The organism is Maribacter algae, from assembly GCF_047345745.1.
GTDB lineage: Bacteria > Bacteroidota > Bacteroidia > Flavobacteriales > Flavobacteriaceae > Maribacter.
On sequence record NZ_JBLFES010000003.1, the window covers coordinates 519,040 to 576,710 of the forward strand.

A 57,671-nucleotide genomic window follows, 5' to 3' on the forward strand; every position below is an offset into this window, starting at 1 on the left:
CCAGTTTGATTCAGGAAGCTATAAACTACCATCCCAACGAATAGAGATAGATGGAACGGGTTATATGACGGATTCTATGATGGTGAACGTGGAAACCATACCTGTGGATACCGTTGCCCAAAAAATGTATGACATAAAACCGCTTATTACCGTTGAAAAGAGCAGTGGGGGTTTCTGGAAGTACCTATTGGGCGGACTTCTCATTTTATTGGTATTAGGCGGGCTGTTTTATTGGTTCGTGCTACGAAAAAAGCCCTTGACGGAAAAAGAAAAAGAGGCTTTGTTGCCTCCTTATGACAAAGCCCTTTTGGAGTTAAAGCGTTTGGAAAACTCTAAATATCTAATACAGGACGAATTCAAGGAATACTATTCGGAACTGACCGATATTGTTCGTTCTTATCTAGAGGAAGACGTTCATGTTTCGGCCTTGGAGAGTACTACCGATCAGTTGATAGACAAATTGGAATTATTGACAGATTCCGGGGAATTGGAATTGGACAAGGAGACCATAAACCAATTCAAAAATATTTTACAAACAGCAGATTTGGTAAAGTTCGCCAAGTCAAAACCTTCTACCTCCGTTGCCGAACGGGATAGAAAACTTGTTGAGGAGATTGTAGTAAAGACACATGATGCCCTGCCCGAACCTACCGAAGCCGAATTGTTGGAACAAGCTGAGTATCAAGAGGAACTAGCAAGAAAGAAACAGAAGAAAAAGTTGGTCATCGGCATCGCTTCGCTTGCAGCACTGTTGATCATCGGGACGACCATCGCAGGTTTTAAGTTAGGATTTGGATATCTTAAAGACAGTGTTTTGGGTCACCCAACAAAAGAACTATTGGAAGGAGATTGGGTTAGGAGTTCCTATGGTTTTCCTCCCATTATTTTGGAAACTCCAAAAGTTTTGGTTCGGCAAGAAGTAAAACTGCCTCCGGAAGCAAAAGCCGCTATTAGTGATATTCAGGCATTTGCTTACAGAAGTTCCATAGGGTTGTTTACCATGGCAACTACTTCTATAACTATGTCAGAGCAGGTAGACCCCGATGCAAATAAGACCGTTGAGGAAATCCTAAAACAATTTGAGGCGCAAGGTGCCAAAAACATCATTACAAAACAGGAAGAATTTACCACCATAAGCGGTATAAAAGGAGTAAAAGTATTTGGGAGCGGAAAATTCAAAGTGCCGGAATCAGAAGAACTGATTAAAGGAAAATATACGGTATTGCTCTTTGGAGGTAAAGGTTTTCAGCAATATTTTATTGTGACGTGGTTAGATGATGACACCTATGCCCAAGAAATAGTAGACCGTATTTTAAACACGATAGAAGTAAAAACAGAGACCTAATGTTGGACAATATTTCTTTTGCCAATCCTGACTTTTTCTGGCTGTTTCTACTACTGCCACTGGCTATCCTATGGTATATTTTCAAGCAGAAGCAAGAAATCGCCGCGCTTAAAATATCAAGCATCAGGGGGTTTGATACCAATAGTTTTCTGCCCAAGATCAAGCCTTTGTTATTTGTTTTTAGGTTATTGGCCCTAAGCGCTATCATTATAGCCATGGCAAGGCCACAGACCGAAGATATTTCTACGCGGACCAAAACCACTAAGGGAATTGATATTGTGATGGCCATTGACGTTTCTTCCAGTATGCTGGCCAAAGACTTGAAACCAAACCGTTTGTCGGCACTCAAGAAAGTAGCTTCGGATTTTATCAAGAAACGCCCCAACGACCGTATAGGTTTGGTAGTCTATGCAGGCGAAGCCTACACAAAAACACCTATTACCACGGACAAATCCATCGTGCTAAATTCCATGCGCGAAATCACTTATGGGCAATTGCAAGATGGTACCGCTATCGGAATGGGGCTTTCCACAGCCGTTAACCGGCTCAAAGAGAGCAAGGCAAAGAGTAAAATCATCATTCTATTGACCGATGGTGTCAATAATTCAGGTTTCATTGAACCTCAAACGGCTGCAGATTTAGCTATTGAGTTTGATATAAAAACCTATACTATAGGTTTGGGCACCAATGGGAATGCCCTATCCCCAGTAGCATATAATGCAGATGGATCATTTAGATATGGAATGCGACAAGTAGAAATCGATGAGAAACTATTGGAAGAAATTGCCGATGTAACGGGCGGAAAATATTTTAGGGCCACGAACAATGAAAAATTAGAGGAAATTTATGACGAGATAAATAAGTTAGAAAAGACGGAAATAGAGGAATTTAAATATTACCGTTACGAAGAAAAGTTTAGACCTTGGGTATTACTCGCAGGTGCCCTACTTATTTTGGAATGGGTTTTGAGAAACACGTTATTCAGAAGCTTTATTTAGGTTATGGTACAACTGGACGAAAAAATATACTTCTATCTGCTCTTCATCATTCCGGTGCTTGTGGTGCTCTTTCTGGTTTTGATTCTCTGGAAGAAAAGAACACAGAAAAAATTTGCGGATAGTGCACTCCTGAAGAGACTCGTCCCTAATAGGTCCTATTACAAAGGAACTTTAAAATTGATTTTCTTTTTGTTAGGGCTCGCTTTATTGATTGTCGGGCTCGTAAATCCAAAAATTGGGACCAAGTTGGAAACCGTAAAGCGTGAAGGTGTGGATATTGTTTTCGCCGTGGATGTCTCCAAAAGTATGCTGGCCGAAGATATAGCGCCCAATAGAATAGAAAAGGCCAAAAGATTGGTTTCCGAAATCATAAACCAATTGGCCAGTGATCGTATCGGTATCATAGCCTACGCTGGGCAAGCATACCCACAATTACCGATTACGACAGACTATGGTGCGGCCAAGATGTTCTTGCAGAGCATGAACACGGACATGTTGACCTCACAGGGGACCGCAATCAATGAAGCCATTGAACTGGCTACCACTTTTTATGATGACGAACAGCAGACCAACCGTGTGCTTTTTATCATTTCGGATGGGGAAGACCATTCCGGTAATACAACCCTTGGTGCCGTGGAGGATGCTTTGGAAGAAGGTATCAGAATTTATACAATAGGCGTTGGAAAAACTAAAGGGGCGCCAATTCCTATAAAGCGGAACGGTATTGTTCAAAGCCTTAAAAAAGATAACCAAGGAGAAGTGGTCATTACCAAGTTGAACGAAACAGTCTTAGAGGACATTTCGGAAGAAGGCAATGGCAAATACATAAATGGTTCCAACACGGAAGCTGCGGTAGAGTTTATCAAGGAGGAATTACTTCAGATGGACAAGAAAGAATTTGAAGCCAAGCAGTTTGCTGAATACAAAGATCAATTCCAATGGTTCCTAGGTATAGGGCTTTTGTTCCTATTTTTAGAAATATTTATCTTGGACCGAAAAACCCAATGGCTCAAAAAGTTGAATCTGTTTAATGAAAAACATATTGATTAATATGAAAAATGTACTAAGCCTACTCCTCGTTTTGTTTTTTTCATTTTTAGGATTTTCTCAAGAAGAAGATGTCCAGAGAAAAGAAAAAGCGTTGAAAGCCTCCAAGAACCTAACTTGGGAAGGCAATAAGAATTTGTCCGAAAACAACTTTGTAGCGGCAGAGGTAGATTACAGAAAAGCCATTGCAAAAAGTCCAGAAAATGCAGCTGCCCCCTATAATTTAGGAAATGCTTATTACAATAATGCGACCTATAGCGAAGCTTTTGGCAGATTTAAGGAAGCTGGGGAAGCTGCTGCCACAAAAGCAGATAAACACAAGGCCTATCATAATATGGGCAATGTTTTTATGCAACGAAAGGATTACGCCAAGGCCGTGGAATCGTATAAGGAAGCCTTACGAAACAATCCCAAAGATGAAGAAACACGTTATAACTTGGCACTTGCCAAAGAATTATTGAAAAAAGACGAGGACAAAAAAGATAAGAACAACGATAACAAAGACGACCAAGATAAACAGGACAAAAAAGACCAGAACAAAGATCAGGACAAGGAAGGGGACAATAAGGAAGGAGACCAAGACAAAAAAGATGAAGGTGATGAGGGCGATAAGGGAGAGGACAAGAAAGATGAGAATAAAGAAGGTGATGGTGACGAGAAAAAAGAGCAAAATAAGAAACCCCAGGACGGTGATAAGCCTCAACAACAAAAACCAAGGCCTAATCAATTGTCCAAACAGCAAGTAGAAAATCTTTTAAGAGCCATGCAAAATGCTGAAAAACAGGTTCAAGAAAAACTGGATGCCAAAAAAGTGAAAGGCGCAAAAATTAAAAACGAAAAAGACTGGTAATATTACATATGTTCAAAAAGTTCCTCATTTTAGTTCCGATGTTGTTTTTCGTGCTCCACAGCAGTGCGCAGGATAAAAATGCCGTTACTTTTGAGATGAAGGTGAGCAAGCCCAAGCTAGGCCTTAATGAAAGGCTCAGAGTGGATTTTACCATGAACAAGGACGGAGATAATTTTAACCCACCGGATTTTAAAGGGTTTCGAGTATTAATGGGACCGTCACAATCCATTAGTTCCTCATGGATCAATGGGGTAAGAAGCTATTCCAAGACCTATTCCTATACGTTGGCACCAACGGCAAGAGGCAAATACACCATCCAACAGGCCACTATTGTTATCGGCGGAAAAACATACAAGTCCTTGGCAAAAGAGATTGAAGTTACCGCTGCAGTGGATAAGCCCAGTGACCAAATGACCGCGGACGATATTGCGGATGAAAATCTTCATTTGGTCGCAGAAGTATCCAAGAGCGACCCCTATATGAACGAGGCTATCAGCGTTGTTTATAAACTCTATGTAAGCCCTGCCATTAGTGTTTCCAATTATCAGCCCTTGGACAATCCTAAGTACAATAATTTTTGGAGTCAAGATATCAAGGTTTCCGCCTTAAGTGCCCGGAACGGCAATTATAAAGGAAAACCTTACAGGTATGTAGTACTCAAGAGAGTAGTGCTCTACCCCCAAAAATCCGGGAAGCTGGAAATAGAGCCTTTGTCCCTCGATGTTACGGTAGATGTACCCACGAACAAAAGGGACTTCTTTGGCGGTAGGGTCTATGCACAGACCAATAAAACGGTTTCTGCCGGGAAACGTGTCATTAATGTAAAAGCGTTGCCGCTAGACAATCAACCAGCGGATTTTAATGGAGCGGTAGGTGATTTCGATTTTTCCGTTACCACGAGCAAGAACAGTTTAAACGCATCCGAGTCGCTTCAAGCTGTGGTAGAAGTAAGCGGTAAAGGAAATCTAAAACTATTTAAGCTTCCCGAGCCCGATCTTCCCAGTGCCTTGGAGGTTTATGAACCAGAATTCACGGAGGGCGTCCGCACTACGCTAAGTGGCATGCAAGGAAAAATAAGCAATGCTTATACTATTGTCCCCGCTTTTAGAGGAAAATACCCTATTCCTCCTATAAGCTTCAGCTATTTCAACCCTCAAACAAAAAAATATGTCACATTAAATTCAGAGGAAAAAATCATCAATGTTTTAGAGGGTCCGACCAACTCGCAGACCGGTACTGTTAATCCTAATGCAAACAAACAACAGGTCATTGCTACCGGGAATAAATTCAATTTTATCAAGTTGAGTCCAAATTTATCCCCTAAAAAAATAAGTCATTTTTATCGTTCTACGTCATTTTATCTATGGATGACCCTTCCTCTTCTACTCATCCCCTTAGGGATTCTGTTTCGAAAGAAAAGAGAAGAAATTGCAAGTGATGTTGTGGGCAACAAAGTAAAAAAGGCCAATCGCCTGGCCAGAAAATATTTATCAAAAGCCAAAAAAGAGTTGGGGAACAAGGATTCCTTCTATGTGGCTTTGGAAAAAGCGCTACATAATTATCTCAAAGCTAAACTGAAAATTGAAACGTCGGAATTCAGCAAGGATAAAATTTCCGAACTCCTCCACAAAAAACAGGTGGATGAAAATACCATTGCCGGTTTTATCGATTTATTGAAAAATTGTGAAGCGGCACGTTACAGCCCCTTTTCCAATGTACAAATGCAAAATGACTATGAAAAGGCAAGTGAGGTCATTTCATTAATGGATAAACAATTGTAATATGGTAAAAAAGCTATTTATATTTTGTTGTCTATGTTTTTCAATTTGGTCCACCGCTCAAAATGAAACACTTTTCAATGAGGCCACCACTGCATATAATGAGGGGGAATACCAAAATGCGATTGATAAATACCAAAAAATTCTTGACAATGGAAAACATTCGGCCGCTGTGTATTTTAATCTTGGAAATTGTCATTACAAGCTCAACCAGATAGCACCAAGTATTTACTACTACGAGAAGGCACTACTATTAAATCCGAGCGATAAGGAAATACAGAACAATTTGGGATACGCCCAAAATATGACCTTGGATGCAATAGAAAAAATGCCGGAGACAGGTTTTTCAAAATTTTACAAATCGATTACGGGTAAACTTTTCTATGACGATTGGGCCTATTTAAGCGTAGGATTTTTGTTTCTTTTCGTTTTATTGTATATCATTTTCTATTATGCAAACTATTCCACAAGGAAAAGATGGGCGTTCATTAGTAGTTTTGTGGCCTTGTTTCTCTGTATTCTCTTTGTTGTTTTTGCCGAAATAGAATACAGCAGCTTTAAAGCCAACCGGCCTGCTATTGTTTTTGCGGATGAGATCGGCATAAAGGCAGAACCCAATGATACCAGTCAGGAAGCCTTCACACTTCACGAAGGGGCAAAAGTGAATGTACTCGATGATTTAAATGAATGGTACAAAATTAGTATTGCAGATGGGCAAACCGGTTGGATTCCTGCCAAAGAAATAAGGCTTATAAAAGATTTTTAAAGTATATTTAGCAGTGTATAATAGCAATGCTTTTATCTTTAAGATTCTTTTTTGAAAGTAATACTATGAAATCTTTTCTAACATTCTTCTTATCCATCGTTTTGGCCATAGCCATAACTGCGCCTTCGGTTGCAATCCTGTGCGATACGGAGCAAACGTTACTAGTAGTGGATTTTAACGAAGAAGAAAATAATAAGGAAGACAAGAAAGAGCTTGGTGAGCAGGATTTCTTTTTACATGTTGCGTTTTCCGCTCTTTTTAATAAGCCAATTTTACGAATGCCAACAGTTACTTCATATACTGATAACTACAATTTTTACTTTTCCAATATTCATGTTCCACCCCCAAAAGATATAGGGTAGTTCCTTTTATTCTTACTAACCTGTCTTCTCATTTATGAAAGACCTATAATCGTATTCTATGTTTAAATATTTAAAGAACGATTTACCCGCAAGTATCGTTGTGTTTTTTGTAGCATTGCCCCTTTGCTTGGGTATTGCCTTGGCCAGTGGAGCTCCCTTGTTCTCAGGATTGATCGCAGGTATCGTTGGAGGTATCGTAGTGGGTTCCTTGAGTGGTTCCCAAATAGGCGTCAGTGGGCCCGCCGCAGGTTTGGCCGCAATAGTCCTGACCGCAATCGGTGCATTGGGCGGTTATCAAAACTTTCTTTTAGCTGTAGTTTTAGGGGGTATCATTCAAATTGTATTCGGGGTTTTGAAAGCCGGAATCATTGGGTATTATTTTCCTTCCTCGGTCATTAAAGGAATGTTGACCGGTATAGGAATTATCATCATTTTAAAACAGATACCACATTTTTTTGGCTATGACCCGGACCCGGAAGGGGATTTTGCCTTTTTTCAAGTGGATGGGCGGAACACTTTTTCCGAAATTTTTGAAACGCTGAACAACATTAGTCCCGGAGCTACCCTGATCGCCGTTATTGGGCTGGCCATATTGATTCTTTGGGACAAAGTACTTTCCAAAAAAGGAAGAATCTTCCAATTGATACAGGGGCCTTTGGTAGCCGTTGCGGTCGGTATCATATTTTATATTTTGACCCAAGGCAATGAAATGCTTTCTATTTCTTCCAATCATTTGGTAAGCGTTCCCATTCCTGAGGATGCATCGTCTTTCATTGCACAATTTAGCTTTCCTAATTTTGGTGCTATAATCAATCCGCAAATCTGGATAACCGCATTCACCATTGCCCTAGTGGCCAGTTTGGAAACCTTACTTTGTGTGGAAGCTACGGACAAGTTGGACCCTCATAAAAATGTTACGCCTACCAATAGGGAATTGTTGGCACAAGGAACGGGAAACATCATTTCTGGATTGATCGGCGGTCTGCCCATTACCCAAGTAATCGTAAGAAGTTCGGCAAATATTCAATCGGGCGGTAGAACAAAACTGTCCGCTATCATTCATGGTTTCTTCCTATTGATTTCGGTAATCCTAATTCCAAGATTATTGAATATGATTCCGTTGTCCGTTTTGGCGGCAATCCTTTTTATCGTCGGATATAAATTAGCAAAACCCGCCTTGTTCAAAAAAATGTACCAGATGGGCTGGAAACAATTTATTCCTTTTACAGTCACTGTTTTAGGGATTATTTTCACGGATTTGCTGGTAGGTATCGGATTAGGTTTAGGTGTTGGTATTATCGTTATTTTGATTAAAAGTTATCAAAACTCTCACTTTCTGCACATTGAGGATAAAAGTAATGGCAAGCATAAAATTAAAATGACCTTGGCCGAAGAAGTTACCTTTTTTAATAAAGGAGCCATATTAAAAGAGTTAGATAGTCTTCCAGAAGATTCCGACCTTGAGTTGGATGTGAGAAAAACAAGATATCTTGACAATGATATCATTGAAATACTCGAGGATTTTTCTGAGAAAGCCAAGAATAGAAATATTGATATTAAACTGGTTTCCGAACGAGGAATCGTAGAAAACCCGGATAGTTACATAGAATTTTTTAAGCTGACGACAAAATAGGCTTAACTTCAACATATTAAAATTAGCTTATGAAAGCACATACTAAAGAAACACAAGCGGCAATTACTCCAGACGACGCTATTGCATACTTAAAAGAAGGTAATGCCCGGTTTATAGCGAACCAAAAAGTGAATCGGGATTTACTGGAGCAGGTAAGTGATACTGCACAAGGACAATATCCTTTTGCAACTGTATTGAGCTGTATAGATTCCAGGGTTTCCGCAGAATTGATTTTTGACCAAGGCGTAGGGGATATTTTCAGCGCAAGGGTTGCAGGGAATATAGTTAATGAAGATTTATTGGGAAGCATAGAGTTTGCCTGTAAACTTGCCGGCACCAAAATTCTTGTCATTTTGGGACATACTGCATGTGGTGCCGTTAAAGGAGCTTGCGATGATGCAAAATTGGGTAATCTCACCATTTTGTTGGACAAGATCAAACCTGCTGTTATGGCTGTAAAAGAACCTACCGATCCCACAAAAAGGAATTCCAAGAATATAGATTTTGTGAACGAAGTAGCTTTAAAAAATGTTCAAATGACCATTGAAAATACAAGAAGAATAAGTTCTGTACTCAAGGAAATGGAAGACAATGGAGAAATCAGGATTGTAGGTGCCATGTACGATATAAATAACGGTAAGGTATCTTTCTTGGATTGATTCAAAAAACAATATTTATACAGTCAAAGCCGATACAAATGTATCGGCTTTTTCTTTTAAAAAAAGAGTATCTTTCTCATAGAAATCAACCACACCCTTCCTTAGATATGAAAAATCTGTTCGCTAATCTCAAAGGAGATCTTTTTGGAGGAATCACTGCAGGTATCGTTGCCTTGCCATTAGCTCTGGCTTTTGGGGTAAGTTCTGGTCTTGGACCCAGCGCGGGGCTCTATGGAGCCATTTTTATTAGCTTTTTTGCCGCACTATTTGGAGGAACAAACACACAAATCTCCGGTCCTACAGCCCCCATGACTGCCGTTAGTATGGTGGTCATTGCCGGTATTGTTACTATTTATGACGGGAGTGTGGAAAAAGCTTTACCGGCTATTCTGTCTGTTTTCTTGCTGGCGGGGCTATTTCAAATTGGTTTAGGCTTGCTAGGATTAGGAAAATATATACGTTATATCCCTTATCCGGTGGTATCGGGGTTTATGACGGCCATAGGTTTGATCATCATTATTACCCAAATTCTCCCGGCTATAGGGTATTATCCCAAAGAGGATGTAGTTTTCGTTGATACATTCAAGCCGCAAGCCGAGGAACTTATTTTGGAAAATATTTTACGGGAAGAAGCCGGGGAAGGCATTCTTGTACTGGAAGATTTTGAGGAGACCATAAAACGTTCACATGAAGTTACGGAGTCCGCAATACTCCAAGAAGCTGAAATACTGGCCGGTAGTGCCTCATCAGGGGTTATTGGTGCCATAAAGGCTATTCCAAGAGCTATGAATAACATCAATTGGTTGGAATTGGCACTTGCGCTAGCTACCATCATTATTATTTTTGGTTTTAAAAGAATTACCACGGCCATACCCAGCACCCTTGTAGGGCTCATTGTCGTTTCAGGAGTTGCATACGGTTTTGGATTGGAATACCGGTCCATCGCTAAAATACCGGAAGGTCTACCCTTGCCCAATATTAAAATATTCACGGAATTTAAAATAGAAGCTATTTCACCCTATATATTTACCGCATTGACACTTGCACTTCTGGGAGCCATAGATTCATTACTTACCTCCGTCATAGCCGATAATATGACAAAAACAAAGCACAAACCTAACAAAGAATTGATAGGCCAAGGTGTTGGTAACGCGGTTGCGGCTATTTTCTCAGGGATACCTGGGGCCGGAGCTACCATTAGAACAGTAATAAACATAAACTCCGGAGGTAAAACAAAACTATCGGGGATGATTGCCGGGGTCTTACTTTTAATGATTCTCCTTACGCTAGGTCCCGTAGCATCTCAAATTCCAGCGGCCGTTCTAGCAGGAATTTTGATTACCGTGGGAATCAGTGTAATGGATTATAAAGGACTAAAGGCCATACCTAGTTTGCCAAAGGACATGAATTTAGGTCCAGTAAAGCTTAGTTCAGAAGTCATCATTATGCTTACGGTCATGCTTCTCTCAACTTTTTGGGATTTAATTTATGCCGTGGGGATAGGTCTTGTCATCGCCTCATTGATGTTTATGAAAAAAATGGGCGATTTAACGGCCGAACGTTCGGACATCAGCACCTTAGAAGAGGAAAAAGCATGGCCAGACGAATCGGATTTTCCCAAAAGTCTTAGGGAAGATGTTTTTATAAAACACCTCAAAGGACCATTGTTCTTTGGTTCTACAAGTGATTTTTCAGCACTTGCCCGGCAGATTCCCAAAACGGCATCTTGCGTTATCATTAGAATGGGCCGTATGCGGTATTTGGACCAATCCGGTTTATACGCTTTGGAAGATGTATTGATAGATTTGAAAAAATCCAATATCGATGTACTATTTGTAGATGTTCTTAAACAACCCAGATATATGATGGAGCGCGTGGATATCATTCCTGATCTGATTCCCGAAGAACACATCTTCAAAACTTTTGAGGAATGCCTGGAATGGGTGAAAAATAATATCAGCATTAAATAACTAAATAAAGCGTATTATCTCAAAATACCTTCAAAAACAATCCGTACTGTTTTAAATGTTTTAAATTTGCCGCTTTAGTTGTTGCCATGATAGAGACGATAAAAAAGCATATAGAAGAGGTTGAAAAATTTACAGCCGATGGAGCTGAGGCGGTAGAGGCTTTTCGTATAAAATATTTGGGGAAAAAAGGACTGTTGAACGAATTCTTTGCAGCGTTCAAAACGGTTCCAAATGAACAAAAAAAGGAATTTGGACAAACCATCAATACGCTTAAACAAGCGGCTACGGAAAAGGTAAACAAACTAAAGAAATCCTTAGAAAACAAGACCGAGGAAAAAGGTATCTATGGAGATTTAACGCGTCCGGGAGAACCTATTGAGCTTGGTGCTCGCCACCCTATATCCATCGTAAAAAATCAAATTATAGATATTTTCTCCAGAATAGGATTCAATGTTTCCGAAGGTCCTGAAATTGAGGATGACTGGCATAACTTCACCGCTCTGAACCTTCCTGAATACCACCCTGCACGAGATATGCAGGATACTTTTTTTGTGCAGACCGATCCGGATATTCTCCTGCGCACCCATACCTCATCCGTTCAGGTAAGGTATATGGAAAATAACAAACCGCCTATCCGTACCATATCTCCGGGGAGAGTTTACAGGAACGAGGCCATTTCTGCACGTTCCCATTGTTTCTTTCACCAAGTAGAAGGATTATATATTGATAAAGATGTCTCCTTTGCCGATCTAAAACAGACTTTACAATACTTTACTACGGAACTTTTTGGAAAATCAAAAATTAGGCTTAGGCCTTCCTACTTTCCTTTTACGGAGCCTAGCGCAGAAGTAGATGTATACTGGGGTTTGGAAACAGAAACAGATTACAAAATGACCAAGGGTACAGGATGGTTAGAGATTATGGGTTGTGGCATGGTAGACCCCAACGTACTTCGCAATTGTGATATTGATCCTGACGAATATTCCGGCTTTGCCTTTGGAATGGGTATTGACCGTATCGCACTTTTATTGCACCAAATTTCTGACATTCGCTTGTTGAGCGAAAATGATATTCGATTTTTAGAGCAGTTTAAAAGTGTCCTGTAAATTTCTAAGCCTCATCAGTTTGTAGGCTGACTGCAAAAACACTTACTTCCTTCGTTTTACCCTTTAGGGGTATATTGTTTAACTGTTCGAAAACAAAGGAATTATTTTCAAATTTGTCCAACAGGTTTTTAGAAATCAAGAGCTCTTTGTTCAATTCATTGCATTTGCCTTGAATCCGTGCAGCGGTGTTTATTGCGTCTCCGTGATATGCAATGTCTTTCTTATATCTTCCTACTTCTGTTGCCGTAACGACTCCCTCGTTCAATCCGGCTTTAAAAAAAGGAATGGATCCGTACATTTTTAGATAGTATTCTTTTCTTTTAAGCAACTGACTTTTAAAGTTATAAAATGTGTTTATACAGTTTAGGTTTCGTAGACCATCTTTCAAATGCCAGGTCAAAACGGCTTCATCTCCAACATATTGATAAATCTCCGCCTCGTTCTCTATTACGACCCCAAGGTCATTGAAGCAATCTTGAATGAGTCTGCTATATTTGATATGGCCCAATCGTTCTGCAAGTACCGTAGAGTCTTTTAAATCTAAAAACATAAAAATTCTATTCTCTTCATGGGGATTATAAAATTTACCCATCAATATTTTCCATAAATTATTTTCCCCGAGCATTAAGTTTACTTGCCACAGGGCCGCCATAAATATATCTACGGTGAGAATATAGAAATAAATAGCAGAACTCCCTTCATCAGAAATAAAAGTTAATAGGGTAATATCTATATTCAAGAGCGGAGGTACGATCAAATAGGAAACTACAATCAACAATATCAAAAAGAAGATGGAGATGGCAAGCCTGATCATTAAAAGTTTTCGGACAGATGTCCTTTTATAAAACCGCTCGTCAACCAATATTTGTACGTATCCGGATATTGCTCCAAACAAGGGGCCTATGGTGATGGCATATACTAAACTTATAGCAACATCAAAATCGATAGCGCCATCTTCGGTAGCCCCTACACCTCTTATAATGGTCAAAAAAATGAAAGCCAATGTCCATCCAATACAATAGGTGCCAATAATTCTTAATCTTCTTTTATTTTTGAACGTCACCTCTTTGTTTTAAGGATAATGAACTAAAACATGATTTCAAATGTATAGAAATAAAGCATAGCTCCGAAAAAGATACTTTTCACTTAAATTTGGTTTGTGTAAAAGATTCGACGAAATATGAAATTGTCATTTGAACCGTTTTCAATCGATCTTCAATCAAACTAAGAAAGTATATTCAATGAAAAAGGATATTGAAATTTCTATTGCGAAAGACGTTTACGTGGCCTTGGTGCATGAATGGAACGAGGAATTTCTCTCTAAAGATTGGAATGCTTATATCTTAAACAACAAAAACTCCCCCATTGAAATGGCTTTAATTGTTTCCAAAGGGTATGATGGCGATTTAAAAACATCAACCATGCGGCACGCCATTCCTGTAGTAAGTGCTAAATCCTATGAAAAAATAGAAGTTGTCCAAGAAGATGTCCTTCAATTGAACAATGAGTTCTTTGTTACATATTATTACGATAATAAGCTATATGAAAAGCGCTTTTTATTTGAAAAAGGCATTATTAAATTTGACAATCTCATCACTATCCCTTTGATTGAAAAGGATGGGATTTTCGCAAAGTAATTCAGCTCTTATAAATTGGACATTCTCAATTTAGGTAGGGCCCAAATTAAAATTCCATAATTCAACCCTATGATTTTTATGGTATTACGATAGGTTTTTGATAGGCACAATTGTAATTTAACTACTGTATCAAGATAGCTGATTCTTCTAAAAAGATAGATATGTATTCCATAGTTTAGGCAATGATTTAATAACCTCGCAGACATCTTTAGAGTCATTGCCTTGATTTTTGATGTTTAAGGTTTACCATGGTCGTTGCCTTTTTTTACAATTATTACCAAAAATAAGCAACCAATCTAAGGTTTTTGTATCCTTTATATATGCGAATTAAATTATACCCCATAGTACTGCTTTTTCTTTTTTTTAAATCCTGTAACTCTTCTGACGGAATTGATTGCGCATTGGTAGATTGTGCTGCCCAAGGGTTTTCCATAGTATTCGTAGACAGTGACGGAACAAATTTAATTGAAAATGGCACTTTTTCCATAGCCGATATTACGATATCCAAAAATGGAAAACAATTAGGATTTAATGCTTCCGAAGAAAATCAAATTTTCTTTGAAGTAGCAGGGCAGCAAGGTGAGAATATCTATGAAATTACACTTTCCGAATCCAGAACTGATGAATTAATATTGGATTTGAACAGGACAAATTCAGGAAGCGAATGCTGTAGTCCTTTTTTTGATGTAAATAGCGCTTCCTATACCAACAGCAGTAATGTCCTCATCGAAACGGATAGTTTCATTGTGGAGTTCATCATTGTCATCGACTAACAAAAAGGTATCATCTTACCGCATATTCGTTAAGGTTACCATTCTGAAAATGGTTTTTTAATCAATTGCGAGTTATAATATTTGACCTCGCCCGTCACTTCTTCGCCTAACCAATTCGGTTTTTCAAATTTCTCGTCTTCATTGTGCAGCTCTATTTCCGCTATTGTAAGTCCATTGTTCTTGCCATGAAATTCATCTACTTCAAAAATATGCGCTCCCATAGCGACCTCGTAACGCGTTTTTTCCAATATCGGTTTTTCGCATAGTTTTAAAAGTGCTTCGGCTTCTTCGATTTTGATTTCCTTCTCCCATTCAAATCTAGAAGTTCCACTTTCGTTGGATTTTCCCTTTACCGTTATAAAACCTTTGTTCCCTTTTGTTCTTATCCTAACGGTACGTTCAGCATCAGTATTCAAAAAACCTTGAACTATTTTCTCGTTTGAGATAGCCTCAGCTTTGTAATCCTTTGATTTTACTAAAAACTTACGTTCTATTTCTATCATCTATCACCTAGTTTTTGCAATTCGTCAGAGGGAACTCGAATTCTTTTGTAATTATGATTATCCAACCAAACCATGGCTTTTGCTATTTTTTCAGGGCGAATAGATTTATACTTTTTTAATCCACCTATTAAAATAGGGTCTATAAGTTTCATCACCTGTTTGAAAATCCATTCTCCCGTTCTGCTTTCATTTCGGGTACCACCTATTAACGCAGGTTGCAAAATATGGGTTTTTGAAATCGAAACATCCAGGACTTCACGCTCCATCTCTCCTTTAATCCGGTTGTAAAAAATAGTGCTTTTTGGATTTGCACCCATCGCGGAAATCACTAAAAAAGAAGCGATTCCATTACGCTTTGCGGTTTTGGCCGCTTCCAAAGGAATACCATAATCTATCTTACGGTACAACTCTTTATCCGATGTTTTTGAGGCTGTTGTGCCTATACAACAAAAAAGCACATTTGCTTTGAACTTCTTCTGAAAGGCCTCAAAATCAAATAAGTCCACCAAAAATTCCGTTATTTTAGGATGCTCAAAACCAATGCTGGACCTGGAAAAAAGCTTTATTTCTATATATCTTTCATCGTTCAACAATTGACGAAGCAATATGCCGCCCGTTAAACCTGTAGCACCTAGAATAATCGCTATTTTCCCGTTGGGTTCCATCCAATTAATATAGGCTAATTTTGTGGTATGAACAATGACGCTACGTTGCGAAAAATAATCCATATAGATATGGATGCATTCTATGCTTCCGTAGAGCAATTGGACCATCCGGAACTTAGGGGAAAACCTATTGCCGTGGGCGGAAGCTCAAAAAGGGGTGTCGTAGCGGCCGCCAGTTACGAAGCCCGAAAGTTTGGAGTAAGGAGCGCTATGAGCAGTGTTTTGGCACAACGAAACTGCCCGGAACTTATTTTTGTAAAAGCCCGTTTTGACCGTTATAAGGAAATATCAAAACAGATCAGGGCCATTTTTTTTGACTATACGGATTTGGTGGAACCCTTATCATTGGATGAAGCCTACCTTGATGTGACCATAAATAAAAAAGGGAACCCCTCTGCTACCCTCGTCGCGAAAGAAATAAGACAACGCATCCTCACCGAAACGGGACTCAATGCCTCGGCAGGAATATCCATCAATAAATTTATCGCAAAGGTAGCGAGTGATATTAATAAGCCCAACGGGCAAAAGACGGTAAACCCGGAAGAGGTTATCCCATTTTTAGAAGACTTGGACATTCGAAAATTCTATGGCGTAGGCAAAGTAACTGCCGAGAAAATGTACAGACTGGGAATTTTTACCGGAAAAGACTTAAAACAGAAGTCGTTGGAATTCTTGGACAATCACTTTGGTAAGAGCGGCAGTTATTATTATCATGTGGTACGCGGTATTCATAACAGTCCCGTAAAACCACACCGAATTCCAAAATCTGTTGGTGCGGAACGCACGTTCAACGAAAACCTGAGCAGTGAGATTTTTATGTTGGAACGTCTTGACCACATTGCCTCCGAGCTAGAAAGACGACTTAAAAAGTCCAATATTGCCGGAAAAACCATCACGCTAAAAATTAAGTACAGTGATTTTACTTTGAACACGCGGAGCAAAACAATACCATATTTTATTTCCGATAAAAACTTGATCCTAGAAACTGCAAAAGAACTATTATATCAAGAAGAGCTACAAAACTCCGTTAGACTGTTGGGTATTTCTTTGGCCAATCTAAATACAAATGACAAAAAGGTTACACTTAAAGAAGAACAGGTTTCCGTTCAGTTAAAGTTTGATTTTTGAAAACAAATTGACCCGTTCATCGAATTCCTTGAAAAAAAAGAAGTCATTTTACAATAATATTAACAATCAGTGGTTTTAGGTACATAATTTTAATCAACCCAAAACCCTTTATTATGAAAAGAGTATTCAACACATCAAAATTAATCGCATTATTCGCTATTTCTTTATTCGCTGTTTCTTGCAGTGTGAAAGGAGAATTGGAAGATATAGCCGATGAGTTTGAAGAAACCAACAACGATGCAAAAGTTGAGCAAGTTGAAGCAAACTAATTAGTTCCGCTTTTATCATACAAAAGAGCCCCGCAATGCAGGGCTCTTTTTTTTTCAATACTTATTTGTATTTACTGTACTATTAACGTATTGTCCGTTGAAGTAGGGTTCAGCGGGCAGAAATATACATACTCTCCCGTTTTTAACATCGTAGGATTGGATTTCTGAGTTTTTCCCGTGGCAACCTGCTCGTTTACATAAGCCGTTTGAATGTGGTTTTCTGGATTGGAAATATCTTTACCCTTTTGTACCAGAACAAAACCTACATTATGATCCACTGCATTATTGGAAATTTCAAAAACATATGTTCCTTCGGAAACCGTGATCTGTTTTTGAGTAAATTCTCCAGAGGTCTGCTCCAAAGCAATTGTTTTAGGAGCATCCATCATTTTCTCCTTCTTCATCATTTTGTCTTGCGCATTCATTGAAAATACAGTTCCAAATGCCAATGCTACGATTGCGATTACTTTTTTCATAATTACTTGATTTTTAAGATTCCTTTTCAGGAATCCACTATTTATATTAATTGTTATGTTTTTGACCATGCTTAAGCGGATGGTCTTCGCTTTATTTATACTTCTGTTGTTTCTAGAGCTTGCGCTTCTGGAAAATCTATAGCTACGTTAGTCGTTTTATGTAGATAATTGGAAATAGTCTTATCACCGACCAAAACAATGGTATCTACAAGGTTTTCCTTAGTCCACCCTTGGCTAAGAAAATTCTCTACAACTGTAGCATCCGTAGCTCCCCTATTTTCAGTTATGTTTTTGGCCAATCTCGCCAAGGCATCCAATTTTTCATCAAAAGAGGCCTCGCCATTACGCAGTTCTAAGATTTGTTCCTCAGTAAAACCGTTCATTTTTCCAATTGCGGTATGCGCTGCCAAACAATAGGTGCAATTGTTCACTTGGCTCACGGCCAAGTTGACCACTTCTTTTTGTTTTGCGTTCAAAGAGGTCTTGGCATTGCTCAATGCCAAATAATTGGTCAAGGCATTTTCTGAATGTGCGTACGTTGCATAAAGGTTGGGAACAAAGCCCAAAGCATTTTCTAGATTGTCAAAGATTGCCTGATTGTTGGCCGATACTTCTTCTCTCGTAGGTACATTAAATGTGCTCATATTAATATTTGTTTTAAATTATTATTGAATTGATATAAATGGTTTCTCGGCATCACAATAAAAATCATGATGGTGTTTCTGCTCGCAATGTTCTTTTGGAATTATTCTGTTCAATACCTGCCCTTGGGGCCGTCTAAATATTTCGATTAGGTTAAAAATGGATTTTATTTTTGTCTTCATCTTGTCTTGTTTTCAATTACGTTACAAAGATGCGACGGTAAAAAGCAGTTTTGTTAGGAGCTATTGCCCGACCGCTGGTACAAATTTCCCGTTAGGCCAAATTCGAGGTGTTTTCCCTGAATTGTGATGGGGAACTCCCTGTCATTTTTTTAAAGAATTTACTAAAATGTGCAGGGTCGTTGAATCCCAGTTCATAGGCTATCTCCTGATTTTGTTTGTCCGTGTAGCTCATTAACCTTTTAGCCTCTAGGGCCAGGCGTTCCAAAATAATCTGCTGTGGGGATTTTTGATTGTACAGGGCAAAGAGATTTGAAAGTGTTTTTGGGCTTTTAAAAAGTAAGTTAGCATAATCGCTCACTTTTCGTTTTGTCCTGAAATGGGTATCTACCAAAACATTGAATTTTCGGACCACATCAATTTGCTCGTTATTCAACACCTTGATCGTGTGTTGTTCTTTGGCCAATCGGGTACAGATGATAATGAGGCGCTTCAATAACATCTGAAGCATATCTCCCTGTATTTTATCTTTCGTGGAGAATTCCTCTACAAAAATCTCGAACAATAAATTGAACTTGTTCAATTGTTCCTCAGGAATCGTTACGATAGGCAGGTCCTGCGTTCCGAAAAAAAGAATGCCATTACAAGAGACTTCACTATCATGGTCTTTGATGCAATAAAACTCACGGTTGAACAGAAACCCGGTTAACGGAAGTTTCGTTTTGGAGAAACTAACGTGTTGTAAATAGGTAGTCGTAATCAATTGATTGGGCAATAGTGTTACGGTAAAACCATCTATACAAAGTTGAACGGGCAATGTATTTCTGTTCCATAAAATACTAATATTGCCGTCCTGTACAGCGAAGCTTCTTTCGTGCAGTTTTATATCATCCGTAAATCCAAAAAGTGAATTTAATTTATGGTTATGAAATTCAAATTTCATTAAGTGATATCGGATTAGAAAGGACTTTAATGTCAGTTTAGTCTCTTTTTTTGTTTATCCTTTACAATCTAATATTCCTGTAGAAATAAAATTCATTAAACAAGAGTGTTAATGATTGCCGCTAATTTTTCATAACCCCCTTGTTTTTATAGCTTTATTTAAAATTGCTATGAAAAGGAAAATTATCCATTGAATTTAAATCAGTTTTTTTAATGAGCGATATTAGAAATTATGACGATGCTGTAGGACGTTTTCACGATACATTGAACTTTAATACTTTGCCCGTAAGTGCTTGGGATATTTATGCAGATTACTTTGATAAAACCTGTAAAACGGCAGAAGATATCAAAGGATTGACAAAGCTTGCCAAAACCAACGATTGGGAAATCAACGATGCTATTTTTGAAGACCAATTACGAGAGAAAGAACACGTAATCGTAGTGACGGATGCAAAATTGAACATAGTGTACGCTACCCAGAATATTTGGCAGATGAACCGCTACAAACCCGAGGAAATAATGGGTTTTCAACCCAAAATATTTCAGGGCGAAGGTACCTGTAAGGAAACGATACAAAATATCTCAAAGGCCATCAGGGCAAAAAAACCGTTTGAGGCCAATGTTCTAAATTATAGAAAAGACGGGGAAACCTACAATTGTTGGATACAGGCAAAACCTGTTTTTGACACTAAAGGAGAAATTGTAAATTTTATTGCTTTTGAAAGAGAAGTAGCTTAAGTGTTTGTTATTTTATTTTATCAAAAAAAGCCCGGTAGCAATTGCTACCGGGCTTTTTTATAAGTTCTTCTTTGTACTAGAAATTACAGCTTTCTATCTCTGTGACCCGTAAGGTATTTACCATTCCTTTTTCCTTTATGGGCATGGCGGCAAGGCTTATGAGCATATCGCCCACATCCAAAAATCCTTTTTGGCAGGCAATCTTGTTCACATCCTCTATGGTCTCGTCCGTAGATACAAACTTGTCATAGTAAAATGCCTTAACACCCCATAACAGGTTCAACTGGGTCAAAATTCGTTTGTTGGAGGTGAATACTAAAATATGTGCGCTAGGTCTCCATGCCGAAATCTGAAAAGCGGTATACCCACTATTGGTCAGGGTAGAAATAGCTTTTGCCTTTATTTCATTTGCCATGAGTGCAGCATGATAACAAACAGACTTGGTAATATATCTATTCGTGCGAATATGTGGCGGGTCATGTGGAACATGTATTAATTCGGAAGCTTCTACACTTGTTAAGATACTTGTCATTTTTTCGATTACTTGAATGGGATAATTGCCAACGGAAGTCTCCCCGGAGAGCATTACGGCATCCGCACCGTCCATTACGGAATTGGCAACATCATTGACCTCCGCTCTGGTAGGAGTCAAACTGGTAATCATTGTTTCCATCATCTGCGTGGCAATAATAACCGGAATTCTTGCTTTTTTGGCACGTAATACCAATTGCTTCTGTATCAAAGGTACTTCGTGGGCGGGGACCTCAACTCCTAAATCCCCACGGGCTACCATTAGCCCGTCACAATATGCCACGATTTTGTCTATATTCTCAACAGCTTCGGGCTTTTCGATTTTGGCGATAATAGGAATTTTATGCTCGGAATGCTTTTTTATGATTTTTTGTAAATCGATTAAATCTTCACTAAATCGAACAAAAGAGAGCGCTATCCAGTCCACTTCAAGGGAGATTGCAAATTCCGCATCCTTGATATCCTTCTCCGTCAACGCAGGTAGTGAAATGTTCGTATTGGGGAGATTCACTCCTTTTTTCGATTTCAACGGACCTCCTTGAACTACCTTAGCCAATACTTCGTTTTCACCATTGGTCGAGACCACTTCAAACATCAATTTTCCATCATCCAAAAGAATACGTTCACCTGCTTTTACATCCTTGGGAAATGCCGAATAATTCATGTAAACGCGTTCTGCAGTTCCTTCAAAAGGTTCCCCGGTAACAAAGGTTATCTCATCTCCAGGGCTTACCACTACTTCCCCGGCCATAACGCCGACCCTTAATTTTGGCCCCTGTAAATCCCCTAGTATAGAGACATTGCTCTGCAGCTCCTCGTTCAATTCTCGAATCATGTCCACGCGTTGCCGTACATCTTCATAATCTGCGTGGGAAAAATTTATTCTAAAGACATTTACTCCTGCCTCTATCATCCCCTTTAGTACCTCTTTCTTACTTGTGGCCGGTCCGAGTGTGGCTACAATTTTCGTCTTCTTCTTAGTTGGCATTTTTAAAATATTAAATTGTTCTTAGATTTTAGTTTGTTCGCCTCTACTTCGTAAGCGGCCATGATTTTTGGCATGCTAGTTACTTTTCTGAGTATTTCTTTATTTTGAAACGCTTCGCCCTCCTCTATTTTCAAAAAATAATCTACATCCTTTAATTCCGGGACCAATTTGGGCGTTGTCGCCGTAGGTTCATTTTGGAACAAATCATTATTAGGCAAAAATTCTTGTTCCGTACTTTGGTTGGAAACCAACATGAGATACCTGTCATTGTAATCGTCCTGCCATTCGAACAAAGGAAAAGTCCGTGTTTTGCCCAAATCCAAATCTGACCTAACGCGCTTAAATTTGGCGTTTAGATTTAGATTTAGTTGATATACTATAGCGTAATCCTCCAAAGTACTATGCAGCGCAATTAAAAGAAATGAATCGTCGTAAAAGTCATCGTTAATTTTATAGACTGCTCCCATAAAAAAATGTAAGCGGTAAATATAGGATTATTAACCAATAATGCCTAAAAAGTATGTCTCATTAAAGTGAATGAAAAGTTACGATAACGTTAGAGTCTCTCGATGAGAGTAGAAAATTACTCCATTTTGTCCTGTAAAGCGAAAAATGCCCTTTTAGAAGCGCGTTCCTCCGCCTTTTTCTTTGAAGTAGCACGTGCCTTGGAAACTACATTACCGGCAATGGACAGTTTTACGGCAAAATGTTTTAATGGATCTTTCCCGGTATCTTCATAAACGTTATAATTGAAAGTTTTCTTTTGCTTTTGGCACCACTCTATGACCAAACTCTTATAACTGATGACCCTGCCTTCTAACTGTTCTATATCCACATAGGGCTCAATAACCCTTTTATTAATGAATTTTTCACAATAAGCATAGCCCCTATCCAAATAAATAGCCCCGACCAAAGCCTCAAAAACATTGCCATGAATGTTTTCCCCAAAGTGGGATTTTGGAATTCTACTTTCCACATATTTGATCAACTTCAGGTCCTTTCCTAATTCGTTCAAATGCTCCCTACTTACTATTTTAGAGCGCATTTTTGTCAAGTAGCCCTCATCCCCGTTCGGCACTTCATTATACAGGTGTCTGGAAATTATGGTTCCCAGCATAGAATCTCCTAAAAACTCCAACCTTTCGTAATTCATAGGATTGCCATCCTCATCCTTTTTGTTCATGGAGCGATGAAGAAATGCTTTCTTGTAGTACTTTATGTTCTTGGGCTTAAATCCTAAAATCTTTTTGATTCCCAAAAAAAAATTCCCATCCTGTTTCGGATGGGAATTGAATATGTTTTTAGGAAAAGTCATAAATACCTTAACTGATTTTTTTGAAAACGACACAGGCGTTGTGACCTCCGAATCCGAAAGTATTGCTCATGGCTACTTTTACATCTCTTTTTTGTGCCTTGTTCAATGTAAGGTTCAGCGAACTATCTATATTTTCATCTACCGTGGTGTGATTTATGGTAGGGGGTACCATACCGTGTTCCATTGCCAAAATGGAGGCAATGGCCTCTATGGCTCCGGCAGCACCCAACAAGTGCCCCGTCATGGATTTGGTAGAATTGATATTGATGTTCTTAGCATGCGCACCAAAAACTTCTGAAATAGCTTTCAATTCCGCAACATCTCCTAATGGTGTAGAAGTACCGTGCGTATTAATGGCATCTACTTCATCAATATTCAATCCGGCATCATTGAGGCAATTTTGCATTACTCTAACAACGCCTATCCCCTCCGGGTGCGGCGCGGTCATATGGTAGGCATCGCTAGACATTCCCCCTCCGGCTACCTCGGCATATATTTTTGCCCCTCTTGCCTTGGCATGCTCATATTCTTCCAGAATCAATGCACCGGCACCTTCACCGAGTACAAATCCGTCCCTAGTGGCATCAAAAGGTCTTGAGGCCGTTTCAGGACTTTCGTTGCGTGTAGAAAGTGCGTGCATGGCACCAAAACCTCCCATTCCGGCGATGGTCACGGCAGCTTCACTACCTCCGGTGACGATTACGTCACAATGTCCTAACCGAATGTAATTCAAAGCATCTATCATTGCATTGGCAGAGGATGCACAAGCGGAAACTGTAGTATAATTTGGCCCCATAAAACCATGTTTTATGGAAATGTTGCCAGGTGCAATATCCGCAATCATTTTCGGTATAAAGAAAGGGTTGAACCTAGGCGTTCCATCACCTTGGGCAAAGTTCATCACCTCATTTTGAAAAGTCTCCAGACCTCCGATACCGGCACCCCAAATAACACCGACACGAAATTTATCGATTGCTTCTAAATCTAGATTGGCATCTTTGATCGCTTCATCCGAAGAAATCAACGCATACTGTGCAAATCTATCCAGTTTGCGACCTTCTTTACGTTCAAAATGGTCTTCGGTTTTATAGTTTTTTAGTTCGCAAGCAAACTTTACCTTAAACTTTTCAGTATCATAATATGTAATCGGTGCAGAACCACTTTTACCATTTACAAGACCGTTCCAATACTCCTCAATATTATTACCGATTGGGGTAAGTGCTCCCAGACCGGTAACTACAACTCGCTTTAATTGCATTGAACTTTTTTTAAGTTTAAAAGATAAACCAAGTGTAAATTAAAAAAAATTATCCATGCGGAGCATTTACCACATGGATAATTTGAATTCTATTTATGAAATCATAAAATTACTTCGCTTCTTCTATATAGCTAATGGCTTGGCCAACAGTTGCGATATTCTCAGCTTGATCATCAGGGATTTGAATATCGAATTCCTTTTCGAATTCCATAATCAATTCTACAGTATCCAATGAATCTGCCCCTAAATCGTTAGTAAAGCTAGCTTCTGATACCACTTCGTTTTCATCAACTCCTAGTTTATCAACAATGATAGCTTTAACTCTTGATGCAATGTCTGACATAATAATATTGGTTTTAAAAATTTTAAATTGATGGCAAAAATAAAAAACTTTGGATTAAATACACGAATTCACGTTAAAATGTATGGTAATTTAAGAAAATTAAACCTTCCTCTACTCATTTGACCCAAAATAATGGCCTTGATTTTTGCGCTATGGCGCATGGTTCAATAAATTCTTCTTGTGCTACTTTATTCCCTTAAGGAATCCTAGTTTACCTATTGACGAGCTTGTGCTACTCAACTTATTTATTTCTTTGGCTTACTTTTGCCTTGTTTTGTAATCGTATTTGGCCGGTCTAACTTAAAATCTATTTCTTTTGAACACCAAACGAATTGTTCTTTTTGCTTCAGGTTCGGGTTCTAATGTTGAGAACATTGTAAACTATTTTAGTGATAAGCCCCACATTACGGTTACTGCAGTTCTCACTAACAAAAGGGATGCCAAAGTATTGGACAGGTGTAACCGATTGAAAATAAATGCATTGTATTTTAATAAAATTGCTTTTTTGGAGAGCGATTGTGTGTTGGACATTCTAAAATCACTTCAACCGGATTTGATAGTGTTAGCTGGTTTCCTTTGGAAAATACCAAAAAATCTAATCGAAGCCTTTCCGAACACCATCATAAACATCCATCCTGCCCTGCTGCCAAAATATGGGGGAAAGGGAATGTATGGCATGCATGTGCACCAGGCGGTAAAGGAAAATAAGGAAACCGAAACCGGGATTACGATACATTTTGTGAACGATAATTATGATGAAGGGGCTGTTATTCACCAAGCCAAAACGAAAATTGAACCGGATGATACTCCGGAGCATATTGCAGCCAAAGTACATCAACTGGAATACGAGCATTTTCCAAAAGTAATCGAGAAGTTATTGGCCTCCCCCGAAAATGCTGGAAAAGCATTTTCGACCCCTCCCAAGGAGGGGTGAAAAGTATGGATTTTAATTAAGCAGGTATGGCTAAAAAGGAAAAATTCTATGTAGTATGGAAGGGGAAACGTCCAGGAATATACACCACTTGGAATGATTGCAAAGCGGCAATTTCTGGATACAAAGGGGTTGAGTATAAGTCTTTCCCAACCTTTGAAATGGCTAAAAAAGCCTTTAATGGCAATTACGAAGAATACAAGGGCAAGAAAAAAGGAGCGTCAGCACTTTCACCGGAAGCCTTATTGAAAATTGGCCAGCCTAACTACAACTCCATTTCCGTAGATGCCGCTTCCAGTGGCAACCCCGGAGTTATGGAATATCAAGGTGTGGATACCAAAACCAAAAAAAAACTTTTTAAGCAAGGCCCTTTTCCACAAGGTACCAACAATATTGGCGAGTTTTTAGCCATCGTACACGGTTTGGCTTTTTTAAAGGAGCGCAAAAGCAACCGCATTATTTATACCGATTCACGAACCGCAATGAGTTGGGTACGCAAGAAAAATTGCAATACCAAATTGGCAGAGACCAATGAAAATAAAGCTTTGTTTGATTTGATTCGTCGTGCTATCACTTGGCTCAAAAATAACTCCTATAATACGCCTATCGTGAAATGGGAAACCAAAGCTTGGGGAGAAATTCCTGCGGATTTTGGGAGGAAGTGATTAATTTTTGCTCTTAAGGTTTTTCGTAATTATTCATTCTTACATGAATTCATTTGGTGTCATTAGCCAATCAAAACCGTATATTTGCAGCTTAATTTTTAAGACCAATATGGGTAAGCTTTTGATAGTAGGTTCGGTAGCTTTTGATGAAATTGAGACCCCTTTCGGCAAAACCGATAAAATTTTAGGGGGTGCCGCCACTTTCATTAGCTTGGCTGCTTCACAATTTGATGTTGAATCCGGAATCGTTTCCGTTGTGGGTGATGATCTTCCGGAAGATTATCTAAATCTATTAACGGCCAAAGACATTGATATTTCTGGTATAACTATAGTAAAAGGAGGCAAAACCTTTTATTGGAAAGGGAAATACCACAATGACCTCAACTCACGTGACACCCTAATTACAGAGTTAAACACGCTGGCGGATTTCAATCCCGTAGTTCCGGATAATTATAAAGATGCCGATGTTTTGATGTTGGGGAATTTACATCCTAACGTACAGCTCAGTGTAATTAATCAGATGGAAAAACGACCAAAACTCATCATATTGGATACCATGAATTTTTGGATGGACAATACGTTGAACGAACTCTTGGAAGTTATAAAACATATAGATGTAATTACCATTAATGATGAGGAAGCACGTCAACTTACGAACGAGTATTCATTAGTGAAGGCGGCACAGAAAATTTATGATATGGGACCAAAATATGTGGTCGTAAAGAAAGGGGAGCACGGCGCCTTACTTTTTCACAAGGATGAAGTCTTTTTTGCTCCGGCCTTGCCCTTGGAAGAAGTATTTGACCCGACAGGAGCAGGAGATACTTTTGCAGGTGGATTTTCAGGTTATTTGGCCGGAACAGACGATATTTCTTTTGAAAACATGAAAAATGCAGTAATTCATGGTTCTAATCTGGCATCGTTCTGCGTAGAACGTTTTGGAACGGAGCGTATGGTAAATTTAGAAAAGACAGAAGTGAACAAAAGACTGCATCAATTTAAAGCATTAACACAGTTTGACATTGAATTACAATAACCCCACGCCCCAAATTAGGGGCTTTTTTAATCTCTATAGCAATGAGTGACGCTATTAAGCATGAGTGTGGCATCTCCGTTATCCGATTACTCAAGCCTTTGGAATATTATAAGGAAAAATATGGAACGGCATTTTATGGTGTAAATAAAATGTACCTCATGATGGAAAAACAGCATAATCGAGGACAGGACGGTGCCGGTTTTGCAAGTATAAAACTAGATGTTGAAGCTGGGCAACGCTACATGAGCAGGGTACGTTCTTGTGAACAGCAACCTATACAGGATATCTTTGCGCAAATAAACGACCGTATCAATACGGAGCTTACGGCACACCCGGAATATGAGGATGACGTGGCCTTGCAAAAAAAACACATCCCCTATATAGGAGAATTGCTTTTAGGACATGTACGTTATGGCACTTTTGGTAAAAATAGTATAGAAAGTGTCCACCCTTTTCTACGCCAGAACAACTGGATGCACCGTAACCTTATCGTTGCCGGAAATTTTAACATGACCAATGTCAATGAACTTTTTGACAATCTGGTTCAATTGGGGCAGCATCCGAAGGAAATGGCCGATACGGTTACCGTAATGGAAAAAATAGGACATTTTTTGGATGATGCCGTTGCCAAAATCTATAAACAGGTAAAAAAGGAAGGCTATTCAAAGCAGGAAGCCTCGCCACTTATAGCAGAACGATTAAAGGTCTCCAAGATATTAAGACGCGCTACTAAAAATTTTGATGGCGGCTATGCCATGGCAGGTCTATTGGGCCATGGAGATGCCTTTGTCCTAAGGGACCCGGCAGGTATAAGACCGGCATATTATTATAGGGATGATGAAGTTGTAGTGGTGGCGTCTGAAAGACCAGCCATACAAACCGTTTTCAATGTTCCTTATGAAAGCGTACAAGAGTTGGAGCCGGGCCATGCCATTATCGTAAAGAAAAATGGAAACTATGCCATAAAACAAATTATAGAACCTTCAGAACGAAAAGCATGTTCCTTTGAGCGTATTTATTTCTCCAGGGGGAGCGATAAGGAAATATATCAAGAAAGGAAAAAACTGGGAAAACTTGTCTTTCCACAGATTTTAAAGGCTATTGATCATGATATTAAAAAAACGGTGTTTTCCTATATTCCAAATACCGCTGAGACATCATTCTTTGGTATGGTCAAAGAAGCTCAAAATTACCTGAACAAAAAGAAAGAGGAGCAAATTTTAGCATTGGGCTCCGGTATGACCAGCGAACAACTACACGAAATCTTGGATGTACGCCCAAGAATTGAGAAAGTGGCCATCAAAGATGCAAAACTCAGAACTTTTATTACACAGGATAGCAGTAGAGATGATTTGGTAGCGCATGTTTATGATATCTCGTACGGTTCGGTGAAAGAAGGAGACAACCTTGTTATTATTGACGATAGTATCGTTAGGGGGACTACGCTTAAAAAGAGTATTCTCAGAATTTTGGATCGCTTGTCCCCAAAGAAAATTATCGTTGTTTCCTCCGCCCCACAAATACGTTACCCGGATTGTTATGGCATAGATATGGCCAAATTGGAGGACTTCATAGCGTTTAGGGCTACTTTGGAATTACATAAGGATAATGATTCTATGCATTTGGTGGAAGAAATCTATAAGAAGTGTTTAAACCAAACAAAGTCCAAGGACAAAGATGTCATAAACCATGTGAAAGAATTTTATACTCCTTTCACCGCAGATCAAATTTCAAAGAAAATCGGGGATTTATTGAGTCCGAAAGATATTAAAGCGGAAGTACAAATTATTTATCAATCCATCTCCAGTCTACACGAAGCTTGTCCTAAAAATTTAGGTGACTGGTATTTCACAGGAAATTATCCTACCCCCGGTGGCAATCGGGTTGTAAATAAGGCATTTATCAACTTCTACGAAGGCAAAAACGAAAGAGCATATTGATACACGAAATCGATGAAATACATATGAATAGTGTATTTCATCGACGAAAACGGTCTTTAATCGACTGAATGATTTTTTTGGGCAAGAGCCACTCTATTTTAGACTTGCCATAGCATAAGTAGGTTAAGTTCATGGTAAGATTTGGGGCAAAAAAGGTGGAGACTTCTCCACCTTTTTTATTTATATCCACTTCATAATCCTCCTATTATCTCCTCTTTCTTTCCCGTTATTCTTTTGAAGCGTAGTTTAACCCAAATATTGGGTTTTAAACTAGTACCTTTTTTTTAGGACCGCAAGCAGTTTACTTTTGAAGAACCATAGCATAAGTAGGTTAAGTTCATGGTAAGATTTGGGGAAAAAGGTGGAGCTACGCTCCGCCTTTTTATTTTTCATCCAAACAGTTGAGTATATTAAAATTCCTTTCATAAATCTTACTTCAACGAGTTTTGATTCTCTGCTATCGTTTGTAAGGGAATATTTCACAAATAGTATTTCAGCCAAGGATTCCGGCGTTCGTCCATTAGCTTTTTTAGAAGTAGTGCCTTCTTATATATTTGGAGGACCATAGCATAAGTAGGTTAAGTTCATGGTAAGATTTGGGGAAAAAAGGTGGAGCACTGCTCTGCCTTTTTTATTTAACAATTGTAGCTTGCCAGCCTGCCATTTATCGAGGAAGTGCCGTATTTACTACCTTGTTCCGATACCTATGAACTCAAAATTTCTTAAAATTTCTTTTTTTATTTCCCACAATACCAGTAATTTAGTCTTGCCATAGCATAAGTAGGTTAAGTTTATGGTAAGATTTGGGACGAAAAGGGTGGAGATTTCTCCACCCTTTTCTATATATAACAACCAAAAAACCACTTAAAGATTTCTCCCTAAGTGGTTCCTACATAATGTTTTGACGAGTATATTTATTTACTTGTTCGCAGCATATAATTTTGATACTTCATCCCAATTTATAATATTAAAAAAGGCATTAACGTAATCCGGTCTTCTATTTTGATAATTCAAGTAATAAGCATGTTCCCAAACATCTAGGCCTAGAATTGGATAACCTTCGCATCCAACTCCCGGCATTAGCGGGTTGTCTTGATTAGGAGTGGAACAAACCTCAACTTTACCTCCTTTGTGAACGCATAGCCAAGCCCATCCGGAGCCAAAACGTGTGCCTGCCGCATTGCTGAATTTTTCCTTGAATGCATCGAACGAGCCAAAAGCGTCATCAATAGCACTTGCCAATTCACCACTTGGAGACCCACCTCCGTTTGGAGAAAGAATATTCCAAAATAGGGAATGGTTATAAAAACCGCCGCCATTATTTCTGACAGCTCCATTATTCATATCTAAGTTGGAAAGTATGTCCTCAATGGATTTTCCTGCCAGATCTGTTCCTTCAATGGCACCGTTTAATTTGGTGGTGTACCCGTTGTGGTGTTTTGTATGATGTATTTCCATTGTCCTTGCATCTATATGAGGCTCCAAAGCGTCATAGGCATAAGGCAATTTTGGTAATTCAAAAGCCATAATTTTTTGTGTTTTTATGTTAATAAATGTTGTCCTTCAAATTTACAGATTTTAACATTTAGATTCCGCTAATAATTTGTTAAGAACTATGCTTTAATCCTTATTTTGCAGGTAAAAATAAGTGTTGGGCAGCCCCTTTAAAATATATAATGCTTCTGCAGGTTCCGGAAAAACGTATGCACTGTCCAAAGCTTACCTTAAAATAGTGCTTTCTGCCCCTAATAGTTTTAAGCGTATTCTCGCCATCACGTTTACCAATAAAGCCGTAAACGAGATGAAAAATCGAATTTTGGACAGTCTATATCAATTTAGCACTACGGATCGGGAACAAAATCTGTCCCCGTTATTCCATGAGTTATCAAAAGAACTAAAATTAACGACCGAAGCACTTCGGAATTTAAGTAAACTCAGACTAAAGGAAATTCTTCACAATTATGCCTTTTTTGATATCTCAACTATAGACAAGTTTACGCATAGGTTAATTCGCACCTTTGCAAAAGACTTAAAACTTCCCCAGAACTTTGAAGTTGTCCTGGACAGGGATTTGCTTTTGGACGAAGCTGTGGGACGTGTCATTGCAAAAGCCGGCGAGGATATGAAACTCACCAGAATCTTAATGGATTTTGCTTTGGAAAAAATTGATGATGACCGAAGTTGGGACATCGGATATGACTTGTTGAAAATAGGACAATTATTGTTCGATGAGGCCAATCTAACCCACATACAACATCTTGAAGACAAAAACCTGGAAGATTTTTTGAAGCTGCAAAAACTACTTCAGAAGAATATAAAGTCCTCCCAAGAAAACGCCACTGCCATCGCAAAGGAAACGCTCCTTTTTATTGAACAGACCGGACTGGATAATACTGATTTTCCAAGGGAAACGCTTCCAAATCACTTTAAAAAAGTAAAGGATGGCGTTTTTGCTCCAAGTGTGCTATACAGCAACAAACTTGAAGAGAATTTAAGGGCTGGGAAAATCGTAAAAGCCAATGTAGAACAGCCCGCTCCGGAAATAGCTTCGGAACTCTTACAACGATACATTCATCTAAAAGAACAGGTATACAACATTGGCTATTTGTCAAATGCCTATCGAAACTTGGTGCCTTTGACACTTCTGAACGAGATTCGGAAAGAACTAAAGGCTGTTCAGCTGGAAAAGGACCAGCTTTCTATCTCCGAGTTCAATACCATTATATCCAAAGAAATAAAAACTCAGCCTGCTCCTTTTATTTACGAACGCTTGGGTGAAAAGTATCGCCACTATTTTATTGATGAGTTTCAGGATACTTCAGAAATGCAATGGCAAAATCTCATTCCTTTGATCAGCAATGCCTTGGAAGGAGCCGATGAGCAGGGAAAACAAGGCTCTTTATTTTTAGTGGGCGATGCCAAACAGGCCATATATAGATGGCGGGGCGGGAAAGCAGAGCAATTTCTTGAATTAATGACGGAAAAAGTGCAGCCTTTTTCAATTAAAGGCGACCAAAGACAACTCCCAAAAAATTATCGCAGCCAAAATGAAATCATCAATTTCAACAACCTTTTTTTTCAAAATGCTAGTGCTTTTTTAGATGACCCTATATATCAAGAACTGTTTGTAAAAGGAAATCAACAAGAAACCAATGATAAGGAAGGTGGGCATGTAAAGCTTACTTTTTTGGAGGAGGAAACAGAGGAAGATTACGGTCAAAAAACCTTGGAGACCATTGAAAACGTTCTTTTAAAAGGATATGATTATAAGGATATCTGCATCCTCACCCGCAAGAAAAAACACGGTGTTGCCCTGTCCAATTTTTTAATGAACAAAGGCATCCCTATTATTTCCAGTGAATCCCTTTTATTGTCCAACAGCCCACATATTCAATTTTTAGTGAATCTTTTACGGTTCATGCTCTATCCTGAAGCAGAGGAAATAAAGTATGAAATATTACGCTTCCTCTATGGCGAAAAAGAAGATGCACATACACTCATTCACAAAAGACTGCCCTTTGTGGAAGAGGTATTACAAAATGAATACGGTTTCAATGTTCAAAAGTTTCAGGAAGAAGCTTTATACGATGGTTTGGAAATCGCCATTAAGGCTTTTGATTTGGCAAAAACCTCAAGTGCCTACATTACCGCTTTTATGGATTTGGTCTGGGAGCTGGGTCAAAAGCAGAATCCCGATGCACAATCTTTCTTAAACTATTGGGAAAAGAAAAACAGGACTTTAAGTATTAGCACTCCGGATAATATCAACGCAGTGCAGGTCATGACCGTTCATAAGTCCAAAGGTTTGGAATTTCCCATCGTCATCTATCCTTACGCCAATACCTATATCTTGGAAGAGATTAATCCCAAACTGTGGGTTCCCGTAAAGGCAGAATCATTTTCGGGTTTTAAAGAACTGCTCATCAACAAGAAGAAAGAGGTCGCGGAATACGGAACATTGGCAGCGGCCCTGTATTATGAAGAAGAACATAAATTACAATTAGATGCATTCAACCTCTTATATGTGGCCCTTACGAGAGCTATAGCCGGACTTTACATTATAACAGCCAGAGATTTAAAGAGAGACGGTTCCTACAAAACTGAAAATTATTCAGGGCTCTTTATACATCACCTGAATCATTTGAACAAATGGAATCCAGAAACACTGGATTACGAATTTGGTACCTTATCCGCTAAAAACGAAAAAATCATTACGGCTGATGTTAATTTGGATATACCTTATATAAACACCCAAAAAAACCGCTCCAGTTTTAAAATTCTCACCAAAGCCGGAATGCTTTGGGAAGCCGGTAAAACAAAGGCCATAGAAAAAGGAAATATCATTCATGCTATATTGGGTGAAATACGTTATGCAGAAGATGTTGACAATGCTATTGAAAAAGCCATGATAAAGGGTATCATCCAAAAGGAAGAAAAGCTTTTGGTAAAGACCGATATCTTAACGCTTGTGAATCATCCACAACTAAAGAAGTTCTATAGCGATGCCTACACCGTTTGGAACGAACGTGAAATATTGTTGAACAACAATACCTCCTTAAGACCTGACCGTGTCGCCATCAAAGAAAACAAGATCCATATCATAGATTACAAAACGGGTAGTAGGAACATAAAATATTCTGATCAGTTGGAAAGTTATGCCAAAGCCTATATAGATTTAGGTTTTGAGGTAGCTGACAAAATCATTGTGTATATTTCGGACGAAATTAAAATTGAACATATTTAGAGCTCATGTACGGAAAAATCAAAGAATTTCTTCAGGAAGAATTGGAAAGTATAAAGCAGGACGGACTTTATAAAAAAGAACGTGTTATTGTAACGCCCCAGGATGCGGTCATAAAAATTGATAGCGGACAAGAGGTCATTAACTTTTGTGCAAACAATTACCTAGGTCTTTCATCGCATCCGGAGGTAATACAGGCTGCGAAAGATACTTTGGACAGTCATGGTTTTGGCATGTCTTCCGTTAGGTTCATCTGCGGAACGCAGGATATACATAAAGAGTTGGAGGAAAAAATAGCGGATTTCTATGGTACGGAAGATACCATTTTATATGCCGCAGCATTCGATGCCAACGGTGGTGTGTTTGAGCCCTTGCTTAGCGCGGAAGATGCTATTATTTCAGATTCGCTCAACCACGCCTCTATCATTGATGGCGTTCGCTTATGTAAAGCAAAGCGTTACAGGTATGCGAATAGTGATATGGCAGACCTCGAAAAACAGCTCAAACAGGCCAATGAAGATGGAGCCCGGTTCAAAATAGTCGTGACGGATGGCGTGTTTTCTATGGATGGTCTGGTCGCACCTCTTGATGAAATATGTGACTTGGCGGATAAATATGATGCTATGGTCATGATCGATGAGTGCCACGCCACAGGATTCATCGGAGAGAAAGGAATAGGAACTTTGGAGGAGAAAGGTGTTTTGGGCAGGATAGATATCATCACTGGCACTTTAGGAAAAGCACTGGGCGGTGCAATGGGCGGATACACCACGGGGAAAAAAGAAATTATAGAAATTCTTAGACAACGCTCAAGACCCTATTTATTTTCCAACTCCCTAGCCCCGGCAATTGTAGGTGCGTCCATAAAAGTTTTTGAAATGCTGAAGAACGATACGTCGCTTCGGGACAAACTACAAGAAAATACGGAATACTTTAAGAAAGGGATGAAAGATGCCGGTTTTGATATCATTGATGGGGATTCGGCAATTGTACCAGTAATGCTATATGACGCAAAGCTTTCCCAAAAAATGGCCAACATGCTCTTGGAAAAAGGTATTTACGTCATTGGGTTCTTTTATCCCGTTGTTCCCAAGGAAAAGGCTAGGATTCGAGTACAGCTATCGGCTGCGCATACCAAAGAACATTTAGACATCGCGATAAAGGCATTTATTGAAGTTGGGAAGGAGTTAAAAATCGTTTAAATGCACTGTTTGCTCTGTCAAATGCGTTAAAAAAAATAGGAAATTGATTTTGTTAATAATATTTAACAACTTACATTTGCAGCTAATAAACACTTAAACTTAAAAATTTGAACATGAAACATCTTAGCAAATTATTAGTTGTTGCCCTGCTTTTTGTAGGTTTTAACAGCATACAAGCGCAAGACGAGAATAATCCTTGGCAAGTACAGTTCGGGGTTAACGCGATTGACGTATATCCTACTGGGGATGTAAGTTCTTTTGGCAATGAATTCTTTAATGCGACAGATCACTGGAACATTCTTCCTTCTATCTCTTATGTAGGTGTATCCAAGTATGTAGGCAATGGCTTCGCTATTGGAGCAAGAGGTTCCTTAAACAGAATAAGCAAATTAGGAGACGTTGCCGTTGACGATCTTTCTCATTATGCTATAGATGGTACAATAAAATATGATTTCATCAAAAGAGCTACGGTAATCGATCCTTTTATTGAGATTGGTGGTGGTTATACTTGGGTTGATGAAATTGGAGCTGGTACTGTAAACGGTGGTCTTGGTTTGAACATTTGGTTTTCTGAAAATCTAGGTCTTACATTACAATCTACCTATAAGCACGCTTTTGAAGATTATGGTGTTAAGCATTTCCAACACTTGGCCGGTCTTTCTATCAAATTTGGTGGAACTGACACAGATGGCGATGGAATATACGATAAAGATGATGCTTGTCCAGAAGTTGCTGGTCTAGAAGCATTCAACGGATGTCCAGATGCTGATGGTGATGGTATAGAAGATAGTAAAGATAGCTGTCCTAACGAAGCTGGTTCTAAAGAAATGAACGGTTGCCCAGATGCTGATGGCGATGGTGTTGCCGATAAGGACGATGCTTGTCCTAACGAGGCTGGTCTTGCTGCTTTAGCAGGTTGCCCAGATGCTGATAGTGATGGTGTTGCCGATAAGGATGATGAGTGTCCTAACGAGGCTGGTCCTGCTGAAAACAAAGGATGCCCATGGCCAGATAAAGATGGTGACAGCGTGCTTGATAAAGACGATGCTTGTCCAGATGTTGCCGGTACTGTTGCAAACAACGGTTGCCCTGAAGTAACGGAAGAAGTTCAAAAGCAATTGAACGATTATGCAAGAACTATCTTGTTTGATACTGGAAAAGCTTCCTTGAAAACTGAAACAGTTTCTGTATTCGTTGACATTATCAAGATATTGAACGAGTATCCAAACTCTAAGTTTACTGTAGAAGGTCATACTGATAGCGTTGGTAGTGCAAAATTAAACCAATCTTTATCTGAAAAGAGAGCTAACTCTGTTCGTGACTTCTTAGTTAAGGAAGGTATCGCTGCCGATAGATTGACTGCAATTGGATACGGTGAGGACAAACCTATCGCTACCAACAATACAAGAGCTGGTAGAGCACAAAACAGAAGAACGGAAATCAACTTAGTAAAATAAGGGATTTCTATAAAACTTAAGTGTTTTATATAAAATTAAAGCTCCGCAAATTGCGGAGCTTTTTTTATTTTTAGCCTATGCTGAGTTTTATAGATGAAGTAGTCGATGATGTTTGGGAAAAATATGACCATATAAGCGAACTTATCTTTGTCTTACCCAGCAAGCGCGCCGGTAATTTTTTGAAGACCGCAATTTCGAAAAAGGCCGGGAAAACACTTGTTGCTCCACATATCTATAGTATTGAGGAATTCATAGAGAAACTCTCAGGTCTCACCTACGCCAGCAATACCCAACAACTTTTTGAACTTTATGAGGCTTATCTCCAAACAGGTACTTTTGAAAAAGATTCTTTTGATACCTATCTTCAGTGGGCACAGACAGTATTACAAGATTTTAATGAAATAGACCGCTATCTAATCAATGCCGAAAAACTGTACTCAAGCCTTTCCGCTATTCAAGAAGTGAACCATTGGTCGGTTTCTGGTGAACAGACGACATTGATGAAAAATTATCTTCATTTTTGGAATCACTTAGAACATATCTATACCAATTTTAATACAAATCTTTCCAGTAAAGGTATAGGTCATCAAGGTTTGGTCTATAAACTGGCATACGAGAAACTTCCAGATTATTTGAGAAGTATAAAAACCCCACATATTTTTCTCGGTTTTAATGCACTGAACACATCTGAAAGCAATATCATTCAAACCATACTAGCGCAATCCGATTCACGGATATATTGGGACATAGACCCTTACTTTTTGAATGATTCTTTACACGACGCCGGCCTGTTCATTCGACAACATCAAAAGAAATGGGATTACTTTCAAAAAAACAGTATTAACGGCTTAAGCAATCATTATCTAAAAGGAAAAAACATAGAAGCTATCGGTGTTCCTAAAAATGTTTCTCAGGCCAAATACGTGGGTACGTTGCTGAACACGCTAAATACCAATAATCCAGGGCTTAAAAATACTGCCGTAATACTCGCAGATGAAAACCTATTAGGGCCTTTGCTTAATGCCATCCCTAAAGAAATCCCTTCAGTAAATATAACAATGGGACAAAAATTGGCGACGATTCCAATAGCATCTTTTTTTACTGACTTGATTGAATTTTTTGAAGCAGAATCCAAAAAAGGTTGGTTTTATAAAGATTTTCTGAATTTCTTGTTACATCCTCTTTCAGCAACCCTGTTACAGGATTATACAACCCTTAAGGAGAATTTGATCAGTGCTATATCAAAACGAAACATCATCTACGTTACCAAGGACTTTATTCGAAACATTGTGAAAGAACCCGTTCCTTTCTTTACTATTTTGTTCGAAGATAAAATGATGACCCCTTCTCTTATCTTAGAAAAAAGCCAGCAATTAATATTATTGTTCAAAGAAATTTTTTCCGAAGAGCAAAATGCCATGGCGTTGGAACAGCTCTATAAATTTTATAATCTTTTCAATCAGATTCAAGGTATCACAACCCAATATTCATATGTAAGCAGTATCAAAGCCTTCAAAAACCTTTTTCAAGAACTACTGTCCTCCGAAACTTTGGATTTTCAAGGAGATCCTATAAAAGGGCTACAGATTATGGGTATGTTGGAAAGTAGAAACCTTGACTTTGAAACCGTCATCCTCACATCGGTCAATGAAGGCATATTGCCTTCGGGAAAGTCCAACAACTCCTTTATTCCGTTTGATTTAAAAATAGAGCATGGATTGCCCACTTACAAAGAAAAGGATGCCGTTTATACGTATCACTTTTATCGTCTTTTACAACGGGCCAAAAATATATATCTCATTTATAATACGGAGCCTGATGTTTTGGAAGGGGGAGAAAAAAGTAGGTTGATCACCCAACTTTTAACCGACGAAAATCGAAAGGATATCATAGAAAAAATAGCTGCACCAACTATAACCCCAATACAAACCATAACGCAAGTAGTGCAAAAATCCAAAGACCTACATCAAATGATATTGGATAAGGCAAAACGTGGATTTTCCCCGAGCTCCCTCAGCAATTATATCAGAAACCCAATAGATTTCTACAAACAGAATATCCTTGGAATAGATGAATTGACTTCCGTAGAGGAAAATGTAGCAGCGAATACTTTCGGAACAATTGTGCATGATACCTTGGAAGAAATTTATACTCCGTATATATCCAAGGAACTTTCAAAAGAATCGTTATTGTCCGCAAAAACCAAAATTGCCCCCATTGTCAGGGAAAACTTTAAAAAAACCTATTTTGACGGAGATATTAGTACGGGGAAAAACTATTTGTCCTTTCATGTCATCATAAAATATATCGAAAATTTTATCGATTTAGAAATAGCCCAAATAGAAAAGCATAGCATAAAAATCATAGGTCTAGAGCGGGAATTAAATATTCCACTATCCGTCCCCGGGATAGACACACCCGTTATTATGAAAGGAAAACTGGATCGCATTGATGAATTTGACGGAAGCACAAGAATCATCGATTATAAAACAGGGAAAGTAGAACGCCGTAATGTTGAACTGATAGATTGGAATCTTGTTACAGAAGATTATGCATTTAGCAAAGCGTTCCAATTATTGTGCTATAGCCTTATGTATTCTACTGTTACGGACAGTAGAGATATTCATGCAGGAATCATTTCGCTCAAAAACCTGAAAGAAGGTGTCTTGTTATTTTCAAAAAAAGATTCCGTAAGAGGACCCAAAAAAAATATCATAGATGCTGCTATCCTTAAAGAGTTCGGAGAACATCTTCTTCAATTGATACAGGAAATATGTAATCCCAATATTCCCTTCACGGAAAAAGAAGTCTAAATTTATTTTTTATCCGGTCTTGTTGGCCTTACCTCTATTTTACTTGGTAAGGTCCTAGGATGCATTAGCAGTAAATCCAATACCAACTTCCCTATATCTTCTGGCTGAATCTTCCAGGCATCTTTATCCGAAGGGTCGTTGTCATTGAAATGTGTTGAAACGGAGCCGGGCATAATGGTAGATACTTTAATATCATATTTTCTCAAATCCAACATGGCCGCCTGGGTGAAGCCTACTACTCCGAATTTAGTTGCATTGTAGCCAGCACCGGTCGCAAAAAAATTAGTGCCGGCCAAACTTGCTAACGTTATATAGTATCCTTTCGATTTTTTCAGAGCCGCTACAGAAGCTTTTAATGTATAGAAAACACCATTCAAGTTTGTGTTGATCATTTGATTCCATTTATCGGATGATAATTCATCCACCGGAGCAAAATGGCCCACACCTGCATTGGCCAAAACAACATCCAACTTTCCCCACTTTTCCAAAATACGATTTATGGCTTCCTCTTCGTTCTTTAATTCTCCAACATCGGAAACCAAGCCTATAACATTTTCTTTTCCGAGTGCTTCAATGGCATTTGCTACACTCTTTTCACTTCTTCCACTGATGGCCACTTTCATTCCTTTTTCCAACAAGGTTTTTGCTACGCCAAGTCCTATTCCTTTTGTTCCTCCAGTGATGTAGGCAACTTTATTTTTTAAATTCATTTCTGTACGGATTGAATAACTCCATAAAGTTAGGTATTAAAACTGTTTTAAGGAAGGGAACACCATCGAGAGTACGAGACTTTTAGACCTCTTTTAATAACGCTATTGGGCAAAGCATGTTTCAGTAAATAAGCTACTATGAATTTTAAATCCATAGCCTTGATTAATAGAACCTACTATAGTCCTTTCTTCCTCTTTCCTTAAACCTGGAAATATCAAACACCAAAAACAACTCAAGCGAATTGGGAAGAAATTGTTTGGCCTGTGCTCCAAAAGGCAGTCTATAGTTGAGTCCAAACTCGAATGTTTCCAAAGTAATGCTTGTTGCAAACCCAATTTCCGTAAACGAAGCTGCTTCAAAAAAGTTCAAATGCTCATTTACCCCAATACTAAAATTACCTAAGGTCACATCTTGATAAAAGTCCAATCGGGTATTGGGTCCTTGTAAGGACACTGCATTAAAGAAATAAATGTACGAGTATTCCGGTATTTTAGCCTGGCCGTATTTGTTGATGTCCAATTCATACCCTAATTGAGCCGAAACAAGCATATTTAAATTAACATTGTTCTCGCTTTGTCTTGAGGATATTTTAGGCTGATTCAAATGTTTAAAGGACAACCCCACAATCATATTTTCATCGTTATGTGCCATGATGGAAGCACCTACATCAAGAAAACCGATATTTTCCGAAGCGGTAATGGGGTCAATCGTATTGGCACTGATCTGCCCAGTAAAAATATTGAGTTGGTCCTGAAATGTGAGGTTATTAAAATCAAATCTATAATTGCTATATCCACCTGAAATACCCGGGTACAAATACCACTCGTTCGCCAATTGTAAGCGGTAGATATAACTTATTATGGCGGATGTATAGTTATATCCCGAGTTCTTCAAATTATTGTTAAACAAATCTACTCCCAATTGAAAATTATACTCATCAAAAGAAGTACTCCCAAAAGCATATTTATGTTGGGATTGATTTCCTTGAGCTTGGCTTGCGAACTCTGCCAATACACCAATCCTTGTTTTATCCTTAAAGGCATGAAAACTAGGGTTTAGAGATGCAGGCACCTTACTGAGGTTATGCACAAACTTCTCCTGGGCATTCGCCGTAAATGAAAAGCATATCAGAAATAGGAATATAGGGCTATACTTTTTAATCATTATCTTAAAATTGTGGCTTCGCCAGTTTTGGTTATTTGTTGGTTCTCTCTAGTTGTCCCGACGAATAGGTATCGGAAAGTGGTATTTTTATACGGTTTTCCATTACTATAATTTCCATCCCAACCCCAATTGACCGGAATATTTTCAAAATTGTATGAAGCACTGAATACTAACGCACCCCACATATCATATATTTCAAAAACGAACGAAGTCAATCCTGTGTATTCTCCTTGGAAATAATCGTTGATGCCGTCTGCATTTGCCGAAAAAGCAGAAGGGAACATGATGTCAAAACCATTGCCTATTTGAACTTCCTGTTGTATTTCCCTACTACAACCTTCTTCATTGAACACAGTCAAGGTTACCGTAAATACTCCCGGAAAATCATAATTATGAGTAGTTACCGTACCGTCTATTTCAGGGTCTACCCGAACTGTTGGCGAACCATCACCAAAATCCCATTCTGCATAACTATATTCGCCTTCGCTATTATTACTGAATTGAATATCCTCTCTGACCAATAACAATCCGCTTACATCAAATTCTTCAGAGCTATAAGTAAAGGACGGGGCAACAACGCTTGCAGATAATTGCGTCGTGAAACCACAACCCTGATCGTTGAGTACATTTAACAATGCACTTTCTACGGGATTTCCAATTTGTACGGAATAGGTGTTCGTACCCGTTTGTACAGATGGTACCAATCCTCCGTCATAGTAAAAACTTAAATCCCCGCCTTGACTATTGAAGATGCCTATGATAATACTGCCAGGCCCTCCTGCACATAATGATTCGTCTAAAAATGGACCGTCTACCAATTGTAGGGATTCCGCTTTATTGATCGTTATTATTTCTTGATGGAAATAAGAAGGATTGGCCTCTGTACATCCAGGCAAATTACTGGTTACCGTTAAACGAAGCCTTCCTTCTTCCAAACCGGTCAATTGCGTAATATTTTGACCTATTTGAGTATAGGTAGCACTAGGGTTATCACTTGTACCCGCAACTTCTTGTTCCCAGGTAATGGTATAAGGTCTATTACCTCCGCTTACGGTTATGGTTACGGCACCATCGTCATCGGCACCACAACTAACCGGGGTTATCATCCTATTTACCATCAAGGGTTCGTACGCTGCCCCAAAAGTAAAATCAATACTTTCCGAAGTACATCCCTTACTATCTGTCACGACTACAGAATAGGTTCCCGGAACCGCTACAAAACTAATAATGTCCTGCGCTATAAAACCATTTGGACCTGTCCAGTCATATAAATAGTACGGTTGACCATCAGAATCAATAAATGGACTACCCCCCAATAATAAGCTCGTATCCAACGAAAAATCGAAGTCGAACTCACAGGTACCCAAGGTGAAGTCTCGTACGCCTCCATAGGAAATAGGATCAAAACGGTCCATCAAGAACGTTTCCGTTACACAGGCATTGGCATCCGTTACCGTAATTACATGACTATCATTTGACAGAGCAGGAATCGTAGCCTGCATTGTCGTGAATGTTACCGCCGTAGCGCCATCAACGGAATATTCATACGGTTGTGTTCCGCCCGTTACGCTAAAGGTAAATGTCCTTGTGCCCGCCACATCAAAACACTCTGGGTCTTGGGTCACGATTTCGGTAGCACTGAAGACTTCAGGCTCGGATATCGTAATGGTTTGGCTAATGCTACATGGGTTGCCCGGGTCGCTATTTAAATCAGTTACAATAACTTCATACACTCCGGCACGTAAATTGGCAAGACTAGTGCTATTCGTCGCAAAACTGGTTCCGTTTCTGAGCCAATCGATCTGTAAAGAACTACTACCATCCGCACTGATTTGAATATTAATTTCCGCATTCGTATCGCCAGCACATTGCAATTGTTCGTTGATGACCTGCACGTTTGCAAAAGACAACTCAGATTTAGAGGCAATATTCGTAGTGAACGTGGCCGAACATCCCAACTGGTCCATCACTTCAAGCACATATACGCCAGGGGCAAGATTATTAATGTTTTCTGTGGAGAACGATGCGCCATTAGGGCCTGTCCAACTAAAATTATATGGAGCGGAGCCACCTGTTACCGTAGTGGCACCATTATTTAAACTGATGGTACCATCGTTACGACCAAAACAGGTTACATTTTCCACTACCACGGAAGCTTCATCAAACTGAAGACCAGCTGCCAAAGTCACCGGTTGGCTTTGCGCAATAGGACAAGTTGCATCTTGCACGGAAATGGTATATGTTGCCCCAGCAGTTAAGCCTGTATATGTAACACTAGGATTGTTTGAGGTCTGCACTAAAGTTGTAGTATCCGGCCTGGTCAAGGTGAATGTAAAAGGAGCTACTCCGCCGGTACTGTTCGCCGTAATTGCAGTATCACAGGTATCACCTATGGTCAAGACCAATTCCTGAGGTTCAAATACCAAGAAAGGTTCTGAAGTGACTCCACAAAATTCATTGTACACCGTTAACTGATATGCTCCTCCTGTTAAATTGGAAATACTCAAGGTAGAGGCCGTAAATCCAGGATCTCCAATTTTTGTCCATTCGTAGGTATTTGCCACGGAATTTGCCTGAGTAAGTACGTTTGAAGCGCTTACATCCGGTTCACTTCCCGTACTTACAAGAACGGTAAATGAAATACCGGGTACTTTTGCCGTCAAGATGAGCTCATTGGCATTGGTGGTAGCAATTACATCGCTTAATCTTGCTCCAGTAGCAGTATTGATTTCATCCGCCAATTGTACCACTAGTTCATCATTGGTTTCCGGCAAATTACTGGGCAAGGTCAACGTAATTTGGTGTTCATAAATAATCCCGTTGATATTGACCGTGTATGTATTGTTAAACTCGGGGTCTCCAAAAAATGAGATTGTATTTATTTGTGCTTGGGCACTGTTTCCTCCGGTAATTCTTCCGTTAGGCACTACTATACTACCGTCATTGCCTCCAAAACAACTTACCGGGGCAATGTCATTGGCAATGATAGCATTATTGTCGATTATTGGATAAGGAATAACCGTTATCAATTTCGGTGCTGTATCCTCCGTACAATTTACTCCGTTGATACTACTGGTTACTTCTCTTTTGAAATAGGTAGAAGTAGTCAACGTAGCTGGAGGCGTATAATTGGGCTGCGTTGCTCCAGAAACAACTGAATACACGACATCATCTGGAGAGGACAACCATTGGTACGTTAAAGTACCCGCCCCAGTGGCCGCTATATCTTCAATCAAAGGATTTGGCTGACTGCCTTGACAGACCGACTGGTCATCCGTAATTCTTCCCGCATCAACCGAATTCAGTGTTATGGTAATCGGATTGGTTTCTACCTCACAATCTAACGTTCCGCCAAAATAAGACCTGGTAATCGTTCTTTTGTATAGTATTGTTTGTGTAGGAATTGGAGGATTAAAAGAAGCTGTTGTAACGCCAGTATCCACCCAAACTATACCATCTGTTGAAGATAGCCATGCAAAATTCTGATCTGCAAAAGTACTTGCACCGGAAACGGTTAGCGAAGCCGGTGTATCTCCCTCACAAACGGTCTGGTCATTGGTCAAAGTTCCTGGTAGAATTTCTTCCCCTACGCCCACGGTAATGGTATTGCTGTCTTCTGAGCAGCTAATTCCATTCAATACGGAAGTAGTTGTCCTTTTGAAATAAGTTGTCGGGAAACTTCCTGCTTCCGGATCATAGAAATTGTCCACGGCATCAACGATAATGGACCATGGTCCACTTGCGCTCACCTCAGAAGAGTACCATTGGTAAGACAATACGCCAGAAGCTGTTCCATCCGCTACATTGTCCAGCAATCCGGGATCATCACCAAAACAGATATCCTGATTTCCTTGTATGGTTCCTCCTGTAACATCATTGATAATAATTTGTACCGTATTGCTAAATTTCTCCGCACCAGATAGGCAAGAAACCGCATCCACTGTGGAAGTATAACCTCTGCGATAGTATCTTGTAGCCGTTAGGGACGGAGGTGAATATGTGGCCGTAGTTGCACCAGGAATATCAACAAATGTGCTACCGTCACTGGATTCTTCCCATTGAAAACTAATATATGCCGCACCATCTATCGGATTGTCGTCCCCTAAAGTTTGAGGAGTGTCCCCGCTACAGATGGTAATATCAGATTCTATGGTATCCGCTTCCGGGACGCGAACCACCACTGAATTACTACTTACGATACATTGTTCTCCAGAGATAGCGGTGTTGATAGCATCCCTGTAATACGTTGTAGTTTGTGTTAAGCCAGCTGGTGGGTTATAATCAATATTAGTAGCCCCGGTTATTGCTATTCCGTTGGCATACCATTGATAGGTCAATGTACCATCTCCGGTAGCAGCCGTGAGTTCTTGAATCAAGCTGGGGTCTGTATTTTCACAGATAACTTCCTCATTGGTTCCTGCACCAGCATTTCCATTTGTTGTTCCAATACTTCCGGCAGTGGCATCACCGCCATTTACCACCTCAAGGACATTACTGGTAAGTGTACATATCACCCCATTTAATGTTGAAGTCGAAATTCTTCGGTAGTACACATCGGTTACTACCGGTGGTGGGTCAAAGGTTCTATTAGTAGCTCCTGAAATATCGTTAAAATTAACATTGTCAGCAGATTCTTGCCATTGATAGGTAATATCTCCCGAAGCAATCAATTGAAAATTAGTTCCCAATGCATTAGGATCTCCTCCGTTACAGATAATTGTACTTCCGGTGCCACCACCATTACCAAAAGTAATTTGATGGGTAGAAGGATTATCAAATCTATTTACAAAAAGAATTACTGCATCGGTCTCTTCGGTACAAGTAGTTCCACCTAGTTCCGCTGAAGCTACCCTTCTATAATAGGTCTCCAAATCAGCTGTTACAGGCGGTGTAAAAGTAGCTTGGTTTGCGCCGGCTATGGTACTCCATGCAATTCCATCCGAGGAATCTTGCCAAGAGTAGGTAATTGTCCCGTTGGAAATTGCATCCGCAGCGCTTGTTATTTGGGCAGCGGTATCGGTTCCACAGACCGTTTGTGTATTCGAGATGGTCCCTGCAGACAACGAAATCAAGGTTATTAGCGTTGGAGTACTGTTCGCTTCACATAAATTACCTCCTGAGTTCTGAATGACTTCCCTTCTAAAATAGGTCGATGTCAATATTCCCGTAGCAAAGCTGAGCTCCTCGCCCGTTTCTCCCGCAATGGCATTATAGGTAATATCATCTGCCGAGGCGTACCACTGAAATGTTATTCCAACTCCTGCAGCTGTAGCACCGGTAACCGTTATCGTAGCGGGAAGCTCATTCTCACAAACAATCTGGTTTGCAGAACCTGTTCCGCCGGAAATAGCTCCAGCAATATTTACAATGACCTCATTCGTATATGCATCACAAACATTTCCATTTAATGTTGTTGTATCTAGCCTTCTATATCTTGTGGTAGTAGCAAGTACCCCAGGGGTAAATGTTGTTCCTGTTTCACCGCCTATCACATTCCAAGAAGCTCCATTATCGGTTGATTCTTCCCAAGTATAGGTCAGATTTCCAACAGCTGTTGCATTGCTAAGTGTAATTATGGTATTGGGTGTTTCACCAGCACATAGCTCTTGATTATTACCAATAATCCCTGCTGTCAAAGTATTTACATTTACCGTACTTTCTGTAGAAAAGTCTGCGCAAATTGTGGCATTGTCCGTTATCGTAGTTTGCCTTCTATACCTAGTTGTTTCGGAAGGTGCAACCGCAAAGCTTAACAATGAGTTGGTTTCCCCGACCATATTGGTAAAACCTCCGGTTGTAGCAGACTGCCACTGATAGGTAATGTTGGGTCCGGCAGGAGTATCGTTTGTCACCGTGATGTTCACAGGAATATCAGCCGCACAAATTGTTTGGTCAGCACTGGCATCCCCGCCATTAATTTCCTGTAATACATTTACCGTGATTTGGTTAGTGTATTCCGAACAGGTGAAACCGTTCAATTCAACAGCATCCAACCTTCTGAATAGTGTTGTTTCCGTAAGTGCCATGGGTTGATATGAAGTTGTAGTTGCACCTCCTATAGTAGCCCAAGAAACACCATCAAAAGCTTCCCATTGATAAGAAACAGTCCCTTGCCCCGTGGCATCTACACTTGAAGTAATTATACTTGGCACCTCATTATAACATAGGGTCTCACCGCCAGTAATGGTACCTTCATTAAAATCAGTAAATGTGATGGTCGCAACGGTACTTATTCCTTCGCAACTTGCTCCGGTAACGGTAGTGACCCTTCTGAATTCAGAGACACCCGGACTTATATTGCCACTGGCATCATAAGTGCCCTGAGTGGCTCCGGCTATGTTTTCCCATGTACCCAGATTATTTTTTTGCCATTGATATGTGCCACTTTCTCCGCTATTGATAATCAGCAGCTGTAAATCCGTTATGTTACAAATATCCTGATCGGTGGCAGTGCCTCCTGCTACCGGGGAATTTACCACAATAGTCACAGGCAGTGTTTCTTCGAAACAAATAAAACCGTTAAGATTATTCGTTATTCTTCTTTTATAGGATGTGGTGGTAGTCAATGCATCTGGCTGATAAAAATTATTGGTTGCGCCGGTAATCGCTTCCCAAACACCCATATCATTTTTATACCATTGGTAATCAAATGTTCCTCCAGGTGTAGTAGCTACATCGGAGGCGGTTCCTAATTGGTCGGGAACGGTATTTGTACAGATATTTTGACCTGCACCTTCTGTAATACTCCCAGGATATATTTCATTTACGGTAATCGTTGCTACTGTACTGATTAGTGAACAGGCCACTCCGTTTACGGTAAAATTCGTAATTCTTCTATATCTACTGACACCATTGGGAAAAGTAGCGTTATCTATAATCAATATCTCAGTATTTGAACTTGGAATCGATGTCCAGGTTCCACTTTGATTCTCTTGCCACTCAAAAGTTCTGGATTGTGTAACATTAGCACCTGTTACACTAATATTCTGGACATCTCCAACGGTACAAACCTCTTGATTGACACCCGTACCACCGCTCAACTCCGTAAAATTTAAAGTGGCCAATATTTGATTGTCCGTGAATGCATTGATATTATTGGCATTACCGTCCAAAACATATTTTAGAGTTCCATCTGTTACGGTAGAACTAGGTATCAACTGTATACGCACGTTCTCAATGGTAACTACATCTAAAGAAGTTTGAGCACTTGTCGTTACGGTAACTTCCAATCTTGAAGGATTTCCGCCTGCTTGAGCCACACTTATCGCTGTAATATCCGTACCCGTTTCCGTTACCGTAGTCGCATTGATGGTGAAATTTGAAGGAGCCTCAATGAAAAACGTATAAGTCCCTGAAGCAAAATCCGTATTTGCGCTTTCTGTCAAGACCAAATCGCCAAGGTTCAGTTCAGCTTGGGGTAAATCCGTACCACAGGTTTCAAAATCGGTATTTTGTAAAGAATTGGTTACTTGTGCTATACCTGAAAAGAAACAGAAATAAAAGAGAATTGAAAAAAATAATTTTAGTGTAGTGTTTTTCATAATTACCAAAACGTTTAGGGGACTTAACACCATATTGATTTCTTCTTGAAAGTAGGAATTTACCTATAACGAAAAGTTAAGTACAGTATTGCATTTCATCGGATATATTTTTGTTAATCGAGGTTTGAAGATGTTGTGGATTCTTCCTAAACCAATTTTGGGAGACTGGAAATAAGATGGAGATTTTATTTTTAATTTTTATTTTACCCCGCCCGGAATTACAAAAAATCAATTCCGCCCTTCCCTAAGAAAAAGTAAATTCGAAAACTCCAAGGCAGAGCCATTGGAGAATTATTTGGATGAAAAAACTATACTTATTTGAAGTAAAACTGTAAAGTTCATACAGCGTTATAATTGTTTTCTTTCTTTAAAATTGAGGTATGGTAATTAAATATTTAGAGCTTTTTAGAGGCGACATAATGATATAACTACTGAGGTGTTAACTTCGTGAAAACTAAAAAACCATCACTTTCGGTGATGGTTTTGTGGAGAATACCGGAGTCGAACCGGTGACCTCTTGCCTGCCAGTCCGAAATTCCAAAATACATCTAAAACTAGAATAACACGCTATGTATTGATTTACAGTTTCTTACCTCTATTTTCATAAGATTTGTGACCATTTGACACCAAATGAAATCAAATAAAACTGTGCACAAACTGTGCATTTTTATTCCTAACTTGGAGTAGTTTAAGTGATGAAAATGGCTAAAGTTAAACTCATATTAGATACTCGAAAATCATCGAAAAATACAATTTCTAAATTGTATCCGATTGCATTACGAGTATTCCATACTAAGCCAAGAATAATTAGATTACCATATGAGACTTCAAAAAATGGATGGGATGTAAATTCATTCTGTCTGAAACGCTCTGTTCTTGTAAATAAAAGTATTGACTGCTCAAAAGTCAACCAAATTCTATATGACAAACTTCATGTTGCGCGAAGCTTGATAAATGAACTTGGTGATGCTATTCAACATATAGACATTGATACTTTGGTAACAGAAATCAAAGATAAATGGGAGGAACAGATAAGTCCATCACTTAAAGGTAAACTGTCAAACGGATTAACTCTAAAAGTTTGGGGTCAAGTCATTGTTGACAGAAAACTAAAAACAAACAAACCAAGCTCAGCCGAATGGTATCTCAATGGGATAAAAGCTTTCGTAAAATTCAATAACAATCAAGATTTAAGATTGGACCAATTGAATGTAAGTATGCTCAAAGATTTTCAAATAGAAAAAGAATCAAAAGGCTTAAAACCAAACAGCATAAGTTCAGTTTTAAGAGCTATCAGAGCAATATACAACGCTGCTATCAATGAAGATAGAATTGAAGTAGTCAAGAACCCTTTCCATCGTTACAAGATTCCATCTTCAAATCAAACAAAGAAGAGAGCGATTTCTAAAGAAGACTTCCTAAACATTCGCAAATTAAAGTATGAAAAGAACTCTGCGCTGTGGCATACGAAAAACTATGCGCTGATAATGTTTAATTGTAGAGGAATGAATTTAATAGACTTGGTAAAGCTCAAAAAGTCAAATGTACGTGAGGATAGAATATTCTATGGAAGAAGTAAAACTGGTGACCCATTATCAGTAAAATTCACTCCTGAGCTAAAGGAGATTTTAGCCCATTATTTAATAGATAAATCAGATGATGATTTTCTATTTCCTGCGAATTACGATGGCAGTACAGCTAAATACGAGAAGTATAAAACCATAAGAAGACGAGTAAACGAAAGACTCAAAATTATTGCATTAGACTCAGGAATTCAACAACATTTTACGACCTATGCTATTCGTCATTCTTGGGCGACTATCGCAAAATTTATGGGAATATCGACTGCAATAATAAGTGAAGGTTTGGGGCATAGTTCCTTAAAAACTACTGAAATTTACTTGAAACGTTTTGATAATACCACTTTGGATGAAGCTAACGAACGCATCGTTGCTTAGTAGAATCATCCCAAATCTTACCATAACTTATCTGCGCATGGTTCCTGTTTCGATTTCATAGTGTTCCGATAGATAAGCGTTAAGTGAAATCGAAATAGGGCGCATCTACTCATCTTGTTTTAAGTTCCAATTTTCCTTTGCAACCATCGGGAGCAAAGCAAGATTGTCATGACAATGACACATCTTGAATTCCCTTTTTTACGTAAAAATTTGCCGTAGAATCGGGGCTGCGCAGGTTTGTTACGAAAAAACAAGGGAGAAATAAAAACAGTAAATTTTTAATGCATTGATTTTCAATATATTAAAATAAACAACATCGCTTTAGCGTGTTATCCTCTTGCTTCTTCCGAACTTTTCCAAAACCAAGCTAAAATTGATGATATATCAATAATACAAAAAGCCTTGATTGGAATTCTTTGCAACTTATCTTGACAACTTTAACTAATTAATACAGTCCTGTAAAAGTCCGATTAATGAAACTACCTAAAGAGACCATGAACAGGATTCACATAAAACGGGTTTAATTAGCATCTTCTAAATCCTAAAACAAGCCTCTTAAGATGGACTCTTTTCACCGCATAGACTCTATAACCTAAATTGAAATGTTTATTGAGATTAGGGAATTAACCCTTCTTAGGTTCACAGTTATTCTTATGTATGTTTCTTTTATCTATCTCCCAAAGTCATCTCGCACTCGAATTATATCATTTTCATCAGACGGATTGTCGGGATTGCTATGCTGCCATATTTCGGCAACAATGCCCCATTCATCTGTTCCAATCAATCTGTGCCTTTCTCCCTGAAATAATTCTATTTTATCATTCTCACTTAGTTCTCGTACCTGACCTTCAACATCATTAGAACTTGTGACAACATTGACTTTACCTTTTATAACACGCCAAACTTCCGATCTTCTTAAATGATATTGCCAACTCAATCTTTGTTCCGGAGCCACAAATAAAACTTTTGGGCTCCATGGCTGATTCGGTCTCATCTTGCCTAGTAGTTCAGGAAAAAAAACTTCAACAAAATTCGAAAGAGATGATTCATCAATTACATAGAAACCTCCCCACGGTCTAGAAAAGTCAGAGCTTTTCAAATTTATATGATGGGTATCGAGAAAATTATCAATCCATCTTTTATGTTCTTCGCGTAATTCCATATAACACTTTAAAATTATATTCTTAATACAAAAATTGTAGTTCATTATCCAATACAAGACTTGCAAATTCGGATGCCGCCCGCATAACATTTTTATAAGCATACTTTATTGCGATATCCATATCAGTAATGCCTTTCGAAACAGCAGTGAAATAAGTTAGCCCAAGTTGTTTTTTTGCTTTTTCTGATAACGCAACGGTTCCACATAATGCAGCCACGGGAATGCCCTTTTCATTTGCCGATTTAATTACCCCTGCTATTGTTTTTCCAGCAATGGTTTGGTCGTCTAATTTACCTTCTCCGGTTATTATCCAATCGGCATCTTTTATGGCGTCATCAAAATTAGCAATGTCCTTTATAAGGTCAATTCCTCTAATCAGACGACCGTTCAAGAAAATAAGCGCACCTGCGCCTAATCCACCAGCTGCACCTGCACCTTCGATTTTCTGTACATTGATCGAATATTGCTCAAAAAGAACCTTGGCATAATTTCTAAGCCCTTGATCTAGAACTTCAATCTGTGCTTTGTTCGCTCCTTTTTGTTCCGCATAAACTTGAGCTGCTCCGTTTTTTCCATAAAGTGGATTGGTAACGTCACAAGAAACCTTGACAATTACATTGTTCAATTTGGGGTTGACGTTGGATGCATCTATTTTTTTGATGTACATAAGATTACTACCTATGGGTTGGAGTATGTTGTCATCACTATCTAAAAAACGAAATCCTAAAGCATGGGCCATTCCCATTCCACCATCATTCGTGGCACTGCCGCCTATCCCTAAGATTAGTTCTTTTGCACCTTTAGCCAGCGCATCAACAATAAGCTCTCCCGTTCCCAAAGAAGTGGCACTCATACAGTTTCTTTCGTCTTCTTTAAGTAATTTCAGACCCGAAGCTTCAGCCATCTCAATAAAAGCGGTTTTGGTCGCTTTGGAAAAGAGATAGGAAGCTTCTCTAGGTCTAAAAAAGGGGTCGCTAATGGTTAATTTGACACTTTTTGCTTTTAAATATTCTTTTATTACCTGGATAGTGCCATCTCCTCCATCCGCTAAAGGAAGTTTAATAATTTCCGCGTTAGGCAAGACCATCCTTAAACCTTCTTCAGTCGCATCACAAAATTCGTGACCTGTTAGGGATCCTTTAAATTTATCAGGAGCAATAACTATTTTCATTTTTTGTACAGATTAACTCAATATATTGGGCAAGAAAATACTAAGCAGAATAATGAAAATAAAGTATGCCATTAAAATAACCAGTTCTTTTTTTCCGGTATAGTAGACTACTTTCAAATTATTTTCTGTTTTCCTCTCAACAGCGTAACTGACGGCAAGGGCAACAAATATGGTCACCAAGCAGCCTATCATATTCCACCAAAACCAGAATATTTCTGGGACATATAGCCATAAATAGACATTGAATAGCACCCCAACAACAATTCCTATGTTGGCCCCTAAAGCATGGGTTTTTTTGGTCAGAATCGCTAAAACAAATGTCGCTAAAATAGGGCCATAGAAAACAGAGCTTATCTTATTGATTACTTCGATGACAGTACCTTCGATATTACCAGCAAAAAAAGCAAAGAAAAGGCAGACCAAGCCCCAAAATAAGGAGAGTAAGCGCGAATTGAATACATAAGACTTGTCAGACATATCAGGTCTGAAACGTTTCACAAAGTCCTCCATGGTTACAGCAGAAAGTGAGTTCACTGCTGAACTTAGGGTAGACATGGCAGCCGAGAGTATGGCGACTATCAAAATACCGATTACCCCGTTGGGCAGGTAGTTAAGTATGAAAAGAGGAACCATCAAATCGGCCTTTTTTCCCTCAAGCGAACTTATATTCGCCTGATATGTGGTTTCCATTAGCTCTTGAAAGGCAACATCTTGAAAAAAAAGAGTTCCTAAGACCAGACCCATAATACAATATGTCAAGGTCACAGGGAACCGTAAGAGACCGTTTGCCAAAAGCAAATTTTTGACAGTGCCCATTCCCTTTGCCGAAAGCATTCTTTGTGTAATATGTTGATCTGTTCCGTAGTACGAAGCATAAAGAAAAAACCCTCCAATAATCATAGGCCAAAAACCAAATTCATCAGTGCCATTGACATTGTTGAAGCCCCATTTATCGAAATCTACGGCGGTAATCCTTTCATGATCTACCTGTGTTAAAAAATTATCCAATCCGCCCAATTCACTTATTCCATAAAACAGACAAAGTACGATGCCTAAAAACAAAATGCTCATTTGGATAACATCGCCCCATATCACAGCTTTCATTCCGCCTTGAAAGGAGTAAATCAAAGTAATGACTCCGATAATAAGGATGGATACCCAAAAGTCGATTTGTACCGTTGCCTGAAGGATGAGTGCCATGGTATAGACCATAACACCAGTCGCTACAGAGCGACTTATTTGAAAGACGAAACTTATCAATAGCCTTGACGAAGCATCAAAACGCTGCTCCAGATATTCATAAATACTAACGACCCCAGATTTATACAAAGAGGGAATAATCGCAACCAATAAGAAAGCCATAGCCAATGGAACGCCAAACTCAAATGTCAACCATTGCAAGCCTCCTCCGTCTTTAAGCCCAACGAATGCGGGAGCCGAAATAAAGCTTATGGCAGATAATTGGGTCGCCATGGTAGAAAGGCTCAAAGGAAGCCAGCCCATATCTTTACCCCCTAGAAAATAATCGCCCGAACTTTTATTTTCCTTAAATAAAAAGCCAAGCCCCAAGAAGCCTATCAGATAAACAATAATTACGATGTAATCTAAATAATTCATGCGTCAATTTTTGCTTTTAATTCGTACTTAGTGTTTTCATACCATTCGTTTCTTAAAATACTCATTAGGACGGCATCCGTTCTTCCCTTGCCACGCCTAGATGGAAACATATTTCTTAACACCCCTTCCTTTCTACAACCAACACTATTCATTGCAGCAATGCTAATGATATTATCTGCGTAGGCACCCAAACCGATACGTTCTACTCCAATTTTTTCGAACGCGAACTCAAACAACAAATATTTACAACGTTTGTTCAAACCTGTTCCTCGAAATGGTTTTCCGTACCAAGTATGTCCTAGTTTTATCGTATTAAGTTCGGCAGAATATTCGTAAAACCGTGTGGTACCGGCAAACTGTTTTGTTGTTTTATCGAGAACAACAAAAGGATATTCTTTATTCGACTTTCGATTGTCAATTGCCGATTTAATGTATGCTGAGAGGGCTTCAATGGTATCACCTTTTTCAAAAAAGAAAGTCCAAATTTCTAAATCATCTGATATTCTCGCTAAGGGTTCAACATGAGCCTCTGTCATTGGAATTAACTGAATAAAATCATCTTCTAATACGTATGAGTAAGAAAAATCGAAATCTCCTGAAAATTCTGACATATTCATACGCTTAATTATTCAATAAATCAATCAACAAAGCCGCACTCCAAGAAAAATTATCCCCTCCATAACCTGTTCTTAATGGTTCGCCATTATCTTTACGGCAATCAAAGTATTCAAAAAAACCATCGCGCTCAATCAACTCGATTGAATCTTTTTTTATCCGTTCTGCAACATCAGTGAATCCATAATTCTTAAGACCGTAGTAAAGCATCCAGTTCATATTAATCCACACTGGCCCTCGCCAGTATTTTCTTGGATTGAACCGATTATTGGTAGGGTCAAAAGAAGCACATAGATATTTGTCCTCTCCTCCAAATTTTTCCAACATTGTTTTTACCAAAATTTTCGCTCTTTCTTGATTTGGGATGTTAGCGAACAGAGGTGAAAAAGAAGAAGAAGAAACATGACAAATTTGTCGTTCATTCCTTAGGTCGTAATGGACATAGGCTCCTAATTCCTCATTAAAGAGTTTATTGTTAAAGGCCTCAATACTTCTTTTCTGCCATTGGGTCAAAAACAGCTTTTTAGCACCATTGCCCCCTATTAGTTCGTAAAGTTCAAGTAATGCTTCATTGGATTTAATAAGCATGGCATTGAAAAGGGGATCTTGCACTAGAAAAGGGGATAGTTCAGCAATCTTTCCATCATTATACTGGTGCTCCTTCGCAATTTCAATAATATGTAAATAATGGTCGTATTCACGTTTTGAAGGCCGTTGCGAAGCGTCAACATGTGTAGTATCCTTTCGCTCAAAGGTATATTCTGGAGGGTTCATGGTTTTCCAGATATCGTCCCAAACTGGGGAGTTATCGGTACCCGATTCCCAATTATGATAAATGTATACCAAGCCCTCATTGTGAGGGTCTCGATTGGCATAAAAATAAACATGGTTGTGATATACCTTGTCTATGTGATCCTGAATAAATTCTAGCATTGCCTCTTTATCTTCGGCAATCCGATACATTTCCTTCAATACAAAACCCATTACCGGTGGCTGGGTCATACCGGTGGATTTATATCTTTTCGAGGACAGTGGATGTAATTCGGACTTGTGGAAATCGGCTCCTGGAAAATACGTATCGTTTTCATTATGGAATACAATATGAGGGATAAAGCCGTTTTCCCATTGCGCATCCAAAAGCGTTTTTACTTCTAGTTTGGCATTTTCAATATTATAGTAGGACAAGCCTATGGCGATAAAACCGGAATCCCATTTCCATTGAAAAGGATATAGGCCCTGGCTGGGTATGGTGAAACCACCATCTTGAAAATTGGCTTCCAGTACCTCTTTCGCCTTATTTATTAAGGTTTCTTTCATAATAGAATTAACATAAAAGCACATCGGCGGGTTACAGCCACCAATGTGCTCATGAATTAAATAAAACTAACTTAAACTAACTCAAACTATTTTAGAAGTTGAAGGTGGCTGTTACAAAAGCTCTTCTAGGTAAAATCGGTCTCCCAAAGAAAAACTCTCCTTCGGTAGCACCTGCTGCACCTGCTCTTGGATTACCTTCTGTAATACCACTGCTATCAAACAAGTTGAATACGGAAAATCCGATTCGTAAAGACTCCGTAGTATCTTCTTTACCGAAGGTATATCCGGCACCTAAACGGAAAATATTGATTGCGTCTAACTCAATATTATTAGTATTGTCAGTGAATTTTTTACCTGTATGGTTTAAACTGAATACTGCATCGAATTTTCTGTTGTCATAATACAATCCTGCACCGGCCAAGAAATTAGGCTGTCTTGCAAGCTCATTACCCACATTAGCTTCCGTAGAGGTATTATTGATCAAGTCGACATTTATGTTTTCCGTAATCTCATGGTCTTGATAGGTTGCACTACCCGTCAAACTAAAATTATTAGCAATTCTCCAATCCCAAGATGCTTCTATACCTATGGTCTTCGTGTTTTGCTCAGATCTTGTCTGGTCTACTAATTGACCACCAACTATAGCCTGAAGTATCTGTATTCTATCTTTTAAAGCAACATAGTATCCAGCAAATGACCCTGAAAATTTCTCATTCCCGAATTTTGCAC

The 57,671-nt window shown here is 39.0% G+C and carries 47 protein-coding genes (2 of these 47 only partly in view); 25 read left to right on the forward strand and 22 right to left on the reverse strand.

Going from position 1 to position 57,671, the window contains the following annotated elements; all coding sequences use genetic code 11:
* The 11 genes from ACKWBX_RS13870 to pheS form a co-directional block, all read left to right on the forward strand.
* Positions 1–1,345 carry the 3' portion of a hypothetical protein gene (locus tag ACKWBX_RS13870; protein ID WP_413969303.1) on the forward strand. Its footprint begins 317 nt before the window's first position, so the window shows 1,345 of its 1,662 coding nt (coding positions 318–1,662); the start codon falls outside the window, past its left edge; it ends in the stop codon at positions 1,343–1,345.
* Positions 1,345–2,343, forward strand: coding sequence for a vWA domain-containing protein (locus ACKWBX_RS13875; RefSeq protein WP_413969304.1), 999 nt, complete (start codon positions 1,345–1,347; stop codon positions 2,341–2,343). The genes ACKWBX_RS13870 and ACKWBX_RS13875 overlap by 1 nt, the downstream gene beginning before the upstream one ends.
* A 3-nt stretch (positions 2,344–2,346) precedes the next feature.
* A complete protein-coding gene (locus ACKWBX_RS13880) occupies positions 2,347–3,393 on the forward strand; it encodes a VWA domain-containing protein (protein WP_413969305.1) in 1,047 nt (348 codons plus the stop codon).
* Between the two features lies 1 nt (position 3,394).
* Positions 3,395–4,240, forward strand: coding sequence for a tetratricopeptide repeat protein (locus ACKWBX_RS13885; protein ID WP_413969306.1), 846 nt, complete (start codon positions 3,395–3,397; stop codon positions 4,238–4,240).
* A gap of 8 nt (positions 4,241–4,248) precedes the next feature.
* Positions 4,249–6,021 carry a BatD family protein gene (locus ACKWBX_RS13890; protein ID WP_413969307.1) on the forward strand — a complete coding sequence of 591 codons (1,773 nt, stop codon included), beginning with the start codon at positions 4,249–4,251 and terminating at the stop codon, positions 6,019–6,021.
* A 1-nt stretch (position 6,022) separates the two neighbouring features.
* Positions 6,023–6,784: a tetratricopeptide repeat protein gene (locus ACKWBX_RS13895; protein WP_413969308.1), complete on the forward strand. Its 762-nt coding sequence runs from the start codon at positions 6,023–6,025 to the stop codon at positions 6,782–6,784.
* Between the two features lie 65 nt (positions 6,785–6,849).
* Complete coding sequence (locus ACKWBX_RS13900; protein WP_413969309.1) at positions 6,850–7,146, forward strand: hypothetical protein; 297 nt, start codon at positions 6,850–6,852, stop codon at positions 7,144–7,146.
* 58 nt (positions 7,147–7,204) lie between these two features.
* Complete coding sequence (locus ACKWBX_RS13905) at positions 7,205–8,779, forward strand: SulP family inorganic anion transporter (protein WP_413969310.1); 1,575 nt, start codon at positions 7,205–7,207, stop codon at positions 8,777–8,779.
* Positions 8,780–8,808: 29 nt separating this feature from the next.
* A complete protein-coding gene (locus tag ACKWBX_RS13910) occupies positions 8,809–9,438 on the forward strand; it encodes a carbonic anhydrase family protein (protein ID WP_413969311.1) in 630 nt (209 codons plus the stop codon).
* 107 nt (positions 9,439–9,545) lie between these two features.
* Positions 9,546–11,408 carry a SulP family inorganic anion transporter gene (locus ACKWBX_RS13915; RefSeq protein ID WP_413969312.1) on the forward strand — a complete coding sequence of 621 codons (1,863 nt, stop codon included), beginning with the start codon at positions 9,546–9,548 and terminating at the stop codon, positions 11,406–11,408.
* 86 nt (positions 11,409–11,494) lie between these two features.
* A complete protein-coding gene (gene pheS / locus ACKWBX_RS13920; protein ID WP_413969313.1) occupies positions 11,495–12,514 on the forward strand; it encodes a phenylalanine--tRNA ligase subunit alpha in 1,020 nt (339 codons plus the stop codon).
* Between the two features lie 4 nt (positions 12,515–12,518).
* On the opposite strand, the gene ACKWBX_RS13925 is transcribed toward pheS, so the two are convergent.
* Positions 12,519–13,577 carry an adenylate/guanylate cyclase domain-containing protein gene (locus ACKWBX_RS13925; protein ID WP_413969314.1) on the reverse strand — a complete coding sequence of 353 codons (1,059 nt, stop codon included), beginning with the start codon at positions 13,575–13,577 and terminating at the stop codon, positions 12,519–12,521.
* Between the two features lie 178 nt (positions 13,578–13,755).
* Here ACKWBX_RS13925 and ACKWBX_RS13930 point away from each other — a divergent pair, with 178 nt between their 5' ends.
* Complete coding sequence (locus ACKWBX_RS13930) at positions 13,756–14,151, forward strand: hypothetical protein (protein ID WP_413969315.1); 396 nt, start codon at positions 13,756–13,758, stop codon at positions 14,149–14,151.
* A 320-nt stretch (positions 14,152–14,471) separates the two neighbouring features.
* A complete protein-coding gene (locus tag ACKWBX_RS13935; protein WP_413969316.1) occupies positions 14,472–14,924 on the forward strand; it encodes a hypothetical protein in 453 nt (150 codons plus the stop codon).
* 35 nt (positions 14,925–14,959) lie between these two features.
* Here ACKWBX_RS13935 and ACKWBX_RS13940 read toward each other — a convergent pair whose 3' ends face one another.
* A complete protein-coding gene (locus tag ACKWBX_RS13940; protein WP_413969317.1) occupies positions 14,960–15,427 on the reverse strand; it encodes a CYTH domain-containing protein in 468 nt (155 codons plus the stop codon).
* Positions 15,424–16,155, reverse strand: a complete 732-nt coding sequence (locus ACKWBX_RS13945; RefSeq protein ID WP_413969318.1) for an NAD(P)H-binding protein — start codon at positions 16,153–16,155, stop codon at positions 15,424–15,426. The genes ACKWBX_RS13940 and ACKWBX_RS13945 overlap by 4 nt, the downstream gene beginning before the upstream one ends.
* Here ACKWBX_RS13945 and dinB point away from each other — a divergent pair.
* On the forward strand, positions 16,120–17,220 hold the full coding sequence (dinB, locus tag ACKWBX_RS13950) for a DNA polymerase IV (protein WP_413969319.1): 1,101 nt from the start codon (positions 16,120–16,122) through the stop codon (positions 17,218–17,220). The genes ACKWBX_RS13945 and dinB overlap by 36 nt on opposite strands.
* Positions 17,221–17,333: 113 nt before the next feature.
* On the forward strand, positions 17,334–17,489 hold the full coding sequence (locus ACKWBX_RS13955; RefSeq protein WP_413969320.1) for a hypothetical protein: 156 nt from the start codon (positions 17,334–17,336) through the stop codon (positions 17,487–17,489).
* Between the two features lie 71 nt (positions 17,490–17,560).
* On the opposite strand, the gene ACKWBX_RS13960 is transcribed toward ACKWBX_RS13955, so the two are convergent.
* The 4 genes from ACKWBX_RS13960 to ACKWBX_RS13975 all read right to left on the reverse strand — a co-directional run bounded on the left by ACKWBX_RS13960 (position 17,561) and on the right by ACKWBX_RS13975 (position 19,729).
* The gene (locus ACKWBX_RS13960) at positions 17,561–17,965 is read right to left on the reverse strand and encodes a cupredoxin domain-containing protein (protein WP_413969321.1); all 405 of its coding nucleotides are present in this window, start codon (positions 17,963–17,965) and stop codon (positions 17,561–17,563) included.
* A 95-nt stretch (positions 17,966–18,060) separates the two neighbouring features.
* The gene (locus tag ACKWBX_RS13965) at positions 18,061–18,609 is read right to left on the reverse strand and encodes a carboxymuconolactone decarboxylase family protein (RefSeq protein WP_413969322.1); all 549 of its coding nucleotides are present in this window, start codon (positions 18,607–18,609) and stop codon (positions 18,061–18,063) included.
* Positions 18,610–18,630: 21 nt separating this feature from the next.
* A complete protein-coding gene (locus tag ACKWBX_RS13970) occupies positions 18,631–18,789 on the reverse strand; it encodes a hypothetical protein (protein ID WP_413969323.1) in 159 nt (52 codons plus the stop codon).
* A 91-nt stretch (positions 18,790–18,880) separates the two neighbouring features.
* Positions 18,881–19,729, reverse strand: coding sequence for a helix-turn-helix domain-containing protein (locus ACKWBX_RS13975; protein ID WP_413969324.1), 849 nt, complete (start codon positions 19,727–19,729; stop codon positions 18,881–18,883).
* 212 nt (positions 19,730–19,941) lie between these two features.
* On the opposite strand from ACKWBX_RS13975, the gene ACKWBX_RS13980 reads away from it, so the two are divergent.
* Positions 19,942–20,466: a PAS domain-containing protein gene (locus ACKWBX_RS13980; protein ID WP_413969325.1), complete on the forward strand. Its 525-nt coding sequence runs from the start codon at positions 19,942–19,944 to the stop codon at positions 20,464–20,466.
* A gap of 76 nt (positions 20,467–20,542) precedes the next feature.
* Here ACKWBX_RS13980 and pyk read toward each other — a convergent pair whose 3' ends face one another.
* From pyk to ACKWBX_RS14005, 5 genes are all read right to left on the reverse strand, one after another.
* Positions 20,543–21,985, reverse strand: a complete 1,443-nt coding sequence (pyk, locus tag ACKWBX_RS13985) for a pyruvate kinase (protein WP_413969326.1) — start codon at positions 21,983–21,985, stop codon at positions 20,543–20,545.
* A gap of 2 nt (positions 21,986–21,987) precedes the next feature.
* Positions 21,988–22,452: an IPExxxVDY family protein gene (locus ACKWBX_RS13990; RefSeq protein WP_413969327.1), complete on the reverse strand. Its 465-nt coding sequence runs from the start codon at positions 22,450–22,452 to the stop codon at positions 21,988–21,990.
* Positions 22,453–22,568: 116 nt separating this feature from the next.
* Entirely contained in the window at positions 22,569–23,300 is a 732-nt protein-coding gene (gene rnc / locus ACKWBX_RS13995) for a ribonuclease III (RefSeq protein WP_413969328.1), read from the reverse strand.
* A 7-nt stretch (positions 23,301–23,307) separates the two neighbouring features.
* Positions 23,308–24,558 (reverse strand): beta-ketoacyl-ACP synthase II, encoded by a 1,251-nt coding sequence (gene fabF / locus ACKWBX_RS14000; protein ID WP_413969329.1) that lies wholly within the window; start codon positions 24,556–24,558, stop codon positions 23,308–23,310.
* A gap of 109 nt (positions 24,559–24,667) precedes the next feature.
* Positions 24,668–24,901: an acyl carrier protein gene (locus ACKWBX_RS14005; protein ID WP_047247024.1), complete on the reverse strand. Its 234-nt coding sequence runs from the start codon at positions 24,899–24,901 to the stop codon at positions 24,668–24,670.
* 316 nt (positions 24,902–25,217) lie between these two features.
* Between ACKWBX_RS14005 and purN the strand changes: the two genes are divergently transcribed.
* The 4 genes from purN (at position 25,218) to ACKWBX_RS14025 (ending at position 29,473) form a co-directional block, all read left to right on the forward strand.
* A complete protein-coding gene (purN, locus tag ACKWBX_RS14010; protein WP_413969330.1) occupies positions 25,218–25,835 on the forward strand; it encodes a phosphoribosylglycinamide formyltransferase in 618 nt (205 codons plus the stop codon).
* A 26-nt stretch (positions 25,836–25,861) separates the two neighbouring features.
* Positions 25,862–26,497, forward strand: a complete 636-nt coding sequence (locus ACKWBX_RS14015; RefSeq protein ID WP_413969331.1) for a ribonuclease H1 domain-containing protein — start codon at positions 25,862–25,864, stop codon at positions 26,495–26,497.
* Between the two features lie 109 nt (positions 26,498–26,606).
* On the forward strand, positions 26,607–27,533 hold the full coding sequence (locus ACKWBX_RS14020) for a PfkB family carbohydrate kinase (protein WP_413969332.1): 927 nt from the start codon (positions 26,607–26,609) through the stop codon (positions 27,531–27,533).
* A gap of 41 nt (positions 27,534–27,574) precedes the next feature.
* A complete protein-coding gene (locus ACKWBX_RS14025; RefSeq protein ID WP_413969333.1) occupies positions 27,575–29,473 on the forward strand; it encodes an amidophosphoribosyltransferase in 1,899 nt (632 codons plus the stop codon).
* Positions 29,474–30,391: 918 nt separating this feature from the next.
* On the opposite strand, the gene ACKWBX_RS14030 is transcribed toward ACKWBX_RS14025, so the two are convergent.
* Positions 30,392–31,000, reverse strand: a complete 609-nt coding sequence (locus ACKWBX_RS14030; protein WP_413969334.1) for a superoxide dismutase — start codon at positions 30,998–31,000, stop codon at positions 30,392–30,394.
* Positions 31,001–31,121: 121 nt separating this feature from the next.
* Between ACKWBX_RS14030 and ACKWBX_RS14035 the strand changes: the two genes are divergently transcribed.
* From ACKWBX_RS14035 to ACKWBX_RS14050, 4 genes are all read left to right on the forward strand, one after another.
* Positions 31,122–34,217 carry a UvrD-helicase domain-containing protein gene (locus ACKWBX_RS14035; protein ID WP_413969335.1) on the forward strand — a complete coding sequence of 1,032 codons (3,096 nt, stop codon included), beginning with the start codon at positions 31,122–31,124 and terminating at the stop codon, positions 34,215–34,217.
* A gap of 5 nt (positions 34,218–34,222) precedes the next feature.
* Positions 34,223–35,416, forward strand: a complete 1,194-nt coding sequence (gene kbl, locus ACKWBX_RS14040) for a glycine C-acetyltransferase (RefSeq protein ID WP_413969336.1) — start codon at positions 34,223–34,225, stop codon at positions 35,414–35,416.
* 113 nt (positions 35,417–35,529) lie between these two features.
* Positions 35,530–36,873, forward strand: a complete 1,344-nt coding sequence (locus tag ACKWBX_RS14045; RefSeq protein WP_413969337.1) for an OmpA family protein — start codon at positions 35,530–35,532, stop codon at positions 36,871–36,873.
* Between the two features lie 77 nt (positions 36,874–36,950).
* Entirely contained in the window at positions 36,951–39,686 is a 2,736-nt protein-coding gene (locus tag ACKWBX_RS14050) for a PD-(D/E)XK nuclease family protein (RefSeq protein WP_413969338.1), read from the forward strand.
* Positions 39,687–39,688: 2 nt separating this feature from the next.
* On the opposite strand, the gene ACKWBX_RS14055 is transcribed toward ACKWBX_RS14050, so the two are convergent.
* The 3 genes from ACKWBX_RS14055 to ACKWBX_RS14065 all read right to left on the reverse strand — a co-directional run bounded on the left by ACKWBX_RS14055 (position 39,689) and on the right by ACKWBX_RS14065 (position 49,102).
* Positions 39,689–40,396, reverse strand: coding sequence for an SDR family oxidoreductase (locus ACKWBX_RS14055; RefSeq protein ID WP_413969339.1), 708 nt, complete (start codon positions 40,394–40,396; stop codon positions 39,689–39,691).
* Positions 40,397–40,559: 163 nt separating this feature from the next.
* On the reverse strand, positions 40,560–41,561 hold the full coding sequence (locus tag ACKWBX_RS14060) for a PorP/SprF family type IX secretion system membrane protein (RefSeq protein WP_413969340.1): 1,002 nt from the start codon (positions 41,559–41,561) through the stop codon (positions 40,560–40,562).
* Positions 41,561–49,102: a PKD domain-containing protein gene (locus ACKWBX_RS14065; RefSeq protein WP_413969341.1), complete on the reverse strand. Its 7,542-nt coding sequence runs from the start codon at positions 49,100–49,102 to the stop codon at positions 41,561–41,563. Before ACKWBX_RS14065 ends, ACKWBX_RS14060 begins: the two co-directional genes overlap by 1 nt.
* Positions 49,103–49,803: 701 nt before the next feature.
* Between ACKWBX_RS14065 and ACKWBX_RS14070 the strand changes: the two genes are divergently transcribed.
* A complete protein-coding gene (locus ACKWBX_RS14070) occupies positions 49,804–51,060 on the forward strand; it encodes a tyrosine-type recombinase/integrase (protein ID WP_413969342.1) in 1,257 nt (418 codons plus the stop codon).
* A 670-nt stretch (positions 51,061–51,730) separates the two neighbouring features.
* Here the strand turns inward: ACKWBX_RS14070 and ACKWBX_RS14075 are convergent.
* The 6 genes from ACKWBX_RS14075 to ACKWBX_RS14100 form a co-directional block, all read right to left on the reverse strand.
* Positions 51,731–52,222 carry a cupin domain-containing protein gene (locus ACKWBX_RS14075; RefSeq protein WP_413969343.1) on the reverse strand — a complete coding sequence of 164 codons (492 nt, stop codon included), beginning with the start codon at positions 52,220–52,222 and terminating at the stop codon, positions 51,731–51,733.
* A 22-nt stretch (positions 52,223–52,244) separates the two neighbouring features.
* Complete coding sequence (locus tag ACKWBX_RS14080; RefSeq protein WP_413969344.1) at positions 52,245–53,393, reverse strand: glycerate kinase; 1,149 nt, start codon at positions 53,391–53,393, stop codon at positions 52,245–52,247.
* Positions 53,394–53,405: 12 nt separating this feature from the next.
* Positions 53,406–55,010 (reverse strand): sodium:solute symporter family protein, encoded by a 1,605-nt coding sequence (locus ACKWBX_RS14085; RefSeq protein ID WP_413969345.1) that lies wholly within the window; start codon positions 55,008–55,010, stop codon positions 53,406–53,408.
* Positions 55,007–55,621 (reverse strand): GNAT family N-acetyltransferase, encoded by a 615-nt coding sequence (locus tag ACKWBX_RS14090; RefSeq protein WP_413969346.1) that lies wholly within the window; start codon positions 55,619–55,621, stop codon positions 55,007–55,009. Before ACKWBX_RS14090 ends, ACKWBX_RS14085 begins: the two co-directional genes overlap by 4 nt.
* A gap of 10 nt (positions 55,622–55,631) precedes the next feature.
* Positions 55,632–56,942, reverse strand: coding sequence for an MGH1-like glycoside hydrolase domain-containing protein (locus tag ACKWBX_RS14095; RefSeq protein WP_413969347.1), 1,311 nt, complete (start codon positions 56,940–56,942; stop codon positions 55,632–55,634).
* A gap of 91 nt (positions 56,943–57,033) precedes the next feature.
* On the reverse strand, positions 57,034–57,671 hold the end of the coding sequence (locus ACKWBX_RS14100) for a TonB-dependent receptor (RefSeq protein WP_413969348.1). Its footprint extends 2,038 nt past the window's final position; only the last 638 of its 2,676 coding nucleotides appear in the window; its start codon lies off the right edge, out of view — the gene reads right to left on this strand; its stop codon occupies positions 57,034–57,036.

Bases quoted from the DNA above. Each gene is read 5' to 3' on its own strand.
- ACKWBX_RS13875 (WP_413969304.1), top strand. From the start codon at position 1,345: ATGTTGGACAATATTTCTTTTGCCAATCCTGACTTTTTCTGGCTGTTT.
- ACKWBX_RS13880 (WP_413969305.1), top strand. From the start codon at position 2,347: ATGGTACAACTGGACGAAAAAATATACTTCTATCTGCTCTTCATCATT.
- ACKWBX_RS13885 (WP_413969306.1), top strand. From the start codon at position 3,395: ATGAAAAATGTACTAAGCCTACTCCTCGTTTTGTTTTTTTCATTTTTA.
- ACKWBX_RS13890 (WP_413969307.1), top strand. From the start codon at position 4,249: ATGTTCAAAAAGTTCCTCATTTTAGTTCCGATGTTGTTTTTCGTGCTC.
- ACKWBX_RS13895 (WP_413969308.1), top strand. From the start codon at position 6,023: ATGGTAAAAAAGCTATTTATATTTTGTTGTCTATGTTTTTCAATTTGG.
- ACKWBX_RS13900 (WP_413969309.1), top strand. From the start codon at position 6,850: ATGAAATCTTTTCTAACATTCTTCTTATCCATCGTTTTGGCCATAGCC.
- ACKWBX_RS13905 (WP_413969310.1), top strand. From the start codon at position 7,205: ATGTTTAAATATTTAAAGAACGATTTACCCGCAAGTATCGTTGTGTTT.
- ACKWBX_RS13910 (WP_413969311.1), top strand. From the start codon at position 8,809: ATGAAAGCACATACTAAAGAAACACAAGCGGCAATTACTCCAGACGAC.
- ACKWBX_RS13915 (WP_413969312.1), top strand. From the start codon at position 9,546: ATGAAAAATCTGTTCGCTAATCTCAAAGGAGATCTTTTTGGAGGAATC.
- pheS (WP_413969313.1), top strand. From the start codon at position 11,495: ATGATAGAGACGATAAAAAAGCATATAGAAGAGGTTGAAAAATTTACA.
- ACKWBX_RS13930 (WP_413969315.1), top strand. From the start codon at position 13,756: ATGAAAAAGGATATTGAAATTTCTATTGCGAAAGACGTTTACGTGGCC.
- ACKWBX_RS13935 (WP_413969316.1), top strand. From the start codon at position 14,472: ATGCGAATTAAATTATACCCCATAGTACTGCTTTTTCTTTTTTTTAAA.
- ACKWBX_RS13940 (WP_413969317.1), bottom strand. From the start codon at position 15,427: ATGATAGAAATAGAACGTAAGTTTTTAGTAAAATCAAAGGATTACAAA.
- dinB (WP_413969319.1), top strand. From the start codon at position 16,120: ATGAACAATGACGCTACGTTGCGAAAAATAATCCATATAGATATGGAT.
- ACKWBX_RS13945 (WP_413969318.1), bottom strand. From the start codon at position 16,155: ATGGATTATTTTTCGCAACGTAGCGTCATTGTTCATACCACAAAATTA.
- ACKWBX_RS13955 (WP_413969320.1), top strand. From the start codon at position 17,334: ATGAAAAGAGTATTCAACACATCAAAATTAATCGCATTATTCGCTATT.
- ACKWBX_RS13960 (WP_413969321.1), bottom strand. From the start codon at position 17,965: ATGAAAAAAGTAATCGCAATCGTAGCATTGGCATTTGGAACTGTATTT.
- ACKWBX_RS13965 (WP_413969322.1), bottom strand. From the start codon at position 18,609: ATGAGCACATTTAATGTACCTACGAGAGAAGAAGTATCGGCCAACAAT.
- ACKWBX_RS13970 (WP_413969323.1), bottom strand. From the start codon at position 18,789: ATGAAGACAAAAATAAAATCCATTTTTAACCTAATCGAAATATTTAGA.
- ACKWBX_RS13975 (WP_413969324.1), bottom strand. From the start codon at position 19,729: ATGAAATTTGAATTTCATAACCATAAATTAAATTCACTTTTTGGATTT.
- ACKWBX_RS13980 (WP_413969325.1), top strand. From the start codon at position 19,942: ATGAGCGATATTAGAAATTATGACGATGCTGTAGGACGTTTTCACGAT.
- pyk (WP_413969326.1), bottom strand. From the start codon at position 21,985: ATGCCAACTAAGAAGAAGACGAAAATTGTAGCCACACTCGGACCGGCC.
- ACKWBX_RS13990 (WP_413969327.1), bottom strand. From the start codon at position 22,452: ATGGGAGCAGTCTATAAAATTAACGATGACTTTTACGACGATTCATTT.
- rnc (WP_413969328.1), bottom strand. From the start codon at position 23,300: ATGACTTTTCCTAAAAACATATTCAATTCCCATCCGAAACAGGATGGG.
- fabF (WP_413969329.1), bottom strand. From the start codon at position 24,558: ATGCAATTAAAGCGAGTTGTAGTTACCGGTCTGGGAGCACTTACCCCA.
- ACKWBX_RS14005 (WP_047247024.1), bottom strand. From the start codon at position 24,901: ATGTCAGACATTGCATCAAGAGTTAAAGCTATCATTGTTGATAAACTA.
- ACKWBX_RS14015 (WP_413969331.1), top strand. From the start codon at position 25,862: ATGGCTAAAAAGGAAAAATTCTATGTAGTATGGAAGGGGAAACGTCCA.
- ACKWBX_RS14020 (WP_413969332.1), top strand. From the start codon at position 26,607: ATGGGTAAGCTTTTGATAGTAGGTTCGGTAGCTTTTGATGAAATTGAG.
- ACKWBX_RS14025 (WP_413969333.1), top strand. From the start codon at position 27,575: ATGAGTGACGCTATTAAGCATGAGTGTGGCATCTCCGTTATCCGATTA.
- ACKWBX_RS14030 (WP_413969334.1), bottom strand. From the start codon at position 31,000: ATGGCTTTTGAATTACCAAAATTGCCTTATGCCTATGACGCTTTGGAG.
- kbl (WP_413969336.1), top strand. From the start codon at position 34,223: ATGTACGGAAAAATCAAAGAATTTCTTCAGGAAGAATTGGAAAGTATA.
- ACKWBX_RS14045 (WP_413969337.1), top strand. From the start codon at position 35,530: ATGAAACATCTTAGCAAATTATTAGTTGTTGCCCTGCTTTTTGTAGGT.
- ACKWBX_RS14050 (WP_413969338.1), top strand. From the start codon at position 36,951: ATGCTGAGTTTTATAGATGAAGTAGTCGATGATGTTTGGGAAAAATAT.
- ACKWBX_RS14055 (WP_413969339.1), bottom strand. From the start codon at position 40,396: ATGAATTTAAAAAATAAAGTTGCCTACATCACTGGAGGAACAAAAGGA.
- ACKWBX_RS14060 (WP_413969340.1), bottom strand. From the start codon at position 41,561: ATGATTAAAAAGTATAGCCCTATATTCCTATTTCTGATATGCTTTTCA.
- ACKWBX_RS14065 (WP_413969341.1), bottom strand. From the start codon at position 49,102: ATGAAAAACACTACACTAAAATTATTTTTTTCAATTCTCTTTTATTTC.
- ACKWBX_RS14070 (WP_413969342.1), top strand. From the start codon at position 49,804: ATGGCTAAAGTTAAACTCATATTAGATACTCGAAAATCATCGAAAAAT.
- ACKWBX_RS14075 (WP_413969343.1), bottom strand. From the start codon at position 52,222: ATGGAATTACGCGAAGAACATAAAAGATGGATTGATAATTTTCTCGAT.
- ACKWBX_RS14080 (WP_413969344.1), bottom strand. From the start codon at position 53,393: ATGAAAATAGTTATTGCTCCTGATAAATTTAAAGGATCCCTAACAGGT.
- ACKWBX_RS14085 (WP_413969345.1), bottom strand. From the start codon at position 55,010: ATGAATTATTTAGATTACATCGTAATTATTGTTTATCTGATAGGCTTC.
- ACKWBX_RS14090 (WP_413969346.1), bottom strand. From the start codon at position 55,621: ATGTCAGAATTTTCAGGAGATTTCGATTTTTCTTACTCATACGTATTA.
- ACKWBX_RS14095 (WP_413969347.1), bottom strand. From the start codon at position 56,942: ATGAAAGAAACCTTAATAAATAAGGCGAAAGAGGTACTGGAAGCCAAT.